The 57671-nt window shown below is 43.0% G+C and carries 53 protein-coding genes and 1 pseudogene (2 of these 54 cut by a window edge); 33 read left to right on the top strand and 21 right to left on the bottom strand.

From position 1 onward, the window contains the following. From Q4486_RS00810 to Q4486_RS00800, 3 genes are all read left to right on the top strand, one after another. A protein-coding gene (locus tag Q4486_RS00810) for a DUF1778 domain-containing protein (RefSeq protein WP_303517666.1) crosses the window boundary here: on the top strand, positions 1-17 show its end. Its footprint begins 349 nt before the window's first position; 17 of the gene's 366 nt are visible here — the last part of the coding sequence; the start codon falls outside the window, past its left edge; its stop codon occupies positions 15-17. Next, positions 14-547: a GNAT family N-acetyltransferase gene (locus Q4486_RS00805; protein WP_303517664.1), complete on the top strand. Its 534-nt coding sequence runs from the start codon at positions 14-16 to the stop codon at positions 545-547. The genes Q4486_RS00810 and Q4486_RS00805 overlap by 4 nt, the downstream gene beginning before the upstream one ends. Positions 548-877: 330 nt before the next feature. Beyond that, positions 878-1468, top strand: coding sequence for a hypothetical protein (locus Q4486_RS00800; protein ID WP_303517663.1), 591 nt, complete (start codon positions 878-880; stop codon positions 1466-1468). Between the two features lie 180 nt (positions 1469-1648). Here Q4486_RS00800 and Q4486_RS00795 read toward each other — a convergent pair whose 3' ends face one another. From Q4486_RS00795 to Q4486_RS00785, 3 genes are all read right to left on the bottom strand, one after another. After that, complete coding sequence (locus tag Q4486_RS00795; protein ID WP_303416443.1) at positions 1649-2758, bottom strand: sterol desaturase family protein; 1110 nt, start codon at positions 2756-2758, stop codon at positions 1649-1651. A 111-nt stretch (positions 2759-2869) separates the two neighbouring features. After that, on the bottom strand, positions 2870-4090 hold the full coding sequence (locus Q4486_RS00790) for an acetylornithine transaminase (RefSeq protein WP_303517661.1): 1221 nt from the start codon (positions 4088-4090) through the stop codon (positions 2870-2872). A gap of 321 nt (positions 4091-4411) precedes the next feature. After that, positions 4412-4900, bottom strand: coding sequence for an NYN domain-containing protein (locus tag Q4486_RS00785; RefSeq protein WP_303416445.1), 489 nt, complete (start codon positions 4898-4900; stop codon positions 4412-4414). A gap of 152 nt (positions 4901-5052) precedes the next feature. On the opposite strand from Q4486_RS00785, the gene Q4486_RS00780 reads away from it, so the two are divergent. The 3 genes from Q4486_RS00780 to Q4486_RS00770 are packed head-to-tail and all read left to right on the top strand — an operon-like array spanning position 5053 to position 9412. Next, positions 5053-6498, top strand: coding sequence for a diguanylate cyclase (locus Q4486_RS00780; RefSeq protein WP_303517658.1), 1446 nt, complete (start codon positions 5053-5055; stop codon positions 6496-6498). 41 nt (positions 6499-6539) lie between these two features. Continuing rightward, positions 6540-8741: a tRNA(Met) cytidine acetyltransferase TmcA gene (locus Q4486_RS00775; RefSeq protein WP_303517656.1), complete on the top strand. Its 2202-nt coding sequence runs from the start codon at positions 6540-6542 to the stop codon at positions 8739-8741. A 35-nt stretch (positions 8742-8776) separates the two neighbouring features. Beyond that, the gene (locus tag Q4486_RS00770) at positions 8777-9412 is read left to right on the top strand and encodes a LysE family translocator (protein ID WP_303517654.1); all 636 of its coding nucleotides are present in this window, start codon (positions 8777-8779) and stop codon (positions 9410-9412) included. 12 nt (positions 9413-9424) lie between these two features. Here Q4486_RS00770 and Q4486_RS00765 read toward each other — a convergent pair whose 3' ends face one another. The 4 genes from Q4486_RS00765 to Q4486_RS00750 form a co-directional block, all read right to left on the bottom strand. Continuing rightward, the gene (locus tag Q4486_RS00765) at positions 9425-9931 is read right to left on the bottom strand and encodes a TIGR02281 family clan AA aspartic protease (protein WP_303517652.1); all 507 of its coding nucleotides are present in this window, start codon (positions 9929-9931) and stop codon (positions 9425-9427) included. A 31-nt stretch (positions 9932-9962) separates the two neighbouring features. Beyond that, positions 9963-10529, bottom strand: coding sequence for an elongation factor P-like protein YeiP (yeiP, locus tag Q4486_RS00760; protein WP_303416450.1), 567 nt, complete (start codon positions 10527-10529; stop codon positions 9963-9965). A gap of 137 nt (positions 10530-10666) precedes the next feature. Further along, entirely contained in the window at positions 10667-11428 is a 762-nt protein-coding gene (locus Q4486_RS00755) for a hypothetical protein (protein ID WP_303517650.1), read from the bottom strand. Beyond that, positions 11425-12582, bottom strand: a complete 1158-nt coding sequence (locus Q4486_RS00750) for a methyl-accepting chemotaxis protein (protein WP_303416452.1) — start codon at positions 12580-12582, stop codon at positions 11425-11427. The genes Q4486_RS00755 and Q4486_RS00750 overlap by 4 nt, the downstream gene beginning before the upstream one ends. A 343-nt stretch (positions 12583-12925) precedes the next feature. Here Q4486_RS00750 and Q4486_RS00745 point away from each other — a divergent pair, with 343 nt between their 5' ends. Together Q4486_RS00745 and Q4486_RS00740 are read left to right on the top strand one after the other, a co-directional pair. Further along, the gene (locus Q4486_RS00745; RefSeq protein WP_067862039.1) at positions 12926-13375 is read left to right on the top strand and encodes a YaiI/YqxD family protein; all 450 of its coding nucleotides are present in this window, start codon (positions 12926-12928) and stop codon (positions 13373-13375) included. A 112-nt stretch (positions 13376-13487) separates the two neighbouring features. Beyond that, complete coding sequence (locus tag Q4486_RS00740; protein WP_067862037.1) at positions 13488-13886, top strand: phasin family protein; 399 nt, start codon at positions 13488-13490, stop codon at positions 13884-13886. A 50-nt stretch (positions 13887-13936) separates the two neighbouring features. Here Q4486_RS00740 and Q4486_RS00735 read toward each other — a convergent pair whose 3' ends face one another. Together Q4486_RS00735 and Q4486_RS00730 are read right to left on the bottom strand one after the other, a co-directional pair. Then, positions 13937-15838, bottom strand: a complete 1902-nt coding sequence (locus Q4486_RS00735) for a hybrid-cluster NAD(P)-dependent oxidoreductase (protein WP_303517648.1) — start codon at positions 15836-15838, stop codon at positions 13937-13939. 18 nt (positions 15839-15856) lie between these two features. Then, positions 15857-16099 carry a Rho-binding antiterminator gene (locus Q4486_RS00730; RefSeq protein ID WP_303517647.1) on the bottom strand — a complete coding sequence of 81 codons (243 nt, stop codon included), beginning with the start codon at positions 16097-16099 and terminating at the stop codon, positions 15857-15859. Positions 16100-16195: 96 nt separating this feature from the next. Here Q4486_RS00730 and Q4486_RS00725 point away from each other — a divergent pair, with 96 nt between their 5' ends. The 4 genes from Q4486_RS00725 (at position 16196) to Q4486_RS00710 (ending at position 18328) form a co-directional block, all read left to right on the top strand. Further along, complete coding sequence (locus tag Q4486_RS00725) at positions 16196-16435, top strand: DUF3820 family protein (protein ID WP_075109474.1); 240 nt, start codon at positions 16196-16198, stop codon at positions 16433-16435. 179 nt (positions 16436-16614) lie between these two features. After that, the gene (locus Q4486_RS00720) at positions 16615-17184 is read left to right on the top strand and encodes a hypothetical protein (protein ID WP_303517643.1); all 570 of its coding nucleotides are present in this window, start codon (positions 16615-16617) and stop codon (positions 17182-17184) included. 68 nt (positions 17185-17252) lie between these two features. Further along, on the top strand, positions 17253-17729 hold the full coding sequence (gene ybaK, locus Q4486_RS00715) for a Cys-tRNA(Pro) deacylase (RefSeq protein ID WP_303517642.1): 477 nt from the start codon (positions 17253-17255) through the stop codon (positions 17727-17729). Next, on the top strand, positions 17729-18328 hold the full coding sequence (locus tag Q4486_RS00710) for a hypothetical protein (protein ID WP_303517639.1): 600 nt from the start codon (positions 17729-17731) through the stop codon (positions 18326-18328). Before ybaK ends, Q4486_RS00710 begins: the two co-directional genes overlap by 1 nt. Before the next feature lie 65 nt (positions 18329-18393). On the opposite strand, the gene Q4486_RS00705 is transcribed toward Q4486_RS00710, so the two are convergent. Both Q4486_RS00705 and Q4486_RS00700 read right to left on the bottom strand, forming a co-directional pair. Next, entirely contained in the window at positions 18394-19449 is a 1056-nt protein-coding gene (locus tag Q4486_RS00705; protein WP_303416457.1) for a DUF3549 family protein, read from the bottom strand. A gap of 89 nt (positions 19450-19538) precedes the next feature. After that, a complete protein-coding gene (locus Q4486_RS00700; RefSeq protein ID WP_303517636.1) occupies positions 19539-20669 on the bottom strand; it encodes a GGDEF domain-containing protein in 1131 nt (376 codons plus the stop codon). 427 nt (positions 20670-21096) lie between these two features. Here Q4486_RS00700 and Q4486_RS00695 point away from each other — a divergent pair, with 427 nt between their 5' ends. Next, positions 21097-21954 (top strand): bifunctional helix-turn-helix domain-containing protein/methylated-DNA--[protein]-cysteine S-methyltransferase, encoded by an 858-nt coding sequence (locus Q4486_RS00695; protein ID WP_303517634.1) that lies wholly within the window; start codon positions 21097-21099, stop codon positions 21952-21954. 7 nt (positions 21955-21961) lie between these two features. Here the strand turns inward: Q4486_RS00695 and Q4486_RS00690 are convergent, their stop codons facing one another. From Q4486_RS00690 to gcvA, 4 genes are all read right to left on the bottom strand, one after another. Beyond that, on the bottom strand, positions 21962-23257 hold the full coding sequence (locus Q4486_RS00690) for a TolC family outer membrane protein (protein ID WP_303517631.1): 1296 nt from the start codon (positions 23255-23257) through the stop codon (positions 21962-21964). Positions 23258-23270: 13 nt separating this feature from the next. After that, positions 23271-26321, bottom strand: coding sequence for an efflux RND transporter permease subunit (locus Q4486_RS00685; RefSeq protein WP_303517629.1), 3051 nt, complete (start codon positions 26319-26321; stop codon positions 23271-23273). Between the two features lie 6 nt (positions 26322-26327). After that, positions 26328-27386, bottom strand: a complete 1059-nt coding sequence (locus Q4486_RS00680) for an efflux RND transporter periplasmic adaptor subunit (protein WP_303517627.1) — start codon at positions 27384-27386, stop codon at positions 26328-26330. A gap of 166 nt (positions 27387-27552) precedes the next feature. Then, a complete protein-coding gene (gene gcvA, locus Q4486_RS00675; RefSeq protein WP_303416597.1) occupies positions 27553-28461 on the bottom strand; it encodes a transcriptional regulator GcvA in 909 nt (302 codons plus the stop codon). Positions 28462-28685: 224 nt separating this feature from the next. Here gcvA and Q4486_RS00670 point away from each other — a divergent pair, with 224 nt between their 5' ends. After that, positions 28686-28880 (top strand): RSP_7527 family protein, encoded by a 195-nt coding sequence (locus Q4486_RS00670; RefSeq protein WP_067862011.1) that lies wholly within the window; start codon positions 28686-28688, stop codon positions 28878-28880. A 62-nt stretch (positions 28881-28942) separates the two neighbouring features. Here the strand turns inward: Q4486_RS00670 and Q4486_RS00665 are convergent, their stop codons facing one another. The 4 genes from Q4486_RS00665 to Q4486_RS00650 all read right to left on the bottom strand — a co-directional run bounded on the left by Q4486_RS00665 (position 28943) and on the right by Q4486_RS00650 (position 33527). Continuing rightward, positions 28943-30934 carry a methyl-accepting chemotaxis protein gene (locus Q4486_RS00665; RefSeq protein ID WP_303517624.1) on the bottom strand — a complete coding sequence of 664 codons (1992 nt, stop codon included), beginning with the start codon at positions 30932-30934 and terminating at the stop codon, positions 28943-28945. A 152-nt stretch (positions 30935-31086) separates the two neighbouring features. Next, positions 31087-31542, bottom strand: a complete 456-nt coding sequence (locus Q4486_RS00660; RefSeq protein WP_303517621.1) for a DUF4442 domain-containing protein — start codon at positions 31540-31542, stop codon at positions 31087-31089. Positions 31543-31723: 181 nt separating this feature from the next. Next, positions 31724-32230 carry a disulfide bond formation protein B gene (locus tag Q4486_RS00655; protein ID WP_303416465.1) on the bottom strand — a complete coding sequence of 169 codons (507 nt, stop codon included), beginning with the start codon at positions 32228-32230 and terminating at the stop codon, positions 31724-31726. A gap of 109 nt (positions 32231-32339) precedes the next feature. Beyond that, a complete protein-coding gene (locus tag Q4486_RS00650) occupies positions 32340-33527 on the bottom strand; it encodes a pyridoxal phosphate-dependent aminotransferase (RefSeq protein ID WP_303517619.1) in 1188 nt (395 codons plus the stop codon). Between the two features lie 314 nt (positions 33528-33841). Here Q4486_RS00650 and uvrB point away from each other — a divergent pair, with 314 nt between their 5' ends. The 4 genes from uvrB to Q4486_RS00630 all read left to right on the top strand — a co-directional run bounded on the left by uvrB (position 33842) and on the right by Q4486_RS00630 (position 39639). Beyond that, positions 33842-35863: an excinuclease ABC subunit UvrB gene (gene uvrB / locus Q4486_RS00645; protein ID WP_303416467.1), complete on the top strand. Its 2022-nt coding sequence runs from the start codon at positions 33842-33844 to the stop codon at positions 35861-35863. Positions 35864-35905: 42 nt separating this feature from the next. Beyond that, complete coding sequence (locus Q4486_RS00640) at positions 35906-36649, top strand: FecR family protein (protein WP_303517616.1); 744 nt, start codon at positions 35906-35908, stop codon at positions 36647-36649. 112 nt (positions 36650-36761) lie between these two features. Continuing rightward, complete coding sequence (locus tag Q4486_RS00635; RefSeq protein WP_303517612.1) at positions 36762-38066, top strand: porin family protein; 1305 nt, start codon at positions 36762-36764, stop codon at positions 38064-38066. 10 nt (positions 38067-38076) lie between these two features. Continuing rightward, positions 38077-39639: a FecR family protein gene (locus Q4486_RS00630; protein ID WP_303517609.1), complete on the top strand. Its 1563-nt coding sequence runs from the start codon at positions 38077-38079 to the stop codon at positions 39637-39639. Positions 39640-39656: 17 nt separating this feature from the next. Here the strand turns inward: Q4486_RS00630 and Q4486_RS00625 are convergent, their stop codons facing one another. Continuing rightward, entirely contained in the window at positions 39657-40424 is a 768-nt protein-coding gene (locus Q4486_RS00625; RefSeq protein WP_303517606.1) for an MBL fold metallo-hydrolase, read from the bottom strand. 412 nt (positions 40425-40836) lie between these two features. Between Q4486_RS00625 and Q4486_RS00620 the strand changes: the two genes are divergently transcribed. Then, a complete protein-coding gene (locus tag Q4486_RS00620) occupies positions 40837-43032 on the top strand; it encodes a CHASE2 domain-containing protein (RefSeq protein ID WP_303517604.1) in 2196 nt (731 codons plus the stop codon). Between the two features lie 6 nt (positions 43033-43038). Here the strand turns inward: Q4486_RS00620 and Q4486_RS00615 are convergent, their stop codons facing one another. Continuing rightward, positions 43039-43608 (bottom strand): HD-GYP domain-containing protein, encoded by a 570-nt coding sequence (locus tag Q4486_RS00615; protein ID WP_303517601.1) that lies wholly within the window; start codon positions 43606-43608, stop codon positions 43039-43041. On the opposite strand from Q4486_RS00615, the pseudogene Q4486_RS00610 reads away from it, so the two are divergent. The 14 genes and pseudogenes from Q4486_RS00610 to Q4486_RS00545 all read left to right on the top strand — a co-directional run. Beyond that, positions 43580-44005, top strand: a pseudogene (locus Q4486_RS00610) (ABC transporter substrate-binding protein); the annotation flags it as partial. The gene Q4486_RS00615 and the pseudogene Q4486_RS00610 overlap by 29 nt on opposite strands. 172 nt (positions 44006-44177) lie before the next feature. Next, complete coding sequence (locus tag Q4486_RS00605) at positions 44178-44714, top strand: TRAP transporter small permease subunit (protein ID WP_303416488.1); 537 nt, start codon at positions 44178-44180, stop codon at positions 44712-44714. Positions 44715-44726: 12 nt separating this feature from the next. Next, positions 44727-46016 carry a TRAP transporter large permease subunit gene (locus Q4486_RS00600; RefSeq protein ID WP_303517599.1) on the top strand — a complete coding sequence of 430 codons (1290 nt, stop codon included), beginning with the start codon at positions 44727-44729 and terminating at the stop codon, positions 46014-46016. A 217-nt stretch (positions 46017-46233) separates the two neighbouring features. Beyond that, positions 46234-47304: a TRAP transporter substrate-binding protein gene (locus tag Q4486_RS00595; RefSeq protein WP_303517598.1), complete on the top strand. Its 1071-nt coding sequence runs from the start codon at positions 46234-46236 to the stop codon at positions 47302-47304. 658 nt (positions 47305-47962) lie between these two features. Beyond that, positions 47963-48142: a hypothetical protein gene (locus Q4486_RS00590; RefSeq protein WP_303416491.1), complete on the top strand. Its 180-nt coding sequence runs from the start codon at positions 47963-47965 to the stop codon at positions 48140-48142. A 109-nt stretch (positions 48143-48251) separates the two neighbouring features. Next, entirely contained in the window at positions 48252-49319 is a 1068-nt protein-coding gene (locus Q4486_RS00585; RefSeq protein ID WP_303517596.1) for a type II secretion system protein, read from the top strand. Positions 49320-49513: 194 nt separating this feature from the next. Further along, a complete protein-coding gene (locus tag Q4486_RS00580) occupies positions 49514-50359 on the top strand; it encodes a type II secretion system protein (RefSeq protein WP_303517594.1) in 846 nt (281 codons plus the stop codon). Continuing rightward, on the top strand, positions 50347-51348 hold the full coding sequence (locus tag Q4486_RS00575) for a type II secretion system protein (protein WP_303517591.1): 1002 nt from the start codon (positions 50347-50349) through the stop codon (positions 51346-51348). The genes Q4486_RS00580 and Q4486_RS00575 overlap by 13 nt, the downstream gene beginning before the upstream one ends. Continuing rightward, positions 51348-53078, top strand: a complete 1731-nt coding sequence (locus tag Q4486_RS00570; protein WP_303517588.1) for a hypothetical protein — start codon at positions 51348-51350, stop codon at positions 53076-53078. The genes Q4486_RS00575 and Q4486_RS00570 overlap by 1 nt, the downstream gene beginning before the upstream one ends. Next, positions 53078-53713, top strand: a complete 636-nt coding sequence (locus tag Q4486_RS00565; protein WP_303517585.1) for a hypothetical protein — start codon at positions 53078-53080, stop codon at positions 53711-53713. Before Q4486_RS00570 ends, Q4486_RS00565 begins: the two co-directional genes overlap by 1 nt. Further along, positions 53713-54801, top strand: coding sequence for a type IV pilus twitching motility protein PilT (locus Q4486_RS00560; RefSeq protein WP_303517582.1), 1089 nt, complete (start codon positions 53713-53715; stop codon positions 54799-54801). Before Q4486_RS00565 ends, Q4486_RS00560 begins: the two co-directional genes overlap by 1 nt. A gap of 4 nt (positions 54802-54805) precedes the next feature. Next, positions 54806-56437: a GspE/PulE family protein gene (locus Q4486_RS00555; RefSeq protein WP_303517580.1), complete on the top strand. Its 1632-nt coding sequence runs from the start codon at positions 54806-54808 to the stop codon at positions 56435-56437. Then, complete coding sequence (locus Q4486_RS00550; RefSeq protein ID WP_303416499.1) at positions 56434-57648, top strand: type II secretion system F family protein; 1215 nt, start codon at positions 56434-56436, stop codon at positions 57646-57648. The genes Q4486_RS00555 and Q4486_RS00550 overlap by 4 nt, the downstream gene beginning before the upstream one ends. Positions 57649-57655: 7 nt before the next feature. Further along, a protein-coding gene (locus tag Q4486_RS00545; RefSeq protein ID WP_303517578.1) for a hypothetical protein crosses the window boundary here: on the top strand, positions 57656-57671 show its beginning. It continues 392 nt past the right edge of the window; 16 of the gene's 408 nt are visible here — the first part of the coding sequence; its start codon is at positions 57656-57658; its stop codon lies beyond the right edge, outside the window.

Here is a 57671-nt window from a genome sequence, read left to right as displayed (position 1 = left end):
AGAGCGGTATCAAGTGAGGTGGGGTAAAACCTTCGTTGAGCTGAGTAAATCGGAACATGACCGTAATCCGTTTGATTGCGGCGAAGAAAAGTTAAATAGCTTCATAAAAACACAAGCCGTTAAGCACATGCAAGCGAGTATCAGTCGTACCATGGTGCTGCCTAGTGCTTTACCGCTGCCTAATCAGAAATACGCGATTTGTGCATTTTATACGGTCGCGCCTAGCTCGATTAGTCGTGAAACCTTGCCTGTCCAGATAGCAAATAAACTCCCTCGATATCCAATTCCTGTATTTCTACTAGCGCAACTTGCCGTACACAAAGAGTTTCAGGGGGAAGGTTTAGGAAAGGTTAGCCTGATCCGTGCGCTAAAGTACCTATGGGATGTTAATCACCATATGAGGGCTTATGCTATTGTTGTCGATTGTCTGACCGATTCTGCGCAAGCCTTTTACGCAATGTTTGGCTTTAAAAGGCTATGTGAGCATAACGGACATGTGCGAATGTATTTGCCGATGAAAACGGTAGAGCAGCTTTTTAATCGATAAGGTATCAATCAACGTATTTAAGAGCGGCTTAAAATCAGGAGAAAGAGGAAAAGGGCTACACAGGATTTTAACCCTATGGCAGTATAAAAATACCAAGGAGAATCAAAGGTTCCCTCAGATATGGCTTGTAGATGGATGGACTCATTGTTTTTTAAGCACTGTATAAGCACGAAGGGCGTCTTTTTTATCGGAGATACTTAGGTTTAGGTCTAATAGATCCCAATATCACTGTTGATTGTAAGGTGCTCTAAAATAGAGCGTGGAAAGATACGTTAAAGTGGCGTGTTGTTCACGAAGAATTGTTATGTATTTACATGTTAGGCATCAAAAATGGAACTTATCCCAGTTACGGTTATCTTTGCAATCTTGCTGTTTGTTTTGAAAGAGTCTATTGAGATATATCGAAAGCGGAAAGCAAAGCAAAGAAAGATAAACGCTATTAAAGAGTTACTAAAATATGAAGTCTTTCAGAACTATAAAGCATTAAAAAATTTTTATTCGGCAATTTCTTTTTCTGAAAGGTCCGAGGTTCTACCTGATGAAGATGAGCGGATTGTATCTTTAGTTACTGGCGAACTTAAATATCAACGAGTTAATTCAGAGGGTACGGTCGTTGCTGGTAAGCATATTTATCGTGCATTTTTTGATGAATGTACAAGATCACTACCTGTTTTAGCGGAGCTTAGCCTTGATGAATACAAAATAGTTAAGAGTGGGTATGGCTTTATTCATGAACTCGATTATTTAATTGAGTCTTACATCGAGTACCTGACTATTCCGGGGAAAGAATTTCTTTTTAATGGTTTTTGTGAGTATGCAAAAGAAAAAAGAAAAGAAATGGATCTTGGAGTTTTAGAGCTATATGAGCACTTGGCAGGTAAACCCATGCCTAAAAATTTATATCAGTATGGGTTGTTATAAATTAAATAGAGACAAGCGCTAAGCAAAGAAACGGCCTTTTTCTCCGTTTCACATAATAGAGGGTTAGTTCTAATCACTAGATAAATGTCAGAAATTGACTGAGTGTGTTAGTTCGCTGACTTGATCGATCATAAAAACTAAACCGATGAGCGATCATCGGTTTAGTTGTTTTAGTGTCGGTTAACTTTTTACTTTAAGCGGGAACGCCTGCTGCTTTATCCAACCTTCTGGTACGTAGTCACCTACCACCCCATAGGCTTCAGGCCACTCGTTTTGTCCCCGTACGGCGGTGCCGAAAAGGTAATCAATAAAGGCAAAGTGTGCGGCATAGTTGCGATCAATGGCTGCTTTATCGGATGAGTGGTGCCAGTGGTGAAACTGAGGGGTGACGATAATATATTTCAGCCAGCCAAATTTTATCTGCGCATTGGTGTGGTTTAGCACGGCTTGGAAGCCCACGATGATGATATAGGCATCGATAACGCTTTTATCAAAACCTAAGATAAAGATCGGGGCGAGTACGCCACAGCGGGTTAAGGTGAGTTCGGCAATATGCTGACGGGAACCTGCGAGCCAATCCATCGTTTTCGCACTGTGGTGAATCGCATGGAAACGCCAGAAAAAAGGCACTTCGTGGTAAACGCGGTGCAGTGCATATTGGACAAGATCGGCCACCAACAACACCAATAATAGTTGGCTAAACCAACTAAAGTTCTGTACCCATTCTTGGGAGCCCCGTTCAACGGCCCAGCCAAATGCGTTGGAGACAAACTGATTGGCTGCAAGTAGAACAAAGCCAACAATCAGGTGATTTACAAAGAAGTGGTGTAGATCGGTTTGCCATTCAGGTCTTAGGATCGCTTGTTTTCGGTGGGGAATGATCTTCTCTATAAAGATGAAGATCAGTGTGGAGCCAAGAAGATCCAGAATAAACCAATCTAGCCCTAAGTAAGCGCTACTTTGTTCAAAGTCAGAGACCTCGACACGATGCCCACCTAACGCGATAGCGATAGTAATCAGAGACCATGCCACTAAACCTGCCCGTTTATTAGTGTTACGGACAAAGTTAAGCAGACCTAAACTACCGGATATGATTAGGGCAATAAACATAATCATACGAATAAGTTCTACATCGTAGGCTGCTCGCAGTTCTGGCGTGGTCAGGTATTCGGGGAAATGAAAGGCCAATACACCGAGTAAACTAAGTGCAGCTAACGTAACTGCTATATAGCCACTAATTCGCCCCTCGCCGAAACGTAGTTGCCCCCCTTGCAGATTCTTTAATAGCATCCTATGCCTCTTGTCGTATGTTATTAGCTAATGGTATTGAACGAGAGCATGGCGCCTCGGCTCTTAATCTGTAGGGATTATATAGTAGAGTGGGGCGCTCACATATAGCCGTTAATGGCTTAGGCTAAGAGGATGAACGTTTTTGCTCGACTCCAATAGCTGGGTTAAACAGGCGATGCATCTGTCTACTTCTGCTTCAGTTATATTAAGGGCAGGCATAAATCTGAGTGTATGCTCTTTGGGTGCATTGATTAATAGGCCCTGTTCCCGTGCTTGTTCAACTAAGTCTGGGGCGGAATAGCTCTGTGTTTCTAAGGCTAACAAAAGGCCTTTGCCTCTTACTTCCCCCAAGCCAAATTTTGCACTGAGGGCTTTTAGCTGTTGTTGGAAGTAAATACCTATCTTCTCTATGTGCGGCATAAACTGTGGTTCCAATACTGATGAGAGTACCGCATTAGCAACCGAACACATCAGAGGATTACCATTAAACGTACCACCCTGATCGCCATAATCAAAACAGCTTACCTGTTTAGTAGCGAGTAACGCGGAGATAGGTACACCGCCGCCAAGTCCTTTACCTAAGGTCATAATATCCGGCTGTATATCAAACTGCTGGTAAGCGAATAGGCTGCCTGTTCTGGCGATGCCGGTTTGTACTTCATCGATAATCAGTAATAGATTATGTTGTTTACATAGGGCTGCAAGGCCTAACACAAATTCACTATCTGCGCTGATAACACCGGCTTCACCTTGAATTAGTTCTAGCATGATGGCGACGGTTTGCTTATCTATCGCCTGTTCGGTCGCCGCCAATTGGTTAAAAGGAACTTTAGTAAAGCCGCTCACTTTAGGTTCAAAAAGTGGCGCAAAGGCGTCTTTCCCTGTGGCGGACATAGTGGCTAAAGTTCTGCCATGAAAGCTCTGTGCGAAGGTGATGATTTTAAATGCACCTGATTTATTTTTTTGTCCCCATTTTCTAGCGAGCTTTATTGCGCCTTCATTCGCTTCTGCGCCGCTGTTGGCAAAAAAGACCTGATCGAATACGGAGTGAGCGCATAAAGTGGCCGCAAGATTGATCATTGGTTTATTAAAAAAGGCGGGGCCAGGGTTAATTAACTGAGCTGATTGGTCTAACAGTGCTTTTTGAATCACATCAGGGCTATGGCCCAAGGTATTAACTGCCCAGCCTTGCATAAGATCTAAATAGGCTTTGCCTGATTGATCGTATAAATAATGGCCTTTGCCCTTAGTAAAGCAGATGTCAGGTCTTGGGGTGATGGGCATTAAATGTTCTTTCTGTATAGCGAGTGTTGGGTCTATAGGTGTAGACATGGTTTTTTCCTTAATGGTTAATCAAGTTTTTCATCCGCTTGTTAGCTCGATGCAAATAGAATTGAGGTTCTTTAGGGCACAAAAAAACCGCGGGGGTTAGCCTGCGGTTTCTTAAAGGGTGATACGCTTTAGGTTATTTAGCGTCGTCGGTCAGCAACACCCAGTAAGGCACAGGCAATGGATACACGACGTCGTAGTGTATTGTTGGCTGGCTGAATAGGGCCTGTTGGGAGATTGCTTTGAGTATTCATAGTTAACGGAGTATGTCAGCGGAGCCTTTATTGGGTCAACAAAAAATTTAGCCGCTTAGCGTTTTTTGTTTTAACAGATTAATAGCTGCGGCAATATTGGTTTATAAATGTCGGCGGCATTAATCAGTGATTTAGCCGTGAGTGCTTGTACGGCATACACTTCAGTTGTGACATGGTATTTTTCACGCACCTTTTTTAATAACAAGTCAAAGTCACCATCTCCTGAGAGTAAAATGACGGTGTCTACGTCGGCTGAATGCTCCATCACATCAATGGTAATACCTACATCCCAATCGCCTTTGGCGGAGCCGTCTTTACGTTGGATAAAGGGTTTGAGTTTTACATCAAAGCCTATGTGACGTAGTGCATCTTGGAACTTACGCTGACCATCATTGTTACTTTCAATCGCATAGGCGAAGGCGTGAGTGATCTCACCCTCTTGGCTAATAATCTTCCAGAATTTACGAAAATTAAAAGGGCAACCAAACGCCTGACGGGTGGTGTAATAGATGTTTTGTACATCAACAAAGATGGCGATTTTTTTAGCTGATTTACTCACGGATAACCTGTAACGCTTAAATTAAGGGGTTCACTATATCAGACCCCGTCGCTATCTCACGGAAATGCTGGAAAAAACAGTTCGGGTGAACTATCGTAGCAATAATAACGAGGTTTACTGAACCTTACTGATTGATTCATCGGAGCTTTTTAATGTCTGTTTCAGACGAGACGCCTACCTCAAGTAAGCCCACATCTACCATGTCTGCTACTGGTAAAGCGAAAAAACGGATTGATGTCGCTGTTGCTTTCGCCCTTTGTGGTGCGTTGTTTTCCCTACTTATCTTCCTTTATATGTTTAAACAGGAAAGGGATACAGTTATTCAGAGCTTTTATGTCCAGATTGCAGAAGATGTAGCACTTTTTGAGCAAAAACTTACCTACACCTATTATGGTATGGAATCTTTACAGGCTTATTTTGATCTGGCGGCTGAAGAGAATAGTGTTGATTTAAGTGTTGCTGCGCGGCGTATAGTTAATTCTAGCCAAGGAATAGAGGCATTACTCTGGTTGCCTGAAGGGCAGCTGAGTCCCACTCTTTTTACTGTTTCAGAGAGTGATTTAGCTACAGGGCATGTAGAGCAGGTCTTAGTGGATATTTTTAAGAGTGATATGGCCGTAACTCAAGTTATCCAGTTAGCTGAAAAGCCTGTATTGGTCGTGTCTACAGGCCAAGATCAGCAGCGCATGCTGGGTCTTCTGGATGTGGAAAAAGTGATGAAAACAAGTCTTGAAAATAGTTTGCAGAATGAGTTGGTCGTTCATCTTTTTTCTTCGACGGCGGAGTCTGATAAGCCTATTTTCTCTATGGGACAAGGAATTGTTGCAGAAGACTCGATCATAGATAAAGTCATCACTTTACCGGATGGCACTGAACTTACTTTGAGTTTTGCGGCTACAGAGTCTTATCTTGCTGCAAAAATGAACTATACCTCTGTGTTGTTTCTACTAACCGGCTTATTGTTATCTTTACTCTTAGCCTCTTACCTTAAGCGACTTGGTTTGCAGCTAACAAGACTGAAAGATGAGCAGGAGATTCTATCAGAGCAGATGATAGACACATCATGGAATGATCCTCTTACTGGCTTAGTGAACCGTACCCACTTTGATGAAACTTTAGATATTGAATGTCGCAGAGCGGTACGTGAGTTCTCTCCTTTATCTATGATTTTATTGCGCATTGACGATTTTACTCGCTACCGTGATCATTATGGTGTTGATGCTGCGGATATTTTGGTTCAGCGTATCTCTGAGACCTTAAAGAGCTGTGTGAGTCGGCCGGGAGATATATTGGCCCGTGTCGATGACAGTCAGTTTGGATTTATTTTACCATCGACCAATGAGCTGGTTGTTCAGCTAGCTGAACGTTGCTCTCTAGCGGTAAGGACATTGGCGCTGCCAAATGAGTCAGAGGCGCAGGACTTATGCGTCACGGTAAGTTTAGGTGTTGTGACACTGCAACCGACCCGTCTGTTAACGGCTGAGCGTTTATTTGATGTAACTAAGCAGCAGCTAGCGCTAGCCAGTGAAGCTGGAGGCGATCAATATAAAGCTTATATTGAGAATAACTCTGAGCCCTCGCTCACTTATTCAGTCTAAATGCCTCTTTAGGCTCAGTGATCCTAACTTAAGAGAGATATATGGCTGTCATTGAATCCCTATTTACACGCTTGCAGAACGATGCAGAACAGCATAATCATCGTCGTTTGCTGGTGGTTAGTGGTTCTAAAGCGTGGTGTGGGATTCAAGCTCAGCATCTTAATAACCTACCGGATTTACTTTGGATTGGTGAATCGCTCTCTTTACAAGGAAAAGCTTCTCAAACTTCTCCCTATATTAATGCTTCTGACCTTCATCTTCTTTTAGGGCAAACAGTCTCTTCTGTTGTGTTTAATGCTTGGGATGGCTTTAACCCGAATAGTTTTGGTCAAATAGCGGGTGCATTGGCGGGGGGCAGTTTGCTGGTGTTGGTCTGCCCTGATTTAGATGAGTGGCCTGAATATGATGACCCGGAACATAAAAGCATAGTGGCTTATCCGTATCAGAGTAGTGATGCGGGCCGCCGTTTTATCTCTCGGGTGGTTATGTTGTTAGAAGATGATGCTTATACGGTCATCTATCGTGAAAAAAACACCTTAGCGGGTGTAGAGATTGAACTACCCGAAGTGTTGATCTCTGATGAAATGCGTGGCGATGATGATCCTATTCTGCCTAATAAAACAGTAGATCAACAACATGCCGTTGAACTGATTCTGAGTCAGTTTAGGCGTGGTCGTCGTCCCGCCGTATTGACTGCTGATCGAGGTCGAGGGAAGTCGGCTGCTTTAGGTATTGCGGCAGCTCAATTGTCGGGATTGGATTATAAACAGGTATTAATTACTGCACCAGATTATGCCGCTGTAGATGAAGTTTTTAGTAGGGCTCATCAGCTCCTACCGGATTACCAATACAGTAAAGGTTTAATGCAGAACGGGGATCATCAGATACGTTTTTTAGAACCTGAGTTAGCATTGAGAGAGTTGGGCGAAGGACAGGTTTTATTGGTTGATGAAGCGGCAGCGATCCCCGTGCCGATTTTGTCGAAGTTACTACAGCGTTTTCCTCGTATTGCCTTCGCCTCGACGGTTCATGGTTATGAAGGCACAGGGCAGGGATTTAGCGTTCGATTTAAGAAAGTACTCGATCGTGATGCCCCTAATTGGAAAAATCTTCACCTTCAGCAGCCCATACGTTGGTCAGCACAGGATCCGCTGGAATCATTGACGTTTCAGCTGTTGTTACTGAATGCGCAAGCGGTTGATAAGCACGTTTTATTGGATGCCTATAGCGCTGAGCAGACGCGTAATATTCAACCTGTAATAGAAAAGATAGATCGTGATCTGCTGATTGAGGATTACGATACTTTAGGTCAGTTATTTGGGTTACTGGTACTGGCTCATTATCGTACATCACCAGGTGACCTACGTGTTTTGCTAGATAGCCCTAATTTACATATATGGCTACTTAAAATAGATAACAACGTTGCCGGGGCGGTATTAGTGGCAGAAGAGGGACCTCTACCCGCGGAATTAGTTGATGATATCTGGTCGGGAAAACGCAGGCCACGAGGTCATCTACTTCCGCAAACCTTAGTCTGTCAGGAAGGTGCTAAAGCGGCTGCCCATTTAAGGGCGGGGCGCATTATGCGTGTTGCTATCCATCCAGTACTTCAGCGAGAGCAGTTGGGGAGTACCTTATTAAGTGCAGTCCAAAGATATGCTAAAGCTGAAGGGTGGGATTATTTAGGGGCTAGTTTTGCTGCCAGCACAGACCTTATGGGTTATTGGCAAAGTAATGGTTTTGAAACGGTTCGATTAGGGACAGCTAAAGACAGTGTGAGCGGTAGCCATGCAGCGGTCGTTATTGTGGCTCTTTCCGCCGAGGCCAAAGCATTACAGGAACACTTGCGGCAACGGTTTTTAGAGCAGATTAATTACCGTTTAAGCGATGATCTGATCGATTTGGATATACCGCTCGTTTGTCGGTTATTACAGCATGGGGAAGGCCCGTTTGAATTAACCACTCATGATTGGTCCGATTTAGATGCGTTTTGCTACCATAATCGAAGTTATGAAAGTTGCGCTTATATCCTGCATAAGCTGTTATTGCTTTTCCTGAAAAAGGTGTCAGAGAATCGGTTGCAGATCTTCTTACAGAATAATGATTTTCGCTTGCTTATGGAGCGTAATATGCAGCAAAGAAGTTGGGCGTTGCTTGAAAAACGGGGGCAAGGCCGGAAGCAGTTAATGCGTCAATTCCGTGAAGTGGTATTGCGCATCATGGCGGTTGTTAAAGAAAATTAAGACTTAGTCTGTTGTGCTGACAAGGAGTAACAGTAGTGATACCTGTCGAATCTATTATTATGTTTATTACGGCTTCAGCACTACTGGCGGTTGTGCCGGGACCAGATAATCTTTTTGTGTTAACTCAGTCAGCAATTCATGGGCGGGCTGCGGGGATTATGCTTTCTTTAGGGCTTTGTACCGGTTTGATTGTCCATACCTCAGCCGTTGCGCTGGGTGTTGCTGCTATTTTCCAAACATCGGTTGTAGCGTTTACTGTGTTGAAAGTAATAGGGGCTATCTATCTTGTTTATTTGGCTGTGCGTGCATTTCAAGCGTCTGCTGACAGTGTTGAATTAACGCGCCGAGGTGCTCTGTCACTAAGTGCCTTATACCGTCGCGGTATCCTTATGAATATCACTAACCCTAAGGTTTCTATCTTTTTTCTGGCTTTTCTTCCGCAATTTGTTGTGCCGGAAAAGGGGGCGTTTACCCAGCAAGTTTTTATGCTCGGTGGTGTTTTTATGTTGGTGGCGTTGGCTGTTTTGTGTGTTATCGCGATGTTAGCGGCGGGTTTGGGGTATTGGCTTAATCGCTCACCGGTCGCTCAGCTGTATCTGAATCGCCTAGCTGGCGTGGTATTTATTGGGTTAGCGTTGAAATTGGCTACATCTAAAGCGATACCAAGCTAGTGAGTGCAGCTCTTAACGTCGTAAAGTTAGCGTATTGCCTTTTTGCGTAATTTCAAGATGTTTCATAAAACTCATACCTAGCAATACGGTCTCACCGTCCATATAAGGGTTTATATGGCCACGAATATCGTATAGTTTAATGCCTCCCAATTGCACGCTATCGAGTGTGCTGTTATAGACCGAGATATTGCCGTTTGCGGTGCTTACTTCAGAGCGAAAACCTCTAGTTAAGCCGATTTTTTCTGCAACAGCTTCAGGAATGCTGATCGTTGTTGCACCGGTATCAAGGAGGAAGGTAACCGCTGTGCCGTTAATCTTGCCAGGCGCTACATAATGGCCTGAACGGTTTCGCTGCAGTACTACTTCTGCGTTGCTGCTATCGCTGACTAAGCTTTGATTCGGGTTGTACTGCTGGGAGATGGTATCTTCAAAGAAAAGGTAGAGCAGGCCAAGCAGTAACACCCAAGTGATCATCCACATGCCTTGGCCAATACGTTTGGGAGTATGTTGCTGTGTCATTTTGGTACTCTACCTTTTGTCATTTAAGGGGTTATGCACGTTCCATAAATTTACCGGTTTCGGTATTTATTTTTACTTTTTCCCCTTCTTTAATGTATTCAGGTACTTGAACTTCCAAGCCATTTGAAAGAATGGCTGGCTTTGTTCGGCCTGTTGCACTCGCCGCCTGCATCCCAGGAACGCACTCCGCTATAGTAAGTACGACACTGCTGGGCATTTGGATGGTAAGAACTTCACCGTCAATCATCATTGCTTGGATATTTTCCATACCATCTTGCAGGTAGGGCAGCTGTGCTTCAATGGCGGCAGAGTTTAATAAATACTGATTGTAATCTTCACTGTCCATAAAGGTGAATGTGTCATCTTCACGGTAGAGGTAGGAGCAGCTACGGCGCTCCAGCTGAACCTCTTTTAATATATCACTGCCGATAAAGGTGTCTTCATACTTTCCGCCGCCGGGTAACTGGCTAAAACGGACTTTGTATAAAGTGTTTGCACCGCGTGAGCTTGGGCTGCGAACATCAATGCTGTGAACTGAGTAGTAGTTATTGTTGATTTCAAGGACCATCCCTTTCTTTAATTCTGAAGCCTTAGGCATAGCAGTATCCGTTAAACGCTTATAATTAGCGTTGATTGTATTGGAGTGCAGTAGAGAGGAAAAGGGCAGTTGGTATAAAAAGGGCCAGCTCTGATATGGTTAGAGGGGCCCTTTTATATATGGAGTAGATGGTATTGTTAGCTGAGCTGGTTAAGATGCTCTCGTGTAATGGCTAACTGTTCATCAATCGCTAGGGTTAGCTGGTCAAAATAGATGCGTGGTTCTATCTGTATTTTTTCTGGAGAAAGAATCTCATTATTAATTAGTGTCACTATCTGTCTTGTATTGCAGCGATCCAATTGGGTGCTTTCTAAGTTTTGTAGCTGATAGAGCAGTTGCACGCGAACATCTGCTGGACATTGGCCTAGAGAGGCTGCTTTGTTGCCTAGGGCTCTTAAACGTCCGAGTGATTCAGCAAACTGTGGGCGTTTTAACACATTATGCCAGAGGTTTTGATTGTCATGATTAGTTTCCTGCGCGGTCAGTGAGCAGGTATCTGCAATCACGGTTAGCTCATGGAGTAATTTTTCGATGAGCTGACAATGGGGCATAAAGCTATTGTCGGGTGATGCACTGATCTTTTGCCAATTAATATGTTGGAGCCTTATACGGGTAGGGTTACCGCTATAATCGCTTTTTAAGAGGGGAGACCAGAGGGCGTCGATTTCTTGGCTTAATCTATGCTGTTCTGACTGATTCTGTTGTAAGTTCGCGCACAGACCACGATGACGTTGCATCTTTTGCATAAGCTCTAATATTTGAGAGAGCTGGTTGATGCCCCGTTGCCGTTTGGCTGCTCGTCGTTTGGCCAGTTTGTTACGATGATAGAAATTGACGCTGAGCATAATAATTAAAAGAGCGCCGAAAATGCTGGCTTCGATCATACTTGCTTCGATCATTTTGTAGGCTCCTTTTGAACAGATTTTTCGGCTAACTTTTCAAGATACCCTGTTAATTCCGTCAAGGAGCTAGCCTGTTCGCTATGTTGCTGTAGAAGCATACCTATATTAGTAAGCTTCTCACTGAGTTCATTACTGGCTGAGGCATGTTCATCGATTGAATGGTTAACTTCGCTTATGAGTTCTAAGCTGGTGTTGCTGCCGTCTTCAATTGCCTGTAAAAGATCGAGCATATGAGTACATGTATCAGATCCAGTATTAAGCATTGTTTCACAGCTATCCATGCTTGTTGTAACTTCACCAACGCGATTAAGCATGGAGCTTACTAATTGGGTGATATCTCCTGTCGCTTTTTCGGTACTACCCGCGAGTAGGCGGACTTCATCGGCGACGACGGCGAATCCTCTTCCTGCTTCGCCCGCACGTGCTGCTTCTATCGCTGCGTTTAAGGCTAGTAGGTTGGTTTGCGCTGCAACCTTCTCGATTGTACTGACAAATGCTTGTATAGCTTCAGCTTCGTTGGTTAGTTGGTTTATTTTAGTTACAGCTTCAGAAAATTGGGTACGAACATCGGTTATTGAGTGGCTGAGTTGTTGGGCCTCTTCGCTTCCTTTAATGCATAAGGATTGGGAGCTCTGGGCGTTACTATGTGTTTTTTGTATGTGTTCTCTAATTATGTGTACCGTTTGGCTCATCTCTTCTGAGGCGCTTGCAACGGTTAATAACTGGTTTTGTTGTTCAGATGCTGCATCGGCTGTATGTGTCGCCAGATTTTCCAATTCGTGCGTAGAAAACTTCATCTCGCTGCAAAGCTGATTTGATAGATCATTTAGCTCTTCGTAATTACGTGAAACGCTATAAAGGCTTTGTGTTAAGTCTCTTAGAGGTTTGTCGCTACTGGAGTGTTGTTCACGAAATTGCAGGTCTTGATTCGCGAAAGCATGAATAACCGATGCAAGGTTGCTCCAGCGCTGCTGGCACATATATATAAAGCTGATTTGTAAGTAGCTCAGGGGGATTAAAGCCCACAAGGCTGATTTGATGTCGTATGCTTGGGAGATTACCACTAAAAGCCAGCAGCAAAGTAATAGAAGACCTGACGTTTTTAGTGATACTTTGCTTAGTAGTGAATAGCCAAAAGATAATAGCAACATGCTTTTTCCTCAAAAATTCCAGTCCCCTTGGTTAGTTCTGCAAGAGTTAAGCCATAAATAACCTTCTGCCTTGCGATGCTCATTTTTCGGGCGTTATCTTTAAGTTGAAGGAACTATAGTGGGGCAATTTAATGGTTTTTTAGAAGCCGGGTGCACGCTTTAGGTGCTTTTCAGTTTTTTGTGGTGCGTTATTGAGGAATAAACTCAATCGAGGATTATGGCTAAGTCAGCGTAGCTATTTGGGTTTTGATCCAAATTTATTAGTATATTTCTTATCGGGTAATCCCGATTGAAGTATTATTGTCATGATGGAACTTTATTCTATTTTTGACAGAGGATATCTATGCATATTTGGGTTGATGCCGATGCTTGTCCAAAAGTAATCAAAGAGATTCTTTTTCGCGCGGCTGAACGAAAAAACGTATCAATGACTTTAGTAGCTAATCAGTATATGGCTACACCTCCATCGCCGTTGATCAATGCGGTTCAAGTACCGCAGGGATTTGATGTAGCGGATAACCACATTGTGGCTAAGATGGAAGAGGGGGATTTGGTCGTTACGCAAGATATTCCTTTGGCATCTGAAGTGATTGATAAAAAGGGTGTTGCTATTAATCCCCGTGGAGAGCTTTACACTCCTGAAAATATCAAACAGCGGTTATCGATGAGAGATTTTATGGAAACTCTACGTAACTCTGGTGTTGATACGGGTGGTCCTAACACTTTTAATCAATCTGATCGTCAGGCGTTTGCTAACCAGTTAGATCGTTTTTTGGCTAAAAGTTGCCGATAGAAATTTTTTTGTGCACTGCACAAAAAAACACTTGACTAAAAATCGTGCAAGTCGTATCTTAGCTGTAATGGATTGCTGCACTGCAGCATGAATAACATTTGGAGATATAAATATGAACGCTGCTAACCCTTTTGCTGATTTTTTCAAACCTGAACTTACTAAAGAGATGGCTGATCTTTTCAAACCAATGCAGAGCTTAGTTGAAGTAAACACTAAGACTGTTGAAACTTTGGTTTCACTTCAGAAAGCATACGTTGAAGAACTAGCTAATGCTTCTGTTGAACAGTTCAAAACTTTGTGCGAATGCAAAGATCCTAAAGCTGCTCTAGACCTACAGGTTAAATTCTATAAGTCTGTAGAAGCTAAAATGACAGAAACTGCTGAAAAAGGCGTTGCTGCAATGACTGAAGCTAAAGATGCTTACGTTGCAACTGTTGAAGAGTCTGGTAAAAAAGTAACTGAGCTAGCTGAAGAAGCTGCTAAAAAAGTTACTGAATTGAAAGTTGCTTAATTTCAATTAACAAATTCTAAAAAACCGGCTTATTAGCCGGTTTTTTTTGTTTAAAATTTGATAGTGCAGTCTGATTTAGGAATGCAACTACAGGCGAGAATAGTTCCTTGCTCTATCTCTTTTTCGCTTAATGGAATTTCAGAGTCCCGTTCTACCTCGCCTTGGATTAAGGTAACTTTACAGGCGCCACATACTCCCGCTCTACAGCCTGAAGGGATAAAAATACCGGCTTCTTCTGCTTGATCTAATAAGCTTGTTTGATTGTCGCCAGAGAAGCTTTGACCATTAATGGAGAGTTCAACTTCTTCAAGGAATGGTGGGGGAGCTAATAAACTGGGTGGTTGTCCAAAGCTTTCTTCATACCAATTCGCTTCTTTATGGCCTAGTTGCAGACATAGCGCTTTTGCTTTTGTCATAAAGCCTTCTGGGCCGCAACAGAGAATCGTGCGCTGTTCTATATTAGGGACAAGTAGTTTTATTTGCTCCTGACTGATTCCCCCTTTTATTCCGCTCCATTTTTCGTCTGGCTGACTTAGGCTGAAAATCAGTTTCAAGCGTGGATTTTGCTGTGCTAGCCAGAGTAATTCATCTTTGCAGATTAGATCTGCTTCTGTACGGGCTTGATGATAAAAGAGAATCTCCCGCTTAGAATGTTTATCTGTGAGTGAACGCGCAATGGATAGCATCGGAGTAATCCCGCTACCTGCCGACAGTAAAACAACAGGTAGTTCATGGGATATAACTCTTTCATTAAACTCGCCTTGCGGAGCTAGTGCCGTGATTTTATCACCGTCTGTAAGGTGGTCATGTAGCCAGTTAGAGACCTGGCCACCCTTCACTCGTTTAACGGTGATAGCTATATCACTTGGTCTCGAAGGGGAAGAGGACAGAGTGTAACAGCGGGAAACCCTTACCTCTCCTATAGTTATTTTTAGCGTTATAAACTGCCCAGCTATGTATTCTGCTTGGTAACCTGCGGGTAATTGAAAGCGAAGTGTTGTGACATCAGGGGTTTCATCTACTTTGGCAACGCAAGTTAAGTTAAGTGCTTGGTCTGACTTCCAAGTAGTTAAGTTACTAGCTCCTTGCGTAGTTAAGGTCATATCTTTATTAATAATAGGGGCATTATTGGGATACTGTTCAGCTGTTTTCATCTCGAGTATTTCAACTTTGTCGTTCTGTCTTATCTGACCTTCATTTAAGGGGATAAGGTTTTGCCCAAAATAGACTTCGTTATCATCGCCCCTGCGATAGTTCGCAAGAGTTTTAATAGGTTCGCCCTTGTCTATAGGGTTGAGAGAGGTTAACTCATAAGTGGTCATGACGCAGCGGGAGCAAGGTTTAACGATTTCAAACTCTACCTCCCCTATACGGATACGTTTCCAACTATCTTCGGCAAACGCTGCGCAATTACGGACGACTAAATTTGCACGAAACTGATCCATGATGGAGGGGCTTGTACTACGGCTATTTAGATCAGCTAACGAAGCCTCGGAAATTAGCAATAAAGGATAACCATCGGCAAAAGCGACAGGTTTGTTTGGGTGGCGTGAGGTGTATCGTTCGGACTGTTCACCAAAATAAAGGAGTTGGCATGCTTGTCCTAATTTGTCTGTAAACCATTCATCAAATTGAAGTCCACAGTGTTGCGCATTAATTTCTGTTCCCCATACAGTAACCTGACGATAATTTTGAAATAGCTCAGGGTAGTGGAGGCTAATACGATCCCCATCAGGAGAGATGACGACTATGCCGTCATCTATAATAAGTGCTTGGTAGTGTAGTAGCTCTGGGATTTGTCGAGCGGATAACAGCTCTCCCGTTGGGGTACTCAGCATAAATCGGCGATCAAAGGCTAAACCGGACTCACCGACGAAAGCTGAGGATAATGAAACGTTTGCCATCGATTTTACGGGGAAAATATTGATGGTACTTAATTGCGTGTTTGGCACTGATATTATCCTTAACGCTTAATAGGGTAGTGTACTGGTAATGTGATCTAATCGGATTTTGTAAGCTGTCTGCTCTTGGCTTTCTGCAATAAGATACTCCGCACCCTGCTCACATTGTAGGTTTAAACACCGTAATTTGAGGGTATACGTTTGGCCCTGATCTGACCATGTGAGCTTGTGTACCTCTTTCCGCATACATGCGAGCTCAAATCCGTCATATAAAGCACAATGAATAGGTTGATATTCTATGTTGTCAGACATTACTCTAACCCGATGTGATTTAGAAACCTGTAAACAAGAATAATATCTCAGTTCAGCGATGAACAGAGGGATAATCGATGAGATGTGAGATAAGTTTTGGATTTAGAGAAGAAACATCTACTTAAGTTGGCCAATATGAAGATGCCATTTGGTAAATATCAAGGCCGCGTGCTGCTAGATCTACCCGAAGAGTATCTATTGTGGTTTGCCCAGAAAGGGTTTCCCCACGGGGAGTTAGGCTCGTTGATGGAGTTGATGCTGGATATCCGGATCAATGGGTTAGAGTCAGTGCTTCAGCCTTTGCGGCAAACATCGAGGGTGCCCAAGCTGAGATGAATGGTATTGATCTGGATGCTTAAGGAGCGATAAATCTTGTCGAACCTAAGATTAAACTGAGTAATTCCCGTTGGCCGAGGTGCGTTGATCTTCTTTGGCCTTTGTAAAACCGATATAGGTATCGGTGGTGAATAGGGCGAACGAAGGTTCTAACATTAGTAGGAAATAGGTTTATAACTATGAAAAAAATCATGCGATCACTGAGTGTAGGTATTTTGGTTTTTGTTTTGTTGCCCATTAATAGTTATGGGGCAAAGCCTGAATGGGCAGGGAAAAAAGAGAATAAGGCAGATTATAAATCGTCCCATGTACATGAGGATAAAACGGGCCTTAATGCTGACTCACTTGTGAGTGAAGCCGAGACAATTTTAGAGGGCCTTTTTTCTACTGCTGAGCGGAAAACCATCTTAGATTATTATCGGTATGCGGAGTCGGATGCCCACCCTTATACAGGTAAACAGTGGGGGAAGAAAAAAGAGCTGCCTAAGGGGTTGCGTAAAAAGTTAGAAAGAGGAGGCGAGTTACCTCCGGGTTGGCAGAAGAAAGTTGCGCGGGGAGAGGTGTTGGATGTCGAGTTAAGGTACCAATCAACCTATCTACCAGAGTCCCTTTTATCTCGATTATCTAGAGAGCGTACTGCGACAGAAATTATTAAACTAAAAGATAAAATAATTCGAGTCAGCAAAGGTGAAGGTACTATTGTGGATATAATCGACCTTGCTGATCTCCTTATTCGAACGACAGAATAGTTAGCGACGCTTTCCATAAAAGAGCAAGCCGCTTTAAAGTCATTTTTTATGTGTTGTTAGGTTTTGTTATGACCCCAGCTATCGATATAGCCATTAAAGCAAACGTGCCCCATCAAGTGCATGAGTATAAACATGACCCAAACGCTGCGTCATATGGTACCGAAGCGGCTGAGGCGATAGATATTGATCCTGCACGGGTGTTTAAAACCTTGCTGGTGGAGCTAAATGGCGACAATAAACGTCTCGCGGTAGGGGTTGTTCCTGTATCTGGACAGTTAGATCTTAAGGCGATAGCAAGTGCCTTAAAGGTTAAGAAAGTAGCTATGGCACAGCCGCAAGATGCAGAGCGTGCAACCGGTTATGTTGTAGGTGGGATAAGCCCTTTAGGACAGAAAAAACGTTTGCCTCTAGTGCTAGATAGCTCCGCAGATCAGTATGAGACTATTTATATGAGTGCAGGTAAACGAGGGTTAGAGATAGAGATGTCAGCTGCGGATCTTTTAAGGTTGACCCAGGGAATATCGGCGGCAATTGGCCGAGGTTAGTGAAGGTTAATTACAGGGTTCTTATCAGCCTATCTTATGTTAACGTTAGGTTAGTAACTTGTTTTTTTTGGAGCATTCTACTTATCGCACAGCTTAAGTGTCCTAATATAATAGACTTAGAAGCCTCTGGCTTTGGCGTTGATAGCTACCCCATTGAAGTAGGCTTTGTGCTTTCTGATGGCACACGATATTGTAGTTTGATTCGCCCCAAAGATGATTGGTTACATTGGAGCGAAGAGGCGGAAGAGCATCATAAAATACCGCGTACTGATCTAATTCAGTCGGGTGCATCTGTTGAACAGGTTGCTAGTGAGCTTAATCATAAACTTTATAATCAAACGGTCTACAGCGATGGTTGGGTGGTTGATCAAACTTGGTTAATCAAGTTGTTTTATCGTGCAGGTATGCCGATGCAGTTCCGAGTAAGTGCTTTAGATATGATCTTATCTGAGCCCCAAATGGATATCTGGCATCAGGTTAAACAAGAGGTTGAGACGGAGCTGAATATCGTCCGTCACCGTGCCAGCAATGATGCTTTAATTATTCAGCAAACATTTGTAAGAACTCGGGAAATTAGCCAAGCTTTACAGCATACGTGAGGATAACTAACCGCTTAAGTCTAAGTACGATTAGTTATCTTTAGTTGGTTCTTTTACGTCGACGATTAACTGAAATTAGTTCCAAACATTTCGCCTATGGCGGTCGTTAATTCAGGGCTCCTATCTTCATTACGGAACTGCATTAGAATGAGTGCTCGTAGTGCAGGCATAAACATCAGATCTGATAGTATCCTTGAAAAACCGTTTTGGCCGCCTTTCCCTATAGCTAATTTTTCCAGAAATATGGCCAGAATAGCTGGATCTTGTAAGCATTCATGACAACGGGTTGCTACGGCAATAATCACTTCCGGCTCAAGTGCGTATTCACTTGTGACTATCTGTTTAATTAACGCCATCTTACGGGCACCGTTGGGGCCATTCGATAGTCCACGTGTGAGTGCCGCAATGTGATTAGCATTAGCGGTACCTTTTGCCAGTGTTTGTTCTGCGCGTAGGCAAAGGGCTTCATAAAGTTTGTGGTCTGGCTCAATACTTTCTAGGCAAGTGCAGAGCACCTCAAACGGAACGTCTGGCAAGAGGGGAATAGATTTCGTCAGTATTTTGCTGTTATTACCGTTTTGATGACGAACAACTAAATCAGCAATACCTTGGAAGCCTAGAGATTGCCAATCATCAAACCCCATCTGTCCTGAAAAGTATTGTTGTGCCTGTTCAAAATACTGAGAGGCCGGGTCGCTTGAGGTCAGTGTAGAGTAAGCATGGAAGAGCGCCATTTTTTCTTGGTCAGGTTTAAACGAGAAAGGGTTATCTTTAAGCGCGTCTTCTGGTACTTCACCGCTCTTTTCATGCTGCATTACCCCGCCAGCATTTTTTAGCAACCTTGAAAGCAGATCATCGCGCACCGCTTGAATTAGAAAACCTTGCTCATCTAAGGGGAGTTTTAGAAACCATGCAGCACCTTGCTGTTTATCTTTAGGATTCCATACCATCAATGCGACCCAGGCATGTTGTAGGTAAGGGTACGGATAAGGGGTTTGCTGGTTTTCAATCTTCTCAAATTGTTCAATGGAAAATTTCTGCACCCGACGGCCCATATCAAAGAATCGGAATTGACCGCCACTTTGGCGAAGTAACTCTGTAAGCGAGGAAATTTCAGACATGATCAGCACCTAAATAAACAGGAGCGCAATTTTAGCAGCTTTAGGATAATGAACAATAATACCTGTGGCTCAACTTGTTAGATGGTTGTTCAGATGATGACAAAACGATTTTTACCCGACTCTTTAGCTTGGTACATCGCTCGATCTGCCAAGATAATTGCTTCTTTGGAGCTTTCTGTTTGGTCGGAGAGAATATAGACACCAATACTGGCCGAGATAGAAATAGTGTCATTCTTGACCGTATATTGTGTATCTAAAATCTCAAGTAATTTATGAGCAATAATCGCTGTTTGGTTGGGGGATTCAATTTCGTTGATGAGAACTAAAAATTCATCGCCGCCTAAGCGTCCTAAAATATCGAAGCCGCGGAGCACGCTTATCATGTTTTTAGTTAAACTTTTTAGGCATTGATCCCCAAAATCATGACCAAACGTATCGTTGATGCTTTTGAAATTATCAATGTCGATAAACATAATAGCAGCTAAGTTTTTCTTACGATGGACTAGGGAAAGTAAACGCTCTAGTTGCTGAAGTAAAAACATACGATTAGGTAAGCCAGTGAGATTATCGTGGCAGGCTAAATGTTCGAGTCTATCATTCACCTTTGCTAGCTGTTGGCTTTGCTTAGTAGTGGTCATAATGACGTAAGTGGCAAACATAAAACCACCGGTGATGATAAGAACCATAAACATAATCAGCGTGGAGACTAAATCTGATATCTCTTCAGCTGAATGATAACGGGCATATTCATTTTGAGATTGCTGTAGGGCGATCATGCTATCCAATAAATCGGCTACTATAATTTGATCAGTTAATGTTTGATTGAGTGATTGTGTGTGCTCAGTATTTTCCTCAGCGAGTAAGAGCCTATCTGCAAATGCTCGTAAAATAGGGGCTCGTTTTGTTGTTTCTTTATCGAGTACCTCCATTAAGCTTTTTTCTTCGGATGATAACTGTGATGTTAATATCGCCATTCTGGCTTTATGGTAGTTTGAGCCATGATTATAGAACTGCTGTAGGGCTTCATCCCTTTCAAAATAATCTGTTTGTAAGGTCATGCGCCAAAGCAATATAGCCCGTTCTCTAACGGCTACACGCATCTCCATAGCCGCATTAAGTTGACGGTCGTTATTTTGGGTTGCTGTGAGTAACTCTGTTCTAATTTGAGAGTATTGTAGGTAGGAATATGTGGATGTGATGGCAAATGCTATGAATATCACAAAGAACCCCAGAAAGTAGAAGTAGGCCTTAATGTTGTTTTGTCCTGGGTTCATATGCTCGCATCATTTAGTTAAAAAGGTTTAGCTGAATGGTTGGGGCTGCCTCGATGAACTTTTTTATAGTTATATCTATATAAGTTTAGTTTGTTTTGAGTAGATTGCAGAAAGTTTACTCAAATATTAGAAGTAGTTTTTTTTCGAGATGAGCTTGGACTAGGAAAGTGGTTTTTATACGGTTGTTTTTTATAGGTATATGACAAGAAACGGGTGGTTGTTGTGACATAGGCCCCATAAAATATATTTTTGGCCTTTCTACGTTGTTGTATCTTGGTGTAGAGGCTATTTATTATGAAGTTGGATACTGTAGCGCAATTTCTGGGTCTAATACCCGTTGAGGGTTAGATAGCTAATCAATAGCAGGTAAAAAATGGCTAATAATTTTGCAGAAAGCACGACCAACTATCTTCGTATTGAGCGAGCTATCCATTTTCTTTGTGAGCATGCTGAAGAACAGCCATCGTTACCTGATCTAGCTGCTTATGTTGGCATTAGTGAGCATCACCTGCAAAAGATATTTAGTCGTTGGGCCGGCGTATCACCTAAAAGGTTTGTTCAGTTCTTGACCAAACAGAGAGCTAAGCAATCCCTTGCTCAATCACGAAGCGTATTAGATACGGCTCATGAGCTAGGTTTATCCGGCCCTAGCCGGTTACATGATTTACTGATTAGCTGTGAAGCGATGACACCCGGTGAAATTAAATCTTTAGGGGCTGGATTACTCATTTCTCATGGCTATGCGCTTTCGCCTTTTGGATTAGCGTATATTGCTTGGACGAGCCGTGGTATCTGTCATATGGCATTTTGTCAGTGTCCGGAACCTGATGTCGAGAGGGCTCTAGGGAAGCGTTGGAGTAGAGCATCTTTCTTGCGTGATGATAGTGGCGCCGCGAAATATATAGATCAAATATTTCAACCAAAAGGTAAAAAACAGCCATTACAGATAGTGTTAAAAGGGACCAATTTTCAGCTAAAGGTGTGGGAGGCGCTGCTTAATATAGGGGAAGGGGAGTTGATCTCATATTCTCAGTTAGCAACGATGATCGGTTCCCCAAAAGCATCGAGGGCGGTGGGGACTGCTGTCGCGTCCAATAATATTGGTTTTTTGATCCCTTGCCACCGAGTTATTCGTGAGAGCGGTGACTTAGGTAATTATCGCTGGGGTATAGAGCGTAAGGCGGCAATCCAAGGCTGGGAAGCCGCCCAAAGCCTAGCTGAGAGAAGCTAAGCAGTTCTTACTCTAACCAACGGTCTAGCTCATTGATATCTTCAGGGCTTAGGGTGCCGATCTGTTGTTTGAAGGTGATCAAGTTTTGCACAAAGTTAAAGCGTGCTGTCGCGTAGTCCCTTTTGGATGTATAAAGCTGTTGCTCAGCTTGAAGCACGTCTACAACATTTCGTGTACCTACGTTGTAGCCCTCTTCTGTAGCTTGTAAGGCAATTTCGCTAGATTTAATACTTTGTTTCAGGGCCCTAACACTTAATGCACCGGTACGAAGGTCACGTAAAAGGCTACGTGTTGATTGAGTGACCGCTCGCAAAGTATCATCTTGATTAAATTGCGCTTGAACAAGGCGTTGCTCTAATTCTCTTGATTTGGAACTGACTGAACCGCCAGAATACAAAGGAACAGAAAGGGTTAGGCCAATGGAACTTGTGTCTATTCCATAGTCTGTTGATGAAGTACCATCATCATAGTCATAACTAGCGCTCAGGCTTAAGGTTGGATAATGGCCTGCATGACCCGCTTGAGCTGCACGTCGTGCAGACTCTGTAGCTAGGCTGGCTACTTTAAGTGTCAGGTTGCTACTCATGGCTTTATCTAGCCATGGTTTTGCTTGTGAGGGGGTAGGCTCTTCAATCGGATAATCATCGGAAAGTTGTGCAATAACCTCAAAGCCTGTGCCTGTGAGCCTTGCAAGCTCTTCATAGCTATTATCTAGATCACCTTCAGCAGCTATTCTAGCTACGCGCGCATTGTCGTATGAAGCTTGTGCTTCTTGCACATCCGTATTTGCAATTAAGCCAACTTCAAACTGAGCGTTTACTTGATCCAAACGACGTTTGATTGCACGTTCTTGCGCTTCTGATGTTTGCAGATCGCTTTTTGCGCGAAGCACGCTTAGGTAAGCTTCAACGGTGCGGCTGATCAGGTTTTGCTGCTCAACATCAAACTGAAGAGACGCCTGTTGTGATAACACTTTACCTTGTTTAAACGTAAACCATGAGGCGGCGTTAAAAACTGGTTGCGTCAGCGCTAAGGTATAACCATGGTTGTTGTAATTAGCTGTATCTGAATCAATTGATGTGGTGTTTGCACTTAAGCTTAAGCTAGGTAAAAGAGACGCGCGGCTTTGTATTTCTATCTCTTTTTCCGCATTGTAGGCAGCTTCAGCCGCTTTTAATTGCGGATCATTGTTGAGTGCAAGTTGATAAATATCAGCCAACTGTCCAGCATTGACTGATGTTGCGAGCACTGAGCTTACTGCTAATGTCAGGCACGAAATTTGGAAAAGTTGTGTGATTTTCATGGAGTGAATGTCCTTAAACCTGTTCAGGTTGAACTTCTTTAAAAGTTCGCTTACCTAAGTAACTGTAAACTGTTGGAATTACGAATAATGTCAACAGTGTACCAAATGTCATCCCGCCGACAATAACCCAACCTATTTGTTGTCGTGATTCGGCGCCCGCACCAAAGGCAAAGGCCAGAGGGAATGTGCCTAATACGGTTGCGCCTGTTGTCATTAAAATTGGGCGTAAGCGTAAAGACGCTGCTTCTAAAATTGATTCTTGAAGTGTTTTGCCTTGATCTTGTAACTGATTGGCAAACTCAACGATCAAAATACCATGTTTAGTGACCAAACCGACTAGGGTGATAAGGCCTATCTGACTATATACACTTAAAGAGCCGCCGCTGTAGTGTAACGCAAACAAAGCACCAAAGATTGCAGGCGGTACAGATAGCATAATAATCATTGGATTTTTGAAACTCTCGAATTGAGCAGCAAGTACCAAGAATACAACAACTAGCGCCAATACAAAGGTCACCTGCATGCTACTGCTAGACGTTTTAAACTCTCTAGAGGAGCCGGTATAGTCATAAGATGCTTGCGGTGCAATTTCCCCTAGCTCCTTTTCAAGAAAGGCGAGGGCTTCCCCTAAGCTATAATCGGGGGCTAGCTGTGTTTGTATTTTAACCGCCTTAACTTTATCAAAATGGTTGAGCTCACGTGGAGCGACGGTTTCATTGATTTCCACTAAGTTGGATAACTGGACCATATCACCGTCATTTGTGCGCATATAAAGGTCTGTTAAGTCACTGGGGTCGCGGCGTTGTTCATCAGCCGCTTTAACTATGACTTCATACTGCTCACCAAGACGCTTAAAACGTGTCACTTCACGACCAGCCATATAGCTTTCTAAGGTTCGACCTAAGTCAGAAATATCGACATTCATATCAGACAGCTTGTCGCGTTTTACATCTATCTGTAGTTCAGGTTTGTTGAGTTTTAGATCGGAATCTGGTTGGGCAAAGCCTTTGTTTTCATGAACTTTAGCCATTAATTGATCGGTAATGTTTTTTAAATCTTCATAAGTCCCGTTTGTTTTGACGATGAATTCTACAGGGCGAGAGATAAAGCTCTGTCCAAGGGATGGGCGGTTAAGCGAGAAGCTCATAATGCCTGGAATGCCGCCGAAAAGCTTAGGCGTTTGCTCCTGCACTATTGCTTGTTGTTTCTTATCTCGATCTTCCCAGCGTTTAAGGCCTTGGAATACCAGCGCGTTAGTTTCTGAAGGGAACCCGACAACGGTAAAGTAGCGTTCAGTTTCAGGTGTTTTGCTGATTGTTGCTTCGATCTGGCGAGTATAGCGATCAATATAATCTACAGATGAACCGTCTGGTGCTAGGGCGAAGTTAAGGATCGTACCCCGATCTTCATAAGGTGCTAATTCTTGTGGAAGTTGTTGATAATAGAAGGCAGCACCGGCAAAGCTTAATCCCATAATAAGTAAAGCTAATAGACGGGATTTGAGCAGTTTCCCCAATAGCTTTTGATAGCTATGGGTGATCCAATTAAGAAAACCTTCAATTAAATTGAAAAATGCAGAGTGGCGTTTTTCATGTTTAAGCAGACGTGAACACATCATCGGCGATAAGGTCAGCGCGACAAAGGTCGATACGACTACCGCTCCTGCAAGTGTTAGCGCGAATTCAGTAAAGAGCTTTCCTGTACGCCCTTCAGAAAAGGCAACGGGGGCAAAAACGGCTACAAGGACAATCGTAGTAGCTAGTACGGCAAATCCGATCTCTTTTGCGCCTTTAAAGGCTGCTTGAATAGGGTGTAAACCTTCCTCTACGTGGCGGTAGATATTTTCCAGCATAACGATGGCATCATCGACAACGAGTCCTATTGCCAGTACGAGAGCCAGTAGGGTTAATGTGTTAATACTGAAATCCATCCAATACATCATGGCTAAGGCGCCGATGAGTGATAATGGAATCGTTACAACCGGAATAAGTGTGGCCCGAATATTTCTTAAAAAGAATAGAAGCACCAGTATGACGAGGATGCCTGCTTGTATTAAGGTTTGGTAGACGGACTTGATTGATTCTTCGATAAAAATAGAGGAATCATAGGCAACCTCAACATTCATACCTTCTGGTAAGGTCGGTTTTACCCGTTCGAGTGTTGCACGAATCCCTTTTGAAACATCAAGGGGGTTGGCGGTCGATTGTTTGACGACCCCTAATGCGACTGCATTTTCACCTTTGTAGCGAGTGATTCGGCGAATGTTTTCTGGGGCGATTTCCACACGAGCAACATCCTGTATACGGACAGGATAACCATCAACGTTACGAATAATAAGCCGTTTAAATGCTTCGACATCGTTTACGTCAGTTTTAGCTAATAGGGTAAATTCTCGCTCTTTACTTTCAATCCGACCGGCGGGTATCTCAATATTTTGGTGGCTTAAGGTTGTTTCAATATCACTAGGAATAACCTTGTAAGCGGCCATGCGTGCAGGGTCTAGCCAGATACGCATGGAGTACTTTCGTTCACCGACTACTCTGATATTCGCGACACCAGAGACGGTTTGTAGCTGATCTTTTACGCGTTGATCTGCTATCTCTGTGACTTCCATCATATCGTGCCTATCTGAGTTAAAGGCTAACCAGATAATAGGCTGTGCATCGGCTTCTGTTTTGGTAACGATCGGTGGGTCTATATCATCCGGCAGCTGCCCAGTAACTCGACTTACCCGGTCACGAACATCGGCCGCAGCGGCATTAGGTTCGCGGTCAATATTGAAGGTGATACTAATCTGGGATTTTTCTGTGCGGCTGATCGAATTCATAAAATCGATCCCTTCAATACCGGACAGGGAGTCTTCAATAATCTGTGTGACTTGGGTTTCAATAATTGATGCGCTTGCCCCAGGGTAGTTTGTTTCAACTGTAACAACGGGCAGATCTATTTTTGGGTATTCACGTATAGATAAACGGTCATACGAAATAAAGCCGATAAGTAAAATTAACAGGCTCATTACTGTTGCTAATACAGGGCGTTTTATACTGATCTCTGAAAGAACCATAATGGATTAGCCCTGTTTATCGGTTGTTGTTTCTTTTTGACTACCATCAACAAAGATAGGGGTCACAGGCATGCCGTGTTTGAGCTTTATCTGCCCTGCAATAATAAGAATGTCACCGGCTGTAAGGCCTTCAATGATTTGGACAACGCCTGGGCGTCGTTGGCCCATTTTAATCGGTGTCATTGCGACGGTATGCTCTTCTGTGACGGTCATCACAAAGAACTCTCCGTCTGAAGGAATAATGGCTTGTTCAGGTACAACCACGGTTTCTTGTTGATCGACAAGTAGTGAAACTTGTGCAAAAAGCCCAGGTCTTAGTTTACCTTCATCATTGGCGATCTCTGCGCGGATCTCTATATTATGGGCGCTGTTATCGGAGCTAGGTGATACGGCTGTCACTTTACCTTTAATCACTTCACCTGGTAATGCATCGACATTAACTTCGAGTATGCGGCCATTTTTTAGCTCTGAGAGATAGATTTCAGGGAATTTAAGGTCCAGTTTTAATTTGCTGTAGTCAGTCAATCTAACTAGATTTTCGCCTTGGTCGACAAAATCACCAGGGCTTACCAGCCTTAAACCTGTATAGCCGGTAAAAGGCGCTTTTATTGTCATTTTATCTAGTTTAGCTTGAGCTAGTGCTTGGTGTGCTTGATCTACGCGTAGTTGCGCTAAAGTACTGTCTCTATCTTGGGCGGAACCGACTTTTTTCTTCAGTAGACTTTTGGCGCGTTCATAATCTACACGGCTTAACTGCACGCTAGCTTGTGCTGATTTAAGTTCTGCAATGTAAACTGAACTATCTAGTTTAAATAATGGTTTGCCTTGCTCTACCTTTTCGCCTTCTTCAAAGAGAATTTCCTCAATTCGTCCACTTTGTTCAGGGCGCAACATTACCGATTCGTTCGCTCTCAAACTGCCTACCGCAGATATTTTCTTATCTAAAATAGAGTTGGCTACAGTGATAACTTCTGCTGGTAACCCTTTAGCGAAAGAGGATAGAGAGAGTAGTGCGGTTAATATGGCAACCGAGAAAGTGAAATAGGATTTATTAAGCATAGGCATTATTATTATCGTCCCTAAAAAATTGTAGATGCTATTGTAACGGGATGCATAGCGCTCACAACGCTTTATAGTGTTGAGAAATGCAACAATCTGTTCTTGAATCTGTGTTAGTTGTTGTGTCCGACCATAAAACCGGTCGGTTTATGCCAAGCATATATAAAGATCTTTACAGTTGTTGTAGTGAGCGCTGTTCCGTTTGCATCTCATCGAGAATCCAATCTCTAAAGGCTTGCATGCTCTCCGTTAGAGGGCGTCCTTTTTGATAAACTAAGTAGAACGACTTTTGTGTATCTAAGGATATATCCAGTGGGCAAATGAGTTGTCCATATTCCAGTTCCCGTTCTGCAAGGCCGCGGTCAGCCAAAGTGATACCTAAGCCTTCCATAGCTGCACCTAATGCTAGTGATGTACTGGAAAACGTCATGCCCCGTGTATTCTCTATTTCATTAACGCCGTTTTGTTCCAGCAGAGATTGCCACTCGGTATCCCGTTTAGATATGTGGATAAGTGTGTGCTGTAGAAGATCCTCAGCTGATTTTATTGGAGGCTTTCCCTCTAAAAGCTTAGGGCTGCATACCGGTACTAAGTGTACGTTGCGTAATAGATGGTAGTGGAGATCAGGCCAGTTGCCATCACCATAAAACACGGCCATATCCATATCGCTGTAGCGAAAATCGATCTGGCTCATTGATGCAGTTAATCGAAGCTCCACATCAGGGCTGAGTGATTGGAAGTGATTAATTCTTGGCACTAACCAACGAGTTAGAAAAGCTGGTGCAACACTTAAATTAACAATATTTGAGTTGGGAACCGTGACTATTTTTTTTGTCGCTTCATCTATTTCATCTAAAGCTGATTGAATAGCAAGAAGGTATCGTTCGCCGGGTGGTGTAAGCGCTACACGTCGTTTAATACGTTCAAATAGCTGGACGCCTAAGAAGGATTCAAGAGCCTTTATTTGATGGCTCACAGCAGAAGGTGTCACAAATAGCTCTTCTGCCGCTTTGTGGAAACTGCCTGCACGGGCGGCTGCTTCAAAGCTGCGCAGGGCATTAAGAGGAGGAAGGCGTCTGATAGGAAACTCCTATAGATGAGATAAATTCATCTATTTGGTGAAAAACTGTCGTTTGTTAATGTCCTTGGTAGACTTTAGTATGTACAACATCGTTAATCAACAAGTGATCTGTTTATCTTTAGTTACAGTAACTTATTTTTATTTGTAGCTTAGATTTGATGAATTTATTTGTTCGAGCAGCGGGGCTTCTTTTAATTGTTTTGTTGATTTAATTTGGTGTATGTGTGAATAACGAATTTGAAATGTCAGTACGTCTTAATGCTTGTGGTGATGTAGATACTGCATATTACATGGCTCTAGCCAAAGAGCAGCGTAGTGAGGCTTTTGTTGGTGCTATAGCGGTTGCTGTAGCGGCGGTTAAAAAGTTACTGAGCTCTTCTCATTCCAACCGTTTATCGGTACCTACATACACTTATTGAAATTGATTAGTTACATCCTGTTATTTTGCCCGCTTTTAAGCGGGCTTTTTTATACCTGAAATTTATAGTTTGAAGGTAGTAATGACGCTGTTTAATTTATTAGACAGGTCGCTCATTTGGCTACATGCTTTTGCTGTCTCATCAGCTCCTTGAGCCGTGAGTTCACTTGCCTTGTTTACGTGTGAAATGCCGAGTTCAATATTTTGAGCGTTCTCTGATTGCTCCTCTGCATACAGAGTGATGTGATCGTTCATTTTTGAAATGGTAGAGATTGATTCTGTTATCTCATGTAAGGCTGTACCTATTGATTTTGATTGCGCTGCTGTTTGTTCTGCTTTTTTTGCACTGTTCTCCATAACAACCACGGCGCTATCTATCCCTTTTTTGAATTCGTTCAGCATACACTCAATCTCTTCAGTAGAGCTGTGAGTTCGTTGAGCTAAGTTTCGCACCTCATCGGCCACGACGGCGAAGCCCTTTCCTTTATCACCTGCTCGGGCGGCCTCTATTGCCGCATTCAGTGCGAGTAAGTTGGTCTGCTCGGCAATGCCTTTGATCACATCTAGCACTTTAACTATATTGGTGCTTTTTGCGGCCAGTTGGTCAATTGATTGGCTTGATTTACTTAAATGCGCTGATAGTTGCTCAATTTGATCTAATGCGCTTTGGACTTGTACATGGCTTTTGAATGCTAATTCATTGGTTTGAGAGGCTTCCGCGGAGGCGTTATTGACTTCGTAACTGATTTTTTCAGCTAAAGCGGACATTTCAGTAATAATTAATGACATCTCTGTGGTTTGTCGTTTTTGTTGCTGAGCTGATTGGCTAGAGTTGTAAGCGGTTGTATCTAAGCTTTTTGACTGTTCTTCGACACTGCTTGCAGTATGTTTTAGTTGCTCAATTAGAATATGAATCCGCTGTCTCATCTCATTAAATTGATTACTCAGTTGTGCCATTTCGTCTTTAGATTGTAAGTCGATGGTCGTTGTTAAATCCCCTTGGGCTATTTGCTTTGCTGCATTGAGGACTTGTTTCATATTTCTTTGTACTGAAATATTAAATCCAAGATAAAAGTAGGCAGCTAAAAGAATAATTAAAGAGATGGCAGCGACTAAGCTATATAACTGTCGTTTTTGTACTTCGAGGCGTTCTTTTAATATATGTGATGCATAGCCGAGGGCTAGATCAGAAAAGTGGAAGATATGTTCGAGATCCTGACTGGACGCGTTAAAAAAGGTTTCCCAAGACTGCTCCATATTTTCGCCAACAATAATATCTCGATCAAGACGATCAGCAAAATGGAGGAGTGCTTGGTGAGATTGGCGACTTAATTCAACTAATTGTGGGTCAATATCCTGAAGGTTCTCTAGTTTTTCTGTGATTGCGTTTAATGACACGGCGCTTTTTTGTAAGTGATCATAAAGTTGGTTTAAATGATCGAGTGCTGCTGAACCAAGATAGCCGGTGGACAGCCCATGTCCTGCATAATCTCGTGTGGCGCCAATGTTTTCTAGGGTTGTGGGGATATCTTCAAGTAGTGCTCTTAAGATGATATAGATTCGAGTATCTAGATCGCGAGTGATACCTGAGTTAAAGCTTTCTTCTTCACTTATTTTGACTAATGATTGACTTAACTGATTAAAATATTGGAAGCGGTTTTCAATATCTAAGTTCAATGTTGAAAACTGTGAGGTATCTATTTTTTGCCATAAATTCGCGAGGTCAGATTCAGGTATAAGCTGTGTGGTTATTATCTTTCTTAGCTCAGCGAGCTGTTGCTCTTTTTTCGGTTTTAGTGGCTGGTTTACGAAGCCAATAGTAAATCGCAGGTCTCTATAATCTGTAAACGCTTTTAGTAATTGATAGTTAGTATTGAGCTTTTTTATAGCGATGGCTCTATGTTGTGTGTCGGTAATATCGGTTCGTAAATACTGAATTTGGACAGTACAAAGTAGGGCGAGAGGAAGCGTAAATACAGTGCTAACCAAGATGAATTTGTATAGATAAGGCAGTCTATCCATCAGTCGAATGACGGGGGTTAGAATGAAAGTCATTGTAATGTTCCGGATGCTGTTAGTTGTTTTTATTTTTAAGCGTGATTGAATCAGGCAAAGATGGTAATTATTGATCGATGGTATTAATTTAAAGGCACGCAGACGCTGAGTCAGTGACAGAAAGCAGGTAATCTAGTAACAAATTTCTTCAGCTATAGGGTGGGGCGTCGTTTTACATAAAGAACTTTTTTTACTCGAGCAATAAGGTTCTTGTCGCTATCGATGATTTCCACGTGGAATTCGGGGAACTGCTTTTTTCCTGTTTGGGCTGAAGTCTGGATCTGTTCTATCTGTTCGTCTAATACGTGGATATGTGCAGTTATTTTTTTCTTGGTTGCTTTTATAAAGGCAATTTCAGCTGCGCTATCCCAAACCCAGTATTCCTTGCCAAGTTTTTTCATAAGAATAAGCATGATATGTGGGTCGATCATTGAATAGATACTACCGCCAAAATGAGTGCCGACGGCATTACGGTTATACCAGCGGACTTTCATTGATACGGTGATATGGTTCCAATCGTCGGATATGTTTTCTACTTTTATGCCAGCACCAATATAGGGAGGGTATAAGTTGAGTAGATGTTTCATTGTTCTTGCTGACAGCTTCATACATAGGCTCAAAAGCAGAGAAGGGTAGCGTTGTATTTTTAGGGTAGTTGGTCGGTGTGTCAGTGACAGAAAAGGTTCTTTTTACTAACTGAATCGTTCAGTTTATGAGATGGCTTAAATAATCTGGAATGATTTAGGCGAATGAATAGATTATTTAAGCCATATGCAGCGTTAGTTGTGGCTATTTATGGCGAAATTGAAGTGCGCTGAATAAAATAGAAACGCTTACAAGTAAAATAGATATAAGCATTAATCCTTCAGCCATTGTTATACCAAACAGAAGTTCTGGTGTGTATCCGCAAGGCTCCCAAGGTTCAAATACTTGGGGAATCCACTGATCTAATGCAAACCAGTTAGGTAGGCCGCTGTTCATGCTACAGCTATCAATGACCCAGCCGCGTTCAACAGCTAAGGTTTGCCAAGAGCGCTCAGTTAATCCAAGGCTAACAAGAAGCATTAGTAGGTGGGATAGTTTAGCCCCCCAGAGGGATTTTCTAACAAAGAATCCTAGAATAGCTACAAGAGTGAAAGCCATGACCCAGATACGAATATGGATGCAGAGTACGCAAGGGCCGTAATTTAATCCGTATTGAAAGAATAGCGCGACGCCTTCCATGCTAAGGCCAAGTATAATGAGCCCAAGCCAATACCAAGACGAACGACTTAAACAGCTTAATTTACTTAGCATCGACTATCTCCTTTTATATAAGTAGTTTCTCTGATGCCGAAGTCGCGAGAAGGTTCCAATAGATAGAAAAAACCGAGCATATAAGCTCGGTTTTTTTGTGTTCACCCGATTAGGCAGAAAGTGCTTTGCTGATACGTCCAAGCGCATCTTCAAGTACGTCCATGCTGGTCGCAAATGATAAGCGCATATTGCCGGGGGCGCCAAACGCGGAACCGGGTACTAGTGCGACACCCGCTTCTATTAATAAGAACTCAGCTAGTGCTATATCATCTTCAAAGCGGTCATCATTATCGATCACTTCCTGAAAACTAGGGAAAGCATAAAAGGTACCGTCAGCAGGAATGCAGCTCACACCGGGAATGCTGTTAAGTGTTTTAACAACATACTCGTGGCGGGCTTTGAAAGCGACGACCATCTCTTTAACACAATCTTGTGAGCCTTCAAGTGCTGCTTGTGCGGCGACTTGAGCGATCGATGTTGGGTTTGATGTGCTTTGCGATTGGATCTTTTTCATCGCGCCAATCAGCCAAGCCGGTCCTGCTGCATAGCCTATGCGCCAGCCAGTCATTGAATAAGCTTTTGAAACACCGTTTAGCACGATTGTACGATCATAAAGCTCAGGGCATGCATTTAGTATGTTGACGAATGAATTGTCATTCAAGCGAATGTGCTCATACATATCATCTGTAGCAATCAATACCTTCGGATACTTCAGCAGAACTTCTGCTAATGCTTTAAGTTCGTCTAGTGTATACGCAACGCCAGTTGGGTTTGATGGGCTGTTTAAAACCATTAGGCGTGTTTTGTCGTTGATCGCCGCTTCAAGTTGCTCTGGCGTCATTTTAAAGCGCTGTGCTTGTGTTGTGGTAACAATCACAGGTTTTGCGTCGGCCATAAGAACCATATCAGGGTAAGACACCCAGTATGGAGCAGGTACTATAACTTCATCCCCTTCGTTTAACAGAGCAAGGGAAAGATTAAAGAAGCTTTGTTTTCCGCCGCAGGAAACAAGGATCTGATTAGCTTCGTAATTTAGGCCATTATCATGTTTGAATTTATTAATAATCGCTTTTTTTAGGGATGGCGTTCCGTCTACAGCGGTATATTTAGTGAAACCTTCATTCAACGCCTGGATGGCAGCCTGCTTGATGTGATCGGGCGTATCAAAGTCTGGCTCACCAGCACCCAGGCCAATAATGTTCTTACCTGCCGCGCGTAATTCTGCTGCACGGTTAGTAACCGCCAGCGTTGGTGAAGGTTTTATGTTGTTGACGCGGTCTGAAAGTTGAACGTTCAAGCCTAAATCCTCAAAAATTACCTGCTTGTATAAGTGATATGAAAGGGGCGCATCAGCAGGTGGCGATATTAATCAGTAGTTATGGCAAAGCAAAAACTACATCAGGCGTCCCCAAACCCGCTAATAATACAGCAAAGAAAAGCCAGCATGAATCCTGTTTCGGTTAAAAAACGCCTTTTTAGATCAATATATTGGTCATAATTCTATTAAAGGAAACTTTATTGCTTCGATTATGTTCTTTGTAGGGGAAATAACTGCTCAAAATAAAAGGGAGTGGGATATAATGCGGGGTTTTATCTTCGCATGGTTATGGTATGAAAGAGCGCTTTAAAGTTCATTCGAAATTCGCTCCGGCGGGTGATCAACCGCAAGCAATCGCAGAACTCGTCGATGGTATACAGTCGGGCTTAGCTTCACAGACACTTTTGGGGGTAACGGGGTCTGGTAAAACCTTTACGATTGCCAATGTCATAGCTCAAGTTCAGCGCCCCACGATTGTGATGGCCCATAACAAAACCTTAGCAGCCCAGCTTTACGGTGAGTTTAAGGAGTTCTTTCCGGATAATTCGGTGGAGTACTTTGTATCCTATTACGATTACTACCAGCCTGAAGCTTATGTTCCCTCTTCTGATACCTTTATTGAAAAAGACGCCTCGATTAATGACCATATAGAGCAGATGCGGCTTTCAGCAACCAAAGCTTTATTGGAACGGGATGACGCCATCATTGTTGCTACGGTTTCTGCTATCTATGGTTTAGGTGATCCGAAATCGTACCTCGGCATGATGCTGCATATAGATCGGGGCGATATTATTGACCAGCGGGCTGTCTTGCGTCGTTTGGCAGAGTTGCAATACACCCGTAATGATGTGGAACTACACCGTGGTACTTACCGCGTAAGAGGGGAGGTTATCGATGTATTCCCCGCAGAGTCGGAGCAGGAAGCGATCCGTATCCAGCTGTTTGATGAAGAGATTGAAGAGATTAGCTATTTTGATCCATTGACCGGCGAAATACTACGCCGAGTTCCCCGCGCGACTATCTATCCAAAATCCCATTATGTTACGCCCCGTGAAACTTTGTTGGCTGCGGTCGACAAAATTAAAGATGAGCTACGAGAGCGATTAAAACAGCTGCGTGATAATCAAAAACTGGTTGAGGCGCAAAGGTTAGAGCAGCGAACTCTCTATGATATGGAGATGATTATGGAGCTTGGGTATTGCTCAGGCATCGAAAACTATTCTCGCTACCTATCTGGTAGAGAGCCGGGGGCTGCACCGCCAACCTTATTTGATTATCTGCCGGATAATGCCTTGCTTGTACTGGATGAATCCCATGTCACCGTGCCGCAAATAGGGGCGATGTACCGTGGTGACCGTTCGCGTAAAGAAACGCTGGTTGAGTATGGTTTTCGTCTACCTTCTGCATTAGATAACCGGCCGATGAAATTTGAAGAGTGGGAGGAAGAATCCCCTCAAATGATTTTTGTATCTGCGACACCGAGTAAATATGAGGCTGCTAATCAGCAAGCAGTTGTTGAACAGGTGGTGCGCCCGACAGGATTGATTGATCCAGAGGTTGAGGTTCGACCTGCTTCAACTCAAGTGGATGACTTGTTATCAGAGATACATAAGGTCGTTGCTAAAAAAGAGCGTATTATCGTTACTGTGCTTACGAAGCGTATGGCTGAGGATCTGACTGAATACCTCGATGAACACGGAGTTAGAGTTCGATACCTTCATTCCGATATAGATACGGTTGAGCGTGTGGAAATTATTCGAGACCTCCGTATTGGTGAATTTGATGTCTTAGTCGGCATTAATTTACTTCGAGAGGGTATTGATATGCCCGAAGTGTCTTTAGTTACGATACTTGATGCCGATAAAGAAGGCTTCCTCCGTTCAGAAACATCGTTGATTCAGACAATTGGACGTGCGGCTCGAAATGTTAATGGGCGCGCTATTCTATATGCGGATCGAATAACTGGCTCAATGCAAAGGGCAATAGATGAAACCCAGCGACGTCGAGATAAGCAGATTGCTTATAATGAAGAGCGCGGGATCGTGCCTAAAGGTATTACGAAGTCGGTCGCTGATATTATGGAAGGAGCTAGTACGATCCCAGGCCGCAAAGCAACACGAACGGCGAAGAAAGTTGCGGAGCAGACAGGTGAGTATCAGGTAGATCCGTCATTGATGTCAGTTAAAGAGCTGGCAAAAGCGATGACACGCATCGAAGATAAAATGTATGAAGCCGCTAAAAATCTAGATTTTGAAGTTGCAGCACGTTATCGCGATGAATTACAGAAATTAAAACAACACACATTTGTTAGTTGAGTTTTTATCGATTTGACGACAGTTTAAAACAAGGAAGAAATCATGGCACGGCTCTCTAGATTATTGATGTTTTCAGCGGTGCTATTAACGACTGCAATCGGTTCAAACCTGAGTGTGGCCGCGGCTCAAGAAGCAGCCGTAGTTGTTTTAAGTATAGGGGAAAACACGGCCCAACTACCGCAGCAACCTAGTCGTGATCTCAAACGTAAATCTAGCATATATACGCAGGATTTAATCTCAACAGGGCCTAAAGGACAACTTCAGTTACGTTTTAGCGATGGTTCCCGTTTCTCCTTACGAGAAGAAACCGTATTCAGTGTTGAAACCTACCAATTTAATAAAGATACACCGGAAACGGGGAACTCAGTTTATCGCCTATTAAAAGGTGGACTGCGGACCATTACCGGTGCGATCAGTCATGCTAATGTGGAGCATTATCAAGTGCATACACCGATTGCAACTATTGGGGTTCGAGGCACACATTACACGCTTTTCTACTGCGATAGCGCCTGCCAACAAGATACGCGTGGCATAATGGGGCTGTACGGCTATGTCTTGGAGGGAGAAATCGTTGTAGAAAATGATTTTAGTAATGCGCCTGTTTCCGCTGGACATTACTTCTTCTTAGCAAGTAGGGAGAGTCGAATAGAGACGAAAGACACTCCTTTCGATATTTTTGAAACAGTTAAAGACCTAGGGCCTGTTTTAATCGATGGTGTTAATGATAAAAACATTCCTGCGACAGAGGTTTTGAACTCTAGAGCGTTACCACCACAATATCAGTAACAAAAAAAGCGCTAAGTTTTATTAAAATTGTAGATGTATCGTCCTTATATAGCTGTTAGCCTTAAACTAATAGTGTTTAAAAACCACTTATAATCTTGCTCAGGAGTAGTCAGTGTTCAGGAAATTATCTATTGGTCTGATGCTGAATGTAATGTGTTTGTCGACAACGGCAATGGCAGATACGGTCAGTGATTTGTCCCAGCTCCTTGAGAAAGGAGAGTCTGTAAAAGCCTACCAGTTATCGCTTGATAATCTTGATGAGATGGAAGGTGACCCTGCGTTTGATTTTCAGTATGGCGTAGCAGCTATTGATAGTGGGCATCTTAGTGAAGGTATTTTTGCTCTTGAGCGTGTTCATATGTTGGAACCTAAGAACTCGCTAGCGACGTTGGAACTGGCACGTGGTTATTATTTGATCGCTCAATATGAAAGAGCGCAGGTGTTATTTCAGCAGGTTGATGCAGAAAATCCACCCGATGTAGTCCGCGCGCGTATTCAGCAGTTTCTGACCCTGATTACAGAAAAAACGTCAATTTCACCGACTAAATTTAAGAGTTTTGTCGAACTGTGGACCGGTTACGATAGTAATATTAACTCGGGCCCTGGTGGGCAAACTAATGTGGTTATCCTAAGTGATAATGCATTAGGTCGTGGCGATCAATATGCGCAAGTCAGGGTTGGGTCGAGTGTTGAGCATGCTTACAATCCCGACAATGCGCTTGTGTTTAGTGCCAATGTCGATTCGCGTATTTACGATAGCGAAGATGAGCAAGACTACAATAATATTAATTTAAGCGCTGGGCATATATGGAAAGGTGAAGCTAATCAATTTCAATTCAACTTCAACCTACAAAAGTACCAGTTAGCCAATAACAACTACCGCGACATGTTTGGTATCACAGGCACGTGGAGTAAGCAGCTTAGTAAACGTTCGGTCATGAAGTTTTTCGTAGGGGCCAATGACCTCGCTTATGATGACCAGTCATGGAAAGATGCAACCCTGAGTAATGTAGGTGCAAGCTATATCTATGCAGGGGAGGGTGGCTTGCGTCCTCTTTATTTTATCAGTGCTTTTGCCGGAACAGAAAATCCAAAAACCGCGGGTATTTTAGCAAATGGCCAAGTTGACCGGGTTTTCCACGGCGGGAACTTAGGGATTCAGCTATCGCCTACTAGAGATATTAAATTGACACCCGCTATTACTTATCAACGCAGCGAATATAAAGGTAAAGATTGGATCTATAATATTAAGCGTAGGGATGATTTTACTATGTTTAATGTGAATATGGAGTGGATGGTTGCGCCCTCTTGGACAGTGTTAGCTAATTATAGTTTTACCGATATAGGCTCGAATATTGAGCTTTATGAATATGACCGCCAGCAAGTAATGCTGGGTTTGCGTTATAACTTTCAGTGAGATTTAGCATATGAAAACCTATGTCACGGCGGCTCTATTTATTCTTTTTTCTAGTTTTGTTTCTGCTGCGCCTCAAAGCGTAGGTACCGTTATTCTGAGCTTTGGTCAGAATACGGCAGAGTCTGAGGGCACTCAGCGAGTTTTAAAGCGCAAGGTAGACATTTATGCCGATGACCTGTTGAAGACAGGAGATACGGGACGCTTACAGATACGCTTCACCGATGGCGCGCGCTTATCATTAAAGCCGGGTACTGAATTTAAAATAGCTGAATATCAATTTGATGAGGCTAATCCTGAAGATGGAAAAGCGGTTTACCGGTTATTAAAAGGCGGTATGAGAACCCTGTCTGGCCAGATAGGTAAAGTGGATAAAGAGGATTACACATTAGATGCGGTTGTGGCGACAATCGGTATTCGTGGTACTGACTTTACCGTTGATAAGCAGGGCGATGAGGTCAAGGGGAGCGTTAATAATGGTGCGATTAACGTAGCTAATAAAGGGGGAGCCAGTGATATTGCAAAAGGCTTCTCGTTTCAGTTGGTGGGCGCTGAGGGAACGATAAATATATTCCGGACAGCGACTGCGGTTCGTCGATCCCTTGATAGTAAGGATATTTCTGTGCCAGCCTCTCAAGTGGATAGTGAGAGTACGCAACAAATTACAGTGGCAGCTTCACCTAACCCAACAGGAAATGGTGAAGCCGCATCGGATGAAAGTGTCGTCGCTTTGGCTTTCTCGCAAGTGAATCTTGGTGGTGTAGAGGTCTCAGCAGGTAGTGTTGAAGGTGCTGACCGTAATTCTGATATTACAATAGATCGTACGCTGAGTGGCGGGGATGTTGTAACAGGCGTCGTCTTTAACGATGAAAGTAGTTTATCGTCCGATCCTTGTTCTCCTTGTGTTATATCTAGCCCGTCTCTGTTAGGGGTTGTGCTTGATCAAGGTGAGAGTACGGTCGGTACGGCTAAAGTTAGCTGGGGGCGTTGGGCCAGCGGTTATACTGTCGTTGAAAATGGTTTGCCGACGGTCACATCGGGTAGCTTTCATTTTATGTACAGTGATGATTTGACCCCAGATTCGGTTATTACAAATAAAACAGGCGATTTTGTTTATCGATATGACGCTACGCATGGTGGATATACAAGCCCACAAAACGAAACGGGCGCCACAGGTACATTGAATGATTTTTCAACAGTCACTGGCACGGGTGGGCATGTATATAGTGGGACCTACTTTCGAGTCGATTTTGATGGGCAAAAGTTACTAGAAATAGGCGTTGAAGCCGATATATTGGGCAATTCTTATGAGTTGCGCGAAGCTGCGAGTGCTGATTTGAACTTAAGTAGTGTATTAAATGGTGAAGAGGTTGCATTAACCGGTACCTGTAGCGGACTAACCTGCGGTGCTGGTGTTGTGTCTACTGATCTTTCCGGTCATATGAGTATCGATTTTGTGGGTGATAATGCGGAAGGTGCTGTCACAAGTTATGCTGCTGAAGGGGTGAATGGATTGACCGGCGTATCGTCCAGCATCAATGGTACTATTTTTCTTGAAGGGGAGTCCTCTCCATAACTTAGGCAAGAAAGGCCTTAAGGAGAGCTTAGGTTAATTATCTGGTTGTGATGCAAACGATAAATCTGTTTATCAGGCAATAGTTGATGACACTGTTGCATAATGGTGTCTTCAAACCCAGGCTTTAAATGGGTGATCATGATTTTGCAATCATGGTTTAGCTGGGCTAATTGCTCTTGTAAGTGGCTTGGGGTTAAGTGGCCACTTAAGCGTGCGAGTTCATCTATTTCGTCGGTAAACGAGACATCAATAATCAGTAGATCCGGTTTACGATCATTTAATATAGGCCAAAGTTCATCGTTAATGCCTGAATCACCGGTAAACGCAAAAGATGCGTTTGCGTCAGATATTAAATAGCCAACCGTTGGAGTAGGGTGCTGCGCGGGCAGCACTTCAATGTTTTTGTCTTGTAGAGAGAGCTTGTCGCCTTTTTTGATCTTGTGCAGGCGGATAATTGGCGATTCTTCAGGCAGGCAAGTGTAATCGGGCCAAATAGTCCAGTTAAAGATATGCTGCTTCAAAGCATCAATAACTTCAGGAAGTGCATAAATATTTAGAGGCTCTTTATGCTGATCAAAGATAGTGGCAAGCATGAGAGGTAGGCCGATAATATGGTCTATATGTGCATGGGTAATGATAACATCGCGTATTTTTAACATACGCTCCATTGTTAGTAGTTCGAGACCTGTACCTGCATCGAGCAGTAACGAATCATCTACCAAAAATGTTGTAGTTTTTAAGCCTTGACCTATACCGCCACTACAACCTAACACGTCGATCTTCACGTTCCACCTCAGATGTGGCTATCTAAATTAAGTACACTACTTATGCACAGTATGGTAGTTGGGTATAACAAAAGCGACAGCAAAAAAATAGGACAACCAAATCGTTGCAGGTGCTGACTTTTTGGTAAAACAAACTTTTGCTGAGTACGACAGTTTTATATAAACGCCAACGGTTATTCAAGATACAGATATTAGTCCGTTGCAGCAAATGAATCAGTTTGAAATTTCAGGTTATAAAAAGGTGGGCGCTTTCTATATTCGACTCTGTAGCGGAAGTTCAACATTTGACCTGCTTTATAGCTGTCGCGCGCAAATAAAACTGTTATTTTTATGCAGTATAAATCTAATAAAACCTATGGCGAATGGATTGAGCCTCCTTGGTTCGCTTCGTCAAACTGTTGCTGAGTAGTCTATGAGACAAAGAAAAATCAGGACATTGTTGGGTATCTTTCTCACCATTCTAATGATAGTTCCTGTGGTAACCGGCGATCGTCCTGAGCTATTTGAACGTTTTGAGCATGACCTTTATGACTTACGTTTACGTCAGTTTCTTTCCAAAGAGAAAGATCCTCGTATTGTTATTGTTGATGTTGATGAAAAAAGCCTTGCTGCGGAAGGGCGCTGGCCATGGAATCGTTCAAAGTTAGCACGTATGGTTGATCAGTTATTTGATAACTATGGTGTGGCCATCGTAGGCTTTGATATGGTGTTTTCAGAAGCTGATCAAAGTATTGATTTAGTTGAGCTTAAACAGTTTTTTGAAAATAAAAGTACCGATCACGATGTAACTACGCTGCTTAAAACGCTTAACTCGGATGCTCATTTTGCCCGTGTAATAGCTGATAGGCCTGTTGTATTGGGTTATCTATTTGACCGTAGTACTAAGCAGCTACAAGTAGGCCATCCAGGAAAAGCGGTGATAGGTGAAGATCCCGCTTTAGCTGAGTTGCCTATTCCTGAAGCGAACGGTGTGATCTCTAGTTTGAATGCGCTACAAAGTAAGGGTGTTCGTAATGGCTTTTTTGATAACCCAATGGTTGATTCCGATGGTGTTTATCGACGCGTACCTATACTGCAGCGCTTTGAAGGTCAATATTATCCATCCTTAGCCTTAGCGATGATGTTAGCGTTGTTTGAGGAAGATCAGGTGCTGCCGGTTATTGAAACGGATGCAACAGAGGAGAGGAGTGCTTTAGTGGCCGTTGAAGCAGCAGGCATACGTATCCCTGTTGATCAACATAGCGCAGTGCTGGTTCCTTATCGAGGCCCACAAGGGAGTTTTCCCTACGTTTCGGCTACCGATATTATTAATGGGGTTGCTGATCCTGAGTTACTGGAGGGCACGATTGTTTTAGTTGGAACAAGTGCGGCGGGTCTATTGGACCTTAGGGTGACACCTATGAGTAATCGTTACTCTGGAGTGGAGGTCCATGCCAATATTTTATCCGGCATGTTGGATGGGAGTTTTCATCACCAACCTGATTACACGCTCGGAGTTGAGATCGTCCAGCTTATTTTTTGCGGTCTACTCTTATCGATCGTTATTCCTCGATTATCAGTATTTTTATCAACGATTATCACACTGGCCATTGGTGGGGTGGTCATCGCTCTGAATCTCTATGCATGGCAGCAACTATTATGGGTAATTCCGCTGGGTTATACCTTAATTTTAATTAGTGTGTTGTACCTTTTTCAGCAAACGACAGGTTACTTTTTTGAAACCCGAAATATAGCCCAATTGGCGAATCAGTTCGGACAGTATATTCCGCCCGAGGTGGTGGAAGAGTTAAGTCAGCAGGATCAATCCGTGCAGCTTTCTGGTGAAAGTCGGGAGATGAGCGTTTTTTTCTCAGATGTTCGGGATTTTACCAGCCTTTCAGAGCAGCTGACGCCTCAACAGTTAACTCGTTTAATGAATATCTATTTAACGGGCATGACTAAGGTGATTCATGAGCAGCGCGGTACTGTGGATAAGTATATAGGGGATGCTGTGATGGCTTTTTGGGGAGCGCCCCTTAAAGATGAAGATCATGCTCGTCATGCCTTGCAAGCCGCGTTAGAGATGCTTGCACTGTTGCCGGAACTTAATCAGCAATTAGAGCAAGAGGGGTTGCCCGCGGTTCGTGTAGGTATGGGTATTAACAGTGGTTTAATGAATGTGGGTAATATGGGCTCCTCTTTCCGTATGGCGTATACGGTCATGGGAGACGCGGTTAATTTAGGTGCACGTTTGGAAGGGCTGACCAAATATTATGGTACGCCGTTGCTGGTAAGTGGTGAATTAGCGCAAAAAGTACCTGAGTACCTATACCGTAAATTAGATAGAGTGCAGGTTAAAGGTCGTAATGAGGCGGTGGATGTTCTCGAGCCTATAGGGTTACGTGAACAGTGCACACAACATGAAAAAAACGCAGTCGATCTATTCCAAAAAGGTATTCAGGCCTATTCGACAAAACAGTGGGATGAGGCTCAGGATATTTTTGAGGCTTATCTATGTCAAGCTACAGAAGATACAATGGCACGGATTTATCTGCACCGTATTGCTGAATATAAAGATGCTGCACTCCCAGCTGATTGGTGCGGAGTCTTTAGCCATACCAGTAAGTAAGAGCGTTTATTGCAAACCAGGAAGTGAGTGGATATCAAAGGTATCTATCTGGCGGGGTGCCATATGCTTTTGTGCATAAGTGAGATAAGCCCCACTTTCTGCAAACAGTTTGAATAAGTCACCATCTAAGTGGTTGTCCTCTACCATACGGCCTAAAATAGTCATGGCTTGGGATAAAAGCATGCCTTTTTTATAAGGTCGATCGGGGGAGGTGAGTGCCTCAAAAATATCTGCGATGCACATAATACGTGCTCGGGTTGAGAGATCATCCGCCTTCAAACCTCTAGGGTAACCACTGCCATCTAAGTGTTCGTGGTGGTTACAGGCGATCTCGGGTACCTGTTTCAGTTGTTTAGGGTAGTTCAGAGATTCCAGCATATCGATGGAGACTTTAATATGATCCCGCATAATCTGACGTTCATTTTCAGTTAGCGTTCCTTTGCGAATACATAGATTATCGGTTTCATCTCTGCTCAATAGTTGGCGGATTTTCCCCTCTACATCAACCCAGCTGATATCTGCAATACTTAGGACGCGGGCGATATCCTCACTTGATCTACGTATGGGTTTCCACAAAATTGCACCGTTCTATTATACGGGTTGGCATGAACCTGCTACAGAGTTGCAGTTCCTTATCAACAAAAAAGCATACGCAAGGTTACCAGCTGATCTACAACAGATCCTGAAAACGGCTATGCGTACTGCAGCGTATGATATGTACATTCAGTCTTACCATGCATCTGCAGAGAACTGGGCTAGCATGAAATCTGAGTTCCCAAATATTCAGGTTAAAACTTTCCCGCCAGAAGTTATCGCAGCAATGCGTAAAGCAAATGATGAATTGCTTGCAGAGAAAGCAGCGGCTGATCCATTAGCTAAGAAAATCTTAGAATCACAGTCTTCATACATGGCTAAAGCCCGTGTGTGGACTAATATCTCTGATAAAGCTTACTTGAACAGTTTGTCTGACTAAGCGTATCTCTAATAAGGCCTGTTGAAGGGGCAGGTCTTATTTAATTACGTTGTTCCACAGGGTGACTAATTATTTAGTTACCCTTTATTATCTAAAGTTAAAGAACCTCCGTTGGTATTTTGAGTGTTGTCCCTATTCAGGGTGCCATTATCTATTTTTTCTTGGAGCTAGCATGTTTCTATTGAGACTGGAGCAGGTGATCAACAGCTTTTCAGAGCTGATGGGTAAGATCTCTGCAGTCCTATTTGTGTTAATGCTATTCAATGTCTTTATTGATGTTGTTATGCGCTATGTTTTTAATGATGTTTCTATAGGGATGCAGGAGATGGAGTGGCACCTTTACGCTGCTGTCTTTCTTTTAGGCGTACCTTATACATTAAAGGCCGGCGGACATGTACGTGTGGATCTTATTTATGAAGGCCTCAGTGCAAAGACTAAAGCTATAATTGACATGTTAGGTTGCTTGATACTGTTATTTCCTTTCTGCGCGTTAGTGGGCTGGTATGGTGTTGATTTTGCGCGTGAGGCATTTGAGCTGGGCGAGACATCGGGTGATCCTGGTGGCCTACCTTATCGCTGGCTTATTAAATCTGTAATTCCTTTTGCTTTCTTCGCTATGTTAATTAGCGGTGTGGGTCTATTCCTTAAATCTTTAAACGTTTACCTAGGTAATAGCCAGGCAGACGATTATCAACCCCCACAACATTAAGAGGCCTTAGTAATGATTGGTATTGTCATGTTCGCGGTGGCGCTGCTTATGCTGCTTGTCGGCTTCCCAGTTGCTTTTACCTTTGGTGGCGTTGCTTTGCTTTTCGGTGTTTTTGCCGAAGGTGCAGAAATGTTCGCTTTTATGCCATTCCGTATTCAGAGCATTATGGAAAATACGGTATTGATGGCGGTTCCTCTGTTTATTTTTATGGGGATTGTTTTACAGAAAACTCAATTGGCTGAGCAGTTGCTTGAGTCTATGGGTAAGCTTTTTGGTGGTGTACGTGGTGGTTTAGCGATCTCTACCGTATTAGTCGGTGCGCTTTTAGCAGCATCTACAGGTGTTGTAGGTGCATCGGTTGTTGCGATGGGGTTGATCTCATTGCCGGTGATGTTGAAGTATAAATACGATAAATCTCTAGCCTGCGGTACTATCTGTGCATCAGGTACCTTAGGTCAAATTATTCCACCGTCGATCATTCTAATTATCTTAGGTGATGTACTTGGTATTCCTGTTGGCGATCTATTTAAAGCCGCAGTGGGTCCAGGTCTAATGTTGATCGGTATCTACGTTGTTTATATCTTGATTTACAGTTATTTGAAGCCAGAAGCGGCGCCAGCTCTGCCTTTAGATGATGATGTGAAGAACAAGCGAGAGCAGTACACAAAAGCGTTAATCGCCATTGTACCTCCTTTAGCATTGATTTTGATCGTTCTCGGTTCTATCTTTGCCGGTATCGCTACACCAACAGAATCCTCAGCTTTAGGTGGTGTTGGTGCTATAGTGCTAGCGGCTCTTTATCGCCAGTTTAGCTGGAAAATGGTTTTAGACTCAGCTCAAGAAACCGTTAAAGTGACGGCGATGGTTTTTGCTATATTATTGGGCGCTACCGCGTTCTCTATGGCATTTACCTACACAGGCGGTGATTACATTGTAGAAGAGATTTTATCGGATCTACCCGGCGGTGCTACAGGCTTCTTGATCCTGTCTATGCTGGCTATTTTGGTCTTAGGTTTCTTTATCGATTTTGTTGAAATTAGTTTTATTATCGTACCGATTCTTGCGCCGGTGGCGGATGCTTTTGGTATAGCGCCTGTTTGGTTTGCGATTTTGATTGCGATGAACCTACAGACTAGTTTCTTAACGCCTCCATTTGGATTTAGTCTATTTTATCTTAAAGGGGTTGCACCGCCGCAAGTCACTACAATAGATATTTACCGAGGTGTGATGCCGTTTATCATAATGCAGGTAGCTGTTGTTGTTTCAATACTTCTATTCCCTGCTTTCTACGGGCTTTCCTAAAGATAGCTGGTGTATTAACGGCGGTTGTATTGCTATGGGCTAGTGATAGCCCATTTTATAATCCATTCCCATGTTCAGCTCTGTTATATGAGCTGATTAATTGCCTCGTTTTACGGGGCATTTTTTTATCTAATCTTTGTGTTTGATTTGAGAGGTAGGGCTTAGCATATTACTATGCAGGCTTTAATCACTTAATGATGCTTAGGAATATAGGTAGATGTGGGTAGAGAGAATAAAGAACGGTATTGTACTGTGCTGTTGTTTCCTGATTACTACGCTGGTGCACGCAGAAGATAAAGTTTATCGTTTAAAGTTGGCCGAAACATGGGGCACGAATACCCCTATATTAAGTGAAACTTCCCGCCACATGGTGCAATTGGCTGAGGTTATGTCCAATGGCCGGCTGAAGATAAGAATTGATTCCAGTAATAAACATAAAGCCCCCTTTGGTGTATTCGATATGGTCCGAGCGGGTCAGTATGATATTGGCCATACGGCTTCATATTATTGGAAAGGTAAGGTGCCTAATACCCTTTATTTTACGACTATGCCTTTTGGAATGACTGCACCTGAACAGTATGCTTGGTTCTACTTTGATGAGGGTCAATCGTTAATGAACGAGGTTTATGCGCCCTTTGGGATGTACTCTTTTCCTGGTGGGAATACGGGAGTGCAGATGGGTGGCTGGTTCCAGAAAGAGATTAATTCGCTTGAAGATGTACAAGGGCTAAAAATACGTATTCCGGGTTTTGCCGGAGAGATCTGGGCCAAGTTAGGTGCTAAGCCGGTCAATATTGCGCCTGGTGATCTATATACCTCATTAGAGCGACGTACAATTGATGCTGTTGAGTGGGTTGGACCGTCGCTTGATCTGAGAATGGGGTACCATAAAATTGCGCCTTTCTATTATACAGGTTGGCATGAGCCTGCGAGTGAGTTGCAGTTCTTAGTCAATCAAAAGTCATTCTCTCGATTGCCTAAGGATCTCCAGCAGATATTAAAAACTGCGATGCGCTTGGCTGCTTATGATATGTATATTAATACTCAGCATGAATCGGCAGCTAACTGGTCAAGTATGAAAAGTGAGTACCCGGATATTCAGATTAAGTCGTTTCCTACGGACGTTATTAAGGCGATGCAAAAAGCGAATAATGAACTGTTAGCTGAGCATGCAGGAAAGGATCCGTTAGCGAAACGTATTCAGGACTCTCAAGCAGCCTATATGGCTAAAGCACGAGCGTGGACTGAAATATCGGATAAGGCTTATTTAAATAGTTTATCTAATTAGTAGTTTTCCCATTAATTTACAATCAATTGAAGCTGGAATAAGTTGAAGGCTCTAGCTCTTTAAGCTTGTTTTGGCTTCTTTTTTGGGCTTTGTATGTCTTATATAAAGCTACTGTTCTTTCTTACCTCTTCCCGTAGCTTCTTTCTGATCGTCTTAAGATTACCTATATCTCATATATGAAAATCAATGGGTTATAGGATTTTTTCCCATATTTGTACCTGATCCTTTAGGGGATCTAGGTTGATTTTTCTCACTTAAATTTGAGAAAAGCTGTTTTACCAAAGCTAGCTGTAAGTCGAATAAAAATTTGGCTGGATTTTAAAAAAGGAATTTTTCCTATAACACCCAATTTATTTATGAATATATGATCGGACACATAAATTTTTAGATGGGGCAGGGAAGGTAAGAGCTATAGGTAGCCGTAGGTGTGCAGAGCTATCAACTCAGTTTTGATAAATTACTTTTTCACAAAGGCTTGGGAATATTTCCCGAACCGATTGGGAGAAAAGAATATTCGAAAGTTTGTAAGGCTTCTTCCTAAATACAATGTTTTTACTTAGCGCTCACCTCTACTATGAAAAATCATAAAAAGCCAGATGTATAAGCCCGTTCTTTGTAGGCGTACAGAATTTAAAAAAATAAAGGTTGGAGCTGTGCTGTGCAAGCTGATCATAAAACCGCTGAGTTGGCTAAAAAGAAGTTACTTGAGCTATTCGATGATGTGTTAAGTCACGATGGCTTTGGCGAAATACGTGTTGAAACGAAAATTCTTAAACGTCAGCAAAAAGAAGTTATTTTACATTGTGGAAAGCAATACCGCTTTGTTGTTGATGTGTAAAAAATAGATATGAGATAAGAGTGCAATGAGGGTTTGCATCTTCTAAAAATAAAAATAGAAATCCAAAAGTCTGTACGAGACAGATGCGGTAAATGTGTTGAGAAAAAAGATGAATACTAAAAAAATAAAAAATACGATAGCTAAATTTAAGAAAGCTGACTTATCCCAAGTTCAGGACGTTGAGTTGCGTAGTAAGGGTGAAAAATTACAAGCGAAGCAGGGTGGTTTTACCTTGCTTGAGCTTTTGGTCGTAGTGGCAATCTTGGCCATTATCGCCGGTGCAGTTATCTCTAATATGGACGGTAAAGAGGAAGGCGCAGCCCAAGCGACCGCTGTTCATACTATGGCTACCCTAGAAAATAGTATGAATATCTTCAGTGTTGTAGAAAAGCGCAAGCTGCCTGGTGGATTGGATTCGCTGATCTGTTCTACCGGTGTTACTGCTTCGGGAGCTGAGCTATCCGTAGATATTTCTTCGTTAGATGGAGGCACCTCAACTGTATTGAGTGCTGGCGGAAACACATCTAATCTACAGCGTATACATGGTGGTCTTACTAACGATATGTATGGCAAGTTGCAATTGGTAGATGTGACATCTGGCGCTTTAGATACATTGTCTGAGAATGGCTTAACCTCTCTTCGTTATGTTCGTGGTACTGTTTGTAATGCTACGGCAGAAGAGACAATTGCAGGTAGTGTTGAGGATGTGGCACTGGTTGATGTTACTAAACCTTCTATGATTTTTAATGATCTTGTAGCCGATGATGATGAATGGGAGTTTGGTGCAGGTGCTGCTGCGGACTTTACTGATCTTTCTGGTATAACAACAGAGGCTGTTCCTATGGCATTCTTTAATGAGCCTGAAGAATTAGGGCAAGATGAAGAAGCTGTATTAGCTGTTTTTGGTGTTGGGCCAGGTGCTGATTTGGGTGCAGTTATCGCGCGTGCGCCACAAGATGGTAATGCACCTGCGGATAAATATTCTAACTTCTCTATTGTCGTTAAAATAGCTGAATGTCCAGATGGCGAAAGTATTGAAGACTTCGGTGCTGGTGATTGTCAGGTGGCCGACTGGGACGAGGTAGGCGAGGATATGGAAGTAATCGCAGTTCTGGATGCTGGTGGCGATGCTTACGATGATGAGATTGCAGAAGCAAAAGGTAACGAAGAAGAGTAATCACTCCTCCTGATTTTGGCAGAGGGGGAACCCTCTGCCTTTTTTTGATCTTAACTAATCGAGTGATTATATGATGCAAAACGGTTGTGAGTGATTTATGCCAAAGAGCATAAGTTGCCAAAGCCTTGATCGAAAAAATTAGCTAGCTTGCCCTAGCAATTATTATAAAAACAATAAAAATCATGTGGCTATCAATGTATTTAGCAGACAGAAGTAAAATAGTGGTTCCATCAAACCGTTTTCCTAAAAGCGTCAAGGACGATACTTTTAGGAAAGCGGTTTTCCGTTATCAGTCCGGTTTTACCTTATTAGAGATGTTAGTTGTTGCGGCGTTGCTGTTAGTCATAGCCGGTGGTGTTGTAACGTCGTTTCGTGATGTGGGCTCCGATGCTACAGAGCAAGCGGCCCGTTATCAAATGCAACAAATAGGTGAAGCGATAGAAGCCTACTATTCCGATACTGGTGTGATTCCTTCCCGTGACACTCCTGCCGATCTATCTTTCCTTTTTGTTAAACCTGCCTCAGCTGCGGACTGGAGTATTGATTACCGCCGCGGTTGGCGCGGTCCCTATTTAAGTGGCCATAAATATCTTTATGTGGATATAGGTGATGATCTGACTGCTAGTGGCGCTGATGCTACGCAGGGACAACCCTATTTCATCTATAACACCGAGTTAGAATCGGTGGTTGCCATTGCGGACCCATTTGATCATTACCCCGTGGATGAGGGGGTCAGTCGTAGTAACGATGGATGCCATACCTCTACTTGTTTATTGGAATGGCGCAAAGTTTCAGAGGCCGATAGTACGTTATTTTCTCAGCTAGGGAGGCCTTATCTGGCCATAGATTTGGATCTATTGGCAGGCGAGCGCGATCCCTTTGTGCCGGGAGCTGCGCGTTTGGTGAGTTTGGGTTCTAACGGTGTGTATGAGCCCAACAGCTGTGATTACGCTGAGACCGTTAAAAGTGAGGACGATTATTGTAGTCAAGATCGATTATGCAGCAGCAGCGGGGATGATATCGTTTTATGTCTACGTTAATTGCTACGCATTCAATTGGCAAAAACCGGTGTCGTGCTAAGGTTAAGCAGCAAGGCTTCACATTGCTCGAATTAGTCTTAGTCATGCTCATTATCGGTTTAATCGCCAGTACCCCTTTAGCCTTTATTGATAACCAAGATAACCAGCTTCGTTATGATGAAACTTTAGCTAAAATGAAGCTCATTGAACGGGCTGTTTATAATCAATCTACCTACCAAAACCAACCGCTTTTATCTGGCTTTGTTGTCGATAATGGCGTTTTACCGCCTACCAGTGGCACGCCGTCGCAAGACCCTTCTGAGCTATTTCCCTTAATTGGAAAAAATGATGTCTGGAATATGGATAGCGGCAATGACTGGAGTTCATGGCAAGCGACTGCTCCTTATCTGAAGTTGAGTGCTTCAGGTAGCTCTTTAGCGTCCTCCTCATATGCTCAGCTGAAAGGTTATCGCGGTGCTTATTTACAAGAAGGTGTCGATAGTAATAACGAGTTTTTAGATGGTTGGAGTGTAGGTTTTGAAGTGAGCAGCACAGCGGTTGGTGATTACCAATTTAATTTTAAAGGGGATGATGGCTTACATCCTTCACCTTTTAATATATCGGTCTCTGGTGCAGTTTCGAGCTTAGATTGGCAGGTACCTTTGAATCAGCTTGATATTCAAGTAACGAATTACAGTGAAAAAACGCAGAAAGTTGCGCTAGCTGTTTTTAAAAATAAAGCAGTTTCCACCCCCGCAGAGCGTTGGACGACCTATTATTTCTCAGTAGCTGCGGCTTCTGGGGGAGTACCTTCAATCGAAAGGTCTCGCTTGTTTACTTCATCAGAGTGGATGGAAAGTGGTGCTAGTGTCACGCCTTCAAGTACTTATATTCCCGCAGGGCAGCATGCTGTTTTTGTGATTGATGACGCTAATGACATTACAGGCTATGACCATCTCTTAGTTATCCCGCGTTCTACGCAACCATCTTTACAGTTCGAGGTTGATTAATGTTGTCTTTCCTTAATAAAAAAACAGCGGGAAAAGGAATTCTTGTTCTTAAAGTCAACGGTTTTGATTTAAAAGCGACAGTTATTAATGGGAGTCGTGATGAATTAAAAATAACGGTTTCTGTTACCTCTCATAAGGTTGAGCCTATTGCTGCTTTAGGTGATGTCTTTGAGCAGTTGCAAAATGTATTAGGTAAAAATATGCCTAATACAGTGCTATTACTGCATGTTAGCGCGATCTCCGGTTTGGTTGAGGTGACCGAGAGTTTTGAATCTGAAGATAAAGGCAATCTTCTGGAGATGCTGCGTTGGGAGATGGAAGGCATTGTTGCAACTCAATCGCCAAATTGGGACTTAGGTTGGTTGCTGATGGGGCGTGGTTATATAAATGCTGAGCAGCGCGAGGCGCTAACAACCTTAGTAGCTGAAGAAAAGAATATGGCGGCACAGCCGAGTGGGCGAGGTCCGATGCGGTATGGTGAGGTTGCTCTTCGTGAACAGATGGTATCCAAAGAGCAGATTTCAGAATGCTTACATATTCAACAGCAGTTGCAGTTATCTGATCAACGCTTACTTACTCAATGGCGGCCTCAATTAGAAAAAGCGTCTGATTCAGCGGGGATGCTGGATGGGAGCGATGCAGTCAAAAAATATTTATGTACTTCTATGCCTATTGCCCAGCATCAACAATGGTTGGAAGCTGTCAAAAAAATAAGTGGTTCAGCTAATGTACCTCGTCTTAATTTAAGACAGGTTTATCCTTTTGCTGGCTCGACAGTACCTTTAGTGGGTGAGAGTGATGAAACCATTCTACTAACTGAATTTCATCAAGCTTATATCTACTGTGCGGTACTTTCTAATGGCCGTGTATTAGATGCTGCCATGATTAAGTGTTCTAACCAGCCGGTAGATATCTCATCGGTGGCTGACCTTATAGGCAATGGGGCTTTTGTTGATATAGCACGTTGGTTTGTTGCTGATTTTAATCATGCTTATTCAGAGCAGATCTCATATCTTGAAACCGTTTTGGCGCTTACACCAGAGTCGTTAGTCAGTCGTACGCAACTCAATGATGAGGCGCTGCTATGTGAACTTGGTGTTGCCCAACACTTTTTGGGGGCATCACCACTCTTATTAGCTCCACTAGCGGGTATGCCGCCGCCAGATCCTTTTTATCGCAGTAAAAACTTTAAAGTCTTTATGGGAGTGTTAACTGTCCCACTTTTTATTGCCGCTTATGAAGGTTATTACCATTGGACGCTTGAAGAAATTAGGCAGGAATTGATTACAAAAGAGGAGCAGTTGAATCGACTTAAAGAGTCTAAAAAAGAGCTGCGTAAAGAATCTCAAGAAGCGGGAAAAAATATCCAGTTATTTGAGGCAAAACAGAAAGATCTGACTCAGCTCCAATCTGAAAAGCAGTTGGTAGAACAAGTTATTGTTAAACGGCAGGCATTTATGGCGCGTTTATTACCCGTACTGTCTGAAAGTATTAATGATGGGGTCGTGTTGGAAACACTTAAAGAAACTAAGTGGTATGAGTTCTCTTTGACAGGAAAAGCGGTAGATCAAGCCAGTATTGATGACTTTAACCAAGTGCTATCTATCAGTTTAGAGGCGCTGCATATGTATGTAGCTAAAAGCCCTAGTAACTTTAGTGGTGATACGGCTTTGATGCAAAACGGTGTTTATGCTTTTGAGTTTTTGCTTAAACATCAGGAGGCAGAATAATGTCGTTGTTTGAGACTATGGCGCCACGGGAAAAATTGTTGTTACTGGTTTTAGGATTGACCTTGGTTCTAGGTGGCTACTTTTTTACCCGGGGATCAGATCTAAATACACAAGTTTTGATTTTAGATGAGCAGTTGCAATCGGCTAAAGACAAAATATCCCGAGAACAAAAGAGGGATAAGAAAATTGTTATACCTGAATTAAACGGTAAGCAGATTAAATCTAAAGATATTAAAAAATTGGATCTGCTCGTTGAGGAAGAAAAAGCACTCTTGTCAGGGTTTGGGCATGTATTTGTTGACCTACGCGATAAAACAAAAGTTGCTCAATTGGTAGGCGAGGTGAACCGTAATGCGAAAGAGAGCAACCTTCAGCTGCTCTCTAAAGTTCAAAGCCAAGCGAACCTTATTCAGTTTGTCTCTACAAAAACGAAGAAGGTCTCTGCTTCATCTCTCAATAGGCCCCTGTATGACCTGCATTTACAGGGTGGATATAGTGCATTGCATGGTTTTATTCAAAGACTCTCTAAATTGGAATACTCAGTTGTTCCGATCAAAGTACAGATTAGCCGAACTGACCGTACAGCATTGGGTGGCGGGCATGTGTTAGATATTCAGATTACGTTGGCATTGTAATGAATAGTCATTTTTATAAACAACAATTTGAAGATCTTTTGGCGTCTATGTTGGCACTCGGTGCCTCTGATATGCATGGCTCTGTAGATGTTTATCCGGTTTTTCGTATACAGGGAGAGTTACTCGAACAGAACCAGTTGCCTGTTTTAGAAAGAGGGACGCTGAAAGGGATGGCAGAGGCGCTTTTATCAGCAGAGCAGTTTGAGCATTTAACAACTCAACGTAGTTGTGACTTAGGTTATAGCAACGGGGTGGGTGAGCGTTTTCGGTTGAATTTTTATTTCGAGCGAGGAGGTTTAGCATTTGCGGTACGTGCATTAAATAATGCTTTTTGTACTTTCGAAGAGTTACGACTTCCCGCGCAACTAGAGGCTATTGCCGGCCAAAAGGATGGTCTAGTGCTTGTAACGGGTACTACAGGTAGTGGTAAATCTACAACCTTAGCGAGCATGATTAATAAGATTAATGAAGAGCGAGCCTGCCATATTCTGACGATTGAGGATCCGATAGAGTTTGTTCATCCGAATAAACGTTCGGTCGTCCATCAGCGAGAGGTCGGTGAGGATGTATTGAGCTTTGCTGATGCTATTCGCAGTGCTATGCGAGAAGATCCTGACGTTATGCTGTTAGGCGAAATGCGAGATCTTGAAACTATGCACGCGGCAATTACTGCTGCGGAAACCGGACATCTTGTGTTTGCGACACTGCATACTAATGATGCGGTGGGTGTTATAGATCGTCTTGTAGGTATGTTCCCTGGGAATCTGCAAAATACCGTTCGTCAGCAACTTTCCATGAGTTTACGTGCTGTAGTCACACAAATATTAGTACCCTCCGCAGATGGCTCTGGTCGTGTACCTGTGAATGAAATCCTGATGGTTAACGGTGCAGTGTCGAATCTGATCCGTGAGAAAAACTCTGCACAGATTCGTTCAGTGATGGAAACAGGTCGCTCACAAGGTAATCAAACCCTTGAATATGCTTTAGCTCTGCGTGTTAAAGATAAGCTAATTACTTATGAAAAAGCGCTGCAGTTAACCTATAGAAAAGAGCAGTTTGAAAACGCGCTCAAGGTTTTAAATAGGTAGGCTTATGGCGATTCGAGGAAAAGGTCTGCTTGAGGCAGCATTAAATCAAGGTCTTATAACCCCTGAGCAGCAAACAGAGGCGCGTTTAAATGCTCGTCGTTTTCAGTTGGATGAGGTGACTGCACTTTGCTATCAGCAGCGCTTATCTCTAAGTAGCTTTTATCATGCTTATGCCAGCGAACAGGGATTACTTTTTGTTCGTTCATCGCAGGTTCGGATTAATAAGAAACAGCTGAATTTAGTGCCTCAAAGTCTTGTTCGTCAGTGGCGTATTTTACCTATTGAGGTTGCATCTAATGAAGATGAGGCGATATATGTTGTTACTGACTCGCCTGAAAACCCTGCACTGGAGAAGCAAGTACAACGGATTTTTAAAACTGATATTAAGCTCTGTGTAACCGATCCGGAAACCTTCGAAAGCTGCTTACGTATAGATCTAGAGATACACACCCCTGAAGTAGGGTTTGATGCGGTGGAATCATTTAAGCAGCTATTAAATTCTGCCTATATGCACCGCGCTTCGGATATACATATTGAGCCTCAGGCGGAATTTTATTTGATTCGTTTTAGGGTTGATGGACGTTTACAGCAGTATGGTAAGCGTTTTTCGCTAGCTGAAGGCAGCTCTTTAGTTAGTCGTATTAAAGTAATGTCCCATCTGGATATTGCGGAAACGCGCATGCCTCAAGATGGCGGCGCTGATTATGTAACACCTTCCAATATAGAGTTTGAAATGAGGGTGGCGACTGCGCCAACCAAGCATGGGGAAAGGGTTACACTGCGACTATTAGGGACAGATAATCAGCTCTTGACCTTAACCCAACTGGGTATGTCATCTGAAACCTTACGCCAGTTTAGTCGTGTTATTGCGCAACCCCATGGCATCGTTCTTATTACAGGGCCGACCGGTAGTGGTAAATCTACAACACTCTATGCCGCTCTCACTCAGTTAAAGTCCGAAAGTACGAATATTCTTACGGCTGAAGATCCTGTGGAGATGGTCGTAGAGGGGGTTTCGCAAGTACAGATGAATGCCAAAGTAAATTTCGCCTCGGCGCTACGTAGTTTTCTGCGTCATGATCCTGATGTGATTATGGTGGGGGAGATACGTGATCCAGAAACGGCTGAAATTGCACTTAAAGCAGCGACTACAGGTCATATGGTTTTATCCACTTTGCACACTAACTCGGCGATTGCCAGTGTAACAAGGCTTAAAAATATTGGCTTAGAGCCGTTTATGATCGCCTCTAGTTTACAAGGCGTTGTAGCCCAGCGCTTGGCGAGAAGGCTTTGCCAGCATTGTAAGTTAGAGATGGAGGCCGACTTAGCTGAGTTAGATGCTTTAGGTATAGAGGAAACCGACCAGGTGGTGATGCTTTCTCATCCTCAGGGTTGCTCTCTCTGTGATGGCACAGGTTTTAAAGGTAGGATCGCGCTGTTTGAAACCTTGTGGGTGGATGATCTCCTTCGTGAGTTAATTACCCAGGGTGCTGACGAACAACAGTTACGTAAGCATGCGCAATACTATGTCAGCCTAGCCCATGATGGCTGTGAGAAAGTGATTCAGGGGTTAACTACATTAGATGAGCTGAAGCATTTAGGTTTAGTGCATAGGTTAGTGGAGGAGGGTAGATGAAGTTCTCCTACAACGGTATTAGCACATCGGGCGATGCTCGCAGTGGCACTATTTCGGCGGTCGACCATGATGCGGCAATCGCCAAACTGCAGAATAAAGGTATCTATATTACCGATATTCATGAAAGTACATCTAAAAACGAGAAGAATAAGCCGAATGTTGGTTTATTGGATGAGATCAGTGCGCTTCTACCGATTAAAAATTCACAAAAAATATTTTTCTTTAGGCAGTTTGCGTTAATGCTTCGCTCTGGGCTTTCGGTGACTGAAGGGCTCAATATATTAAGGGGAATACAGCGGGGAGGAATGCTTCGGATCATTGATGATATGAATGATCAAATTAGCGCAGGCCGATCCTTCTCCCAAGCGATGGAAAAGCATGAAGCTATATTTACGCCTTTAGCCTTGCATATGATTCGCAGCGCAGAAGCTAGTGGTGAATTAGAACCAGCGTTAGTACGTATCGCGAGTTTTATGGAGCGTCAGGCGGAGATTAAAAGCCAATTAATTTCCACCATGACCTACCCTGCGGTTGTGCTGTTTATGACGGTGGGTGTGTTCATCTTCTTGATGTCTACTGTCATACCTAAGTTTGCTGCTTTCTTTGCAAAAACGGGTCGCGTTCCGCCACCCGAGATGCTGCAGATGATGGGTATTTCTAATTTTATTCATCAATATTGGTGGCTGATTATCGTTTGCATCATTGCCATCTTAGTTTCCATTTTTATTACCTATAGGCAGCCCAAAGGGCGTTTGTTTCTAGACCTGATTCTTCTGAAGATGCCGCTTATAGGCAAGATGATTTCAGCTAGCTCAATGTCGCAGATTACTTGGGGGCTAACCAGTATGTTGCAAAGTGGCATATCTGTTGTGCAGTCGTTACAGATTATTAGCTCTTTGATTAATAACAAAATGATTGCTCGGGATATATCTCAAGCAGCAGAGGATATTTTGTGTGGCGATGATATGGGGAAAAGCTTTCGTAAACCTCATATTGAAGGGCTTATTCAAGAGATGACGCTGGTGGGTGAACGTACCGGGAATATGGTACAGGTGATGCAAGATGCTGGTAGTTTTTATGAGGAGCGGGTGCGTTCAATTACAAAAGCGTTGGCCGCTGCGATGGAGCCTATATCAATTCTGATGATCGGTGGGATTGTCGGATATGTCTACTATGGCTTCTTTAAATCAATGTTTGCTGTATCGGGTTAGGTGTTTTATGAATCGGATTTTTT

The organism is Neptuniibacter sp. 2_MG-2023 (assembly GCF_030547495.1).
GTDB lineage: Bacteria > Pseudomonadota > Gammaproteobacteria > Pseudomonadales > Balneatricaceae > Neptuniibacter.
The sequence above is the reverse complement of the archived record's forward strand: the minus strand, read 5'-3'. Positions and strand labels throughout refer to the sequence as shown.

Excerpts from the sequence above, each read along its gene's own strand:
- Q4486_RS00655 (WP_303416465.1), bottom strand. The coding sequence starts at position 32,230 with ATGCTAAGTAAATTAAGCTGTTTAAGTCGTTCGTCTTGGTATTGGCTT.
- Q4486_RS00755 (WP_303517650.1), bottom strand. The coding sequence starts at position 11,428 with ATGATCGAAGCAAGTATGATCGAAGCCAGCATTTTCGGCGCTCTTTTA.
- Q4486_RS00800 (WP_303517663.1), top strand. The coding sequence starts at position 878 with ATGGAACTTATCCCAGTTACGGTTATCTTTGCAATCTTGCTGTTTGTT.
- Q4486_RS00640 (WP_303517616.1), top strand. The coding sequence starts at position 35,906 with ATGGCACGGCTCTCTAGATTATTGATGTTTTCAGCGGTGCTATTAACG.
- Q4486_RS00595 (WP_303517598.1), top strand. The coding sequence starts at position 46,234 with ATGTGGGTAGAGAGAATAAAGAACGGTATTGTACTGTGCTGTTGTTTC.
- Q4486_RS00570 (WP_303517588.1), top strand. The coding sequence starts at position 51,348 with ATGTTGTCTTTCCTTAATAAAAAAACAGCGGGAAAAGGAATTCTTGTT.
- Q4486_RS00665 (WP_303517624.1), bottom strand. The coding sequence starts at position 30,934 with ATGACTTTCATTCTAACCCCCGTCATTCGACTGATGGATAGACTGCCT.
- Q4486_RS00790 (WP_303517661.1), bottom strand. The coding sequence starts at position 4,090 with ATGTCTACACCTATAGACCCAACACTCGCTATACAGAAAGAACATTTA.
- Q4486_RS00585 (WP_303517596.1), top strand. The coding sequence starts at position 48,252 with ATGAATACTAAAAAAATAAAAAATACGATAGCTAAATTTAAGAAAGCT.
- uvrB (WP_303416467.1), top strand. The coding sequence starts at position 33,842 with ATGAAAGAGCGCTTTAAAGTTCATTCGAAATTCGCTCCGGCGGGTGAT.
- ybaK (WP_303517642.1), top strand. The coding sequence starts at position 17,253 with ATGACCCCAGCTATCGATATAGCCATTAAAGCAAACGTGCCCCATCAA.
- yeiP (WP_303416450.1), bottom strand. The coding sequence starts at position 10,529 with ATGCCTAAGGCTTCAGAATTAAAGAAAGGGATGGTCCTTGAAATCAAC.
- Q4486_RS00765 (WP_303517652.1), bottom strand. The coding sequence starts at position 9,931 with ATGACACAGCAACATACTCCCAAACGTATTGGCCAAGGCATGTGGATG.
- Q4486_RS00795 (WP_303416443.1), bottom strand. The coding sequence starts at position 2,758 with ATGCTATTAAAGAATCTGCAAGGGGGGCAACTACGTTTCGGCGAGGGG.
- Q4486_RS00660 (WP_303517621.1), bottom strand. The coding sequence starts at position 31,542 with ATGAAGCTGTCAGCAAGAACAATGAAACATCTACTCAACTTATACCCT.
- Q4486_RS00555 (WP_303517580.1), top strand. The coding sequence starts at position 54,806 with ATGGCGATTCGAGGAAAAGGTCTGCTTGAGGCAGCATTAAATCAAGGT.
- Q4486_RS00750 (WP_303416452.1), bottom strand. The coding sequence starts at position 12,582 with ATGTTGCTATTATCTTTTGGCTATTCACTACTAAGCAAAGTATCACTA.
- Q4486_RS00580 (WP_303517594.1), top strand. The coding sequence starts at position 49,514 with ATGTATTTAGCAGACAGAAGTAAAATAGTGGTTCCATCAAACCGTTTT.
- Q4486_RS00560 (WP_303517582.1), top strand. The coding sequence starts at position 53,713 with ATGAATAGTCATTTTTATAAACAACAATTTGAAGATCTTTTGGCGTCT.
- Q4486_RS00690 (WP_303517631.1), bottom strand. The coding sequence starts at position 23,257 with ATGAAAATCACACAACTTTTCCAAATTTCGTGCCTGACATTAGCAGTA.
- Q4486_RS00575 (WP_303517591.1), top strand. The coding sequence starts at position 50,347 with ATGTCTACGTTAATTGCTACGCATTCAATTGGCAAAAACCGGTGTCGT.
- Q4486_RS00550 (WP_303416499.1), top strand. The coding sequence starts at position 56,434 with ATGAAGTTCTCCTACAACGGTATTAGCACATCGGGCGATGCTCGCAGT.
- Q4486_RS00745 (WP_067862039.1), top strand. The coding sequence starts at position 12,926 with ATGCATATTTGGGTTGATGCCGATGCTTGTCCAAAAGTAATCAAAGAG.
- Q4486_RS00740 (WP_067862037.1), top strand. The coding sequence starts at position 13,488 with ATGAACGCTGCTAACCCTTTTGCTGATTTTTTCAAACCTGAACTTACT.
- Q4486_RS00685 (WP_303517629.1), bottom strand. The coding sequence starts at position 26,321 with ATGGTTCTTTCAGAGATCAGTATAAAACGCCCTGTATTAGCAACAGTA.
- Q4486_RS00600 (WP_303517599.1), top strand. The coding sequence starts at position 44,727 with ATGATTGGTATTGTCATGTTCGCGGTGGCGCTGCTTATGCTGCTTGTC.
- Q4486_RS00730 (WP_303517647.1), bottom strand. The coding sequence starts at position 16,099 with ATGTCTGACAACATAGAATATCAACCTATTCATTGTGCTTTATATGAC.
- Q4486_RS00605 (WP_303416488.1), top strand. The coding sequence starts at position 44,178 with ATGTTTCTATTGAGACTGGAGCAGGTGATCAACAGCTTTTCAGAGCTG.
- Q4486_RS00695 (WP_303517634.1), top strand. The coding sequence starts at position 21,097 with ATGGCTAATAATTTTGCAGAAAGCACGACCAACTATCTTCGTATTGAG.
- Q4486_RS00620 (WP_303517604.1), top strand. The coding sequence starts at position 40,837 with ATGAGACAAAGAAAAATCAGGACATTGTTGGGTATCTTTCTCACCATT.
- Q4486_RS00720 (WP_303517643.1), top strand. The coding sequence starts at position 16,615 with ATGAAAAAAATCATGCGATCACTGAGTGTAGGTATTTTGGTTTTTGTT.
- Q4486_RS00565 (WP_303517585.1), top strand. The coding sequence starts at position 53,078 with ATGTCGTTGTTTGAGACTATGGCGCCACGGGAAAAATTGTTGTTACTG.
- Q4486_RS00630 (WP_303517609.1), top strand. The coding sequence starts at position 38,077 with ATGAAAACCTATGTCACGGCGGCTCTATTTATTCTTTTTTCTAGTTTT.
- Q4486_RS00780 (WP_303517658.1), top strand. The coding sequence starts at position 5,053 with ATGTCTGTTTCAGACGAGACGCCTACCTCAAGTAAGCCCACATCTACC.
- Q4486_RS00705 (WP_303416457.1), bottom strand. The coding sequence starts at position 19,449 with ATGTCTGAAATTTCCTCGCTTACAGAGTTACTTCGCCAAAGTGGCGGT.
- Q4486_RS00775 (WP_303517656.1), top strand. The coding sequence starts at position 6,540 with ATGGCTGTCATTGAATCCCTATTTACACGCTTGCAGAACGATGCAGAA.
- Q4486_RS00680 (WP_303517627.1), bottom strand. The coding sequence starts at position 27,386 with ATGCCTATGCTTAATAAATCCTATTTCACTTTCTCGGTTGCCATATTA.